This is a genomic window from Pseudomonas sp. B19(2017), from assembly GCF_002113165.1.
Lineage (GTDB): Bacteria > Pseudomonadota > Gammaproteobacteria > Pseudomonadales > Pseudomonadaceae > Aquipseudomonas.
Genome location: NZ_NEJR01000010.1, coordinates 112,482 through 170,152, shown reverse-complemented (window position 1 = coordinate 170,152; position 57,671 = coordinate 112,482). Strand labels below are relative to the sequence as shown.

The window sequence follows — 57,671 nt, the reverse complement described above, 5'->3', positions numbered from 1 at the left end:
CGTAGTTGTGCGCCAGCTTCAGGTAACCCTGGTAGTGGCGCGCTTCGCTCTTCAGCAGGCCGTGGTAGAAGCGGCCCAGCTCCTCGTCCAGGTGCGGTACCAGCGCGGCGAAGCGCTCGCAGCTGCGCGCCTCGATGAACGCCCCCACCACCAGCGTATCCACCAGCTTGACCGGCTCGTGAGCGCGCACCAGACGCCGCAGCCCCGACGCATAACGCCCCGCCGACACCGGGCGCAGCGGCACGCCACGGCGTTTCATCAGGCGCAGAACCTGTTCGTGGTGCACCAGTTCCTCGCGGGCCAGGCGCGACATCATGTTGATCAGGTCGAGGTGGGTGTTGTACTTGGCGATCAGGCTCAGGGCGGTGCTGGCAGCCTTGAATTCGCAGTTCTTGTGGTCGATCAGCAGGGTTTCCTGGTCGGCGAGCGCCGCTTCGATCCAGGCGTCTGGGGTCGGGCAACCAAGAAAGGCGTCGATTTCGGGGATCAGGGACATAAGCGTGCAACCACACAGAACGGGCAAGGCCGGCGATTATACCGGCGGCGGCGGGCGGCGCCAGTGACTATGCTTGATATGCATCAAGCGCCAGCGGGGGAAGCGCCGACTATAGTCAGGCATTGGTCGCCACCTTTGAAGGGAGCTAACGCCCATGCAAGCCGTCCGCAGCATCCTTGTCGTTCTCGACCCCGAGCACGCCCACAGCCGGGCACTGACCCGGGCCAAGCTGATCGCCGGCGTCACCGGCGCCCGCCTGCACCTGCTGATGTGCGACAGAAGGCATGACCACAGCGCGCTGCTGAGCCTGCTGAGCAGCCAGTTGCATGATGACGGGTATGACAATGTCACCCATGAAGAGGCCTGGCGCGACAACCTGCACGACACCATCATCTACGTGCAACAGGCCGAGGGCTGCGAGCTGGTGATCAAGGAACACCGCCCGGACAACCCGCTGAAAAAGGCCCTGCTCACTCCCAGCGACTGGAAGCTGCTGCGCCAGTGCCCGTGTGCCGTGCTGATGGTGAAGAGCGAGCGGCCGTGGACCGGCGGCAAGATCCTGGCCGCGGTGGACGTGGGCAACCAGGACGAGGACCACCGCCGCCTGCATACCAGCATCATCGACCATGGCTTCCAGATTGCCAAACTGGCCAAGGGCGAGCTGCACGTCATCAGCGCCCATCCTTCGCCGATGCTGTCGGCGTCGGACCCGGTGTACCAGTTGAGCGAAACCATCGAGAAGCGTTACCGCGAGGCGTGCAAGGCATTCCAGGCAGAGTACGGCATCAGCGACGACCGCCTGCATGTGGCTGAAGGGCCGGCGGATGTGCTGATCCCGCATACCGAGAAGAAGCTCGATGCGGTCGTGACGGTGATCGGCACGGTGTGCCGCACGGGGATTTCCGGGGCGTTGATTGGTAATACCTCGGAGGTGGTGCTGGATGCGCTGGAGGGGGATGTGCTGGTACTCAAGAGCGAGGAAGCAATTGCCCACCAGGCGGAACTGGCCCGCGGCTGAACCCTCTATTCCACTTCACTGCACAATTGTTGGGGCCGCTTTGCGGCCCTTCGCGGGCACGCCCGCTCCCACAGGTACCGCGCAAGATTCAGGTTGGCGATTCATCTGTGGGAGCGGGCATGCCCGCGAAGGGCTGCGCAGCAGCCCCAATCAGTACCGATAGCTAGGCCAACGCCTCGCGCACCTTCGGGTCCAGCCCCTCCCCTGCATTGGCCTCGGCCCATTCCGCCAGCTGCCGGCGCATTGCCGGCGTCCAGAAGCTTTGCAGATGCTGCCGTACCCCTTGCACCGCCAGCGCCCGGTCTGGCTCGCTGTCGAAGTAATGGGCAATCTGGTTGGCCATCTTGACCAGGTTCTCAGCGCTCATCGGCGCACCTCGGTTTTCTCCACAATACGGCGCTCCTTCAGCAAACGCCGTTGCTCGTCACTGAAGTCCTGGTAACGCTTCTGCCACTGCGAAGGCTGGAACACCTTCACCACCTCCACCGCCGTCACCTTGTACTCAGGGCAGTTGGTAGCCCAGTCGGAGTTGTCGGTGGTAATCACGTTGGCCCCCGATTCGGGGAAGTGGAACGTGGTGTACACCACCCCTGGCGCTACCCGCGCACTGACCTTGGCGCGCAGCACCGTCTGCCCGGCGCGGCTGCCAATGCCAACCCAGTCGCCATCCTGGATGCCACGGCTTTCAGCGTCGGTGGGGTGGATTTCCAGACGGTCGGCGTCATGCCAGGCGACGTTGCCGGTGCGCCGGGTCTGGGCGCCGACGTTGTACTGGCTGAGGATGCGCCCGGTGGTCAGCAGCAGCGGGAAGCGGTTGTTGACCTTCTCCTCGGTGGGCACGTAGCCAGTGAGCATGAAGCGCCCCTTGCCGCGCACGAACTGGTCAATGTGCATGGTTGGCGTGCCATCCGGCGCTGCGTCGTTGCACGGCCACTGCAGGCTGCCGTGGCGGTCGATCTCGGCGTAGCTGACACGGTGGAAGGTAGGCGTCAGGCGGGCGATCTCGTCCATGATCTCGGACGGATGACGGTAGTTCATCGGGTAGCCCAGGGCGTTGGCCAGGGCCACGGTCGCCTCCCAGTCGGCCTTGCCGGCCAGCGGCTCCATGACCTTGCGCACCCGCGAGATGCGTCGCTCGGCGTTGGTGAAGGTGCCGTCCTTCTCCAGGAACGAGCTGCCCGGCAGGAACACATGGGCGAACTTGGCTGTTTCATTGAGGAAGATGTCCTGCACCACCACGCACTCCATGGCCAGCAGGGCCGCGGTGACGTGCTGGGTGTTGGGGTCGCTCTGGGCAATGTCTTCGCCCTGGCAGTACAGGGCCTTGAAGCTGCCGTCCAGCGCTGCCTCGAACATGTTGGGGATGCGCAGGCCCGGGTCGGGCTGCAGGGTCACGCCCCAGGCACGCTCGAACTCGGCACGCACGCCCTCGTTGGAAATGTGCCGGTAGCCGGGCAGTTCGTGAGGGAACGAGCCCATGTCGCATGAGCCCTGCACATTATTCTGCCCGCGCAGCGGGTTCACCCCTACCCCTTCCCGGCCGATGTTGCCGGTGGCCATGGCCAGGTTGGCGATGCCCATCACCGCGGTGCTGCCCTGGCTGTGCTCGGTCACGCCCAGGCCGTAGTAGATCGCCGCGTTGCCGCCGGTGGCATACAGCCGGGCGGCGGCGCGGATCTGCTCGGCAGGCACGCCGCAGACCGGGCCAAGCACTTCGGGGGCGTTTTCCGCCAGGCTGACGAAGTCGCGCCAGCGGGCGAAATCCTCGGTTTCGCAGCGGGCATCAATGAAGCGCTGGGCCAGCAGGCCTTCGGTAACGATCACGTGGGCCAGGGCGTTGAGCATGGCCACGTTGGTGCCGGGGCGCAGTTGCAGGTGCAGCTCGGCGCGAGCGTGCGGCGAGTCGACCAGGTCGATGCGTCGCGGGTCGATCACGATCAGCCGCGCGCCCTGGCGCAGGCGGCGCTTGAGCTGCGAGCCGAATACCGGGTGGGCATCGGTGGGGTTGGCGCCGATCACCAGCACCACGTCGGCCTGCATCACCGAGTCGAAGCTTTGCGTACCGGCCGATTCACCCAGGGTCTGCTTCAGGCCGTAGCCGGTGGGCGAATGGCATACCCGTGCGCAGGTATCCACGTTGTTGTTGCCGAACGCCGTGCGCACCAGTTTCTGCACCAGGTAGGCTTCTTCGTTGGTGCAGCGGCTGGAGGTGATGCCACCGATGGAGTCGCGACCGTACTTCAGCTGGATGCGGCGGAACTCGCTGGCGGCGTAGGTCACCGCCTCGTCCCAGCTGACTTCCTGCCATGGGTCTTCCAGGCGCTTGCGGATCATCGGTTTGGTGATGCGGTCCGGGTGAGTGGCGTAGCCCCAGGCGAAGCGGCCCTTGACGCAGGCGTGGCCGTGGTTGGCGCCGCCGTTCTTGTCCGGGACCATGCGCACCAGCTGGTCGCCCTTCATCTCGGCACGGAACGAGCAACCGACGCCGCAGTAGGCGCAGGTGGTGATGACCGCACGCTCGGGTTGGCCCAGCTGCACCAGGCTCTTTTCGGTCAGGGTCGCGGTCGGGCAGGCCTGCACGCAGGCGCCGCACGACACGCACTCGGAGGCGAGGAAGTTTTCACCACCCGCCGCCGCCACCCGCGATTCGAAGCCGCGCCCGGTGATGGTCAGGGCGAAGGTGCCCTGGATGTCCTCGCAGGCACGCACGCAGCGGCTGCAGACGATGCACTTGCTCGGCTCGTAGTCGAAATACGGGTTGGATACGTCCTTCTTCTCGGCCAGGTGGTTGGCACCGTCATAGCCGTAGCGTACCTCGCGCAGGCCCACCTGGCCGGCCACGGTCTGCAGCTCGCAGTTGCCGTTGGCCGAACAGGTCAGGCAGTCCAGCGGGTGGTCGGAGATGTACAGCTCCATCACGTTGCGGCGCAAACCGGCCAGGCGCGGGGTTTCGGTGTGCACCACCATACCTTCGCTGACCGGGGTGGTGCAGGATGCCGGGTAGCCACGCATGCCTTCGATTTCCACCATGCACATGCGGCATGAGCCGAAGGCTTCGAGGCTGTCGGTGGCGCACAGTTTGGGGATGCTGGTGCCGAGCATGGCCGCGGCACGCATCACCGAGGTGCCGGCGGGCACGGTGATGGCGCGGCCATCGATGCTCAGGCTGACCTGTACCTCGCTGTCACGGGCCGGGGTGCCGAGGTCGCTGCTTTTATCAGAAGCGGGGTCGAAAAAATTGATCACTGTGCGGCCTCCGTGTGGGTCAGCCCGAAATCGGCAGGGAAGTACTTGAGGGCGCTGGCCACCGGATAGGCGGTCATGCCGCCCATGGCGCACAGCGACCCGTATTGCATGGTGTCGCACAGGTCGCGCAGCAACAGAGCCTGGTCATGCCGCTCGGACAGGTCGCTGGTGGCGATCAGCCGGTCGACCACTTCCATGCCCCGGGTCGAGCCGATGCGGCACGGGGTACATTTGCCACAGGACTCTTCGGCACAGAACTGCAAGGCAAAGCGCGCCATGCTGGCCATGTTCAAGGTGTCGTCGGCCACTACCACACCACCATGGCCGAGCATCGCGCCCATGGCAGCGAAGGCTTCATAGTCCAGCGGCGTGTCGAAATGGCTGGGCGGTACCCAGGCACCGAGCGGGCCACCCACCTGCGCGGCCTTCAGCGGCCTGCCACTGGCCGTGCCGCCGCCATAGCCTTCCACCAGTTCGCGCAGGGTAAGGCCAAAGGCGCGTTCCACCAGGCCGCCCTGGCGGATGTTGCCGGCCAGCTGGAACGGCATGGTGCCCAGCGAGCGGCCCATGCCGAAGTCGCGATAGAACGCCGCGCCCTTGGCCATGATGATGGGTACCGAGGCCAGGGTGAGTACGTTGTGCACCAGCGTCGGCAGGCCGAACAGGCCCTGCAGTGCGGGCAGCGGAGGCTTGGCGCGGACGATGCCGCGCTTGCCTTCGATGGATTCGAGCAGCGCGGTTTCTTCGCCGCAGATATAGGCGCCGGCGCCGACCCGCACTTCCAGGTCGAAGGCCTGGCCGCTACCGGCCACGTCGTTGCCGAGGTAGCCAGCGTCACGGGCGATGGCGAAAGCCTGGTCGAGCACGCGGATGGCGTCGGGGTATTCCGAGCGCACATAGATGTAGCCCTTGTCGGCACCCACGGCGAGGCCGGCAATGATCATGCCCTCGATCAGCAGGAACGGGTCACCTTCCATCAGCATCCGGTCGGCAAAGGTACCGGAGTCACCCTCGTCGGCGTTGCATACCACGTACTTCTGCCCGGTTCCGGCGTCACGCACGGTGCGCCACTTGATGCCGGCCGGGAACGCTGCACCGCCGCGACCGCGCAAGCCGGAATCGAGCACGGCGGCGACCACCTCGGCACCGTCCAGGGCCACGGCCGCTTCCAGGCCGGCGAAGCCGCCATGGGCACGGTAGTCGTCCAGCGACAATGGGCGGGTAATGCCGGCGCGGGCGAACAGCAGGCGCTGCTGGGTCTTGAGGTAAGGGATGTCTTCGACGGGCCCCAGCGCCAGCGAGTGGCCGCCGGGTTCACCGGGCTCAACGGTCAAGGCGTCGAGCAAGGACGGCACGTCTTCCGGGGTAACCGGGCCGAAACCCAGGCGCCCTTGCGCGCTGTCGCATTCCAGCAACGGCTCCAGCCAGTACAGCCCGCGGGAACTGGTGCGCTGGATGTCCAGCGGCAGCTGGCGGCGCTCGGCCTCGCGCAGCAAGGTAGCGGCGACCTGGTCGGCGCCCACGGCGCGGGCTACCGAGTCGCAGGGGATATACAGCTTCAGCATGCTGCGTCCTCCCGGCAGGCATTGACCAGCGCGCGCAGGCGCTCAGGGGTAAGGCGCGCGTGCACCTGGCCGTCGAGTTCCAGCGCTGGCGAGCAGGCACAGGCGCCCAGGCAGTACACCGGGCGCAGGCTGATGGCGCCGTCGGCGCTGGTGCCGTGGTCGTCCAGCGCCAGCTGTTCGCGCAGTTGCGCGGCCAGCGCCTCGGCGCCCCGGCTCTGGCAGGACTCGGCGCGGCACAGGCGCAGGGTATGGCGCGCCGGTGGCGTGGTGCGGAAATCATGGTAGAAACTGATCACCCCGCGCACCTCGGCAAGGCTGAGGTTCAGGGCGTGGGCAATTTCGGCGACAGCGGCATCGGGAATATAGCCAACGTCGTGTTGAATGGCATGCAGGATCGGCAACAGGGCGCCGGGGGTATCCTTGTCGCGGGCCAGGATGCGGTGGATCACAGGCAGGTGGAGCAATTCATCAGGCATTCAGCGGACCTCGGCGTCACGGACCCTGCCTGAATTGTTGTGAGGGCAGGTATCCGGCGTGTTCTGCTGCGGCGCGCCGGCCACGTCACGGTTGCGTGCTGCCAGCGGCCTCCTTGCCCACGGCCGCACGTCTGTGCGCGCTGGTCCGAAGGCATCCTGCAAGCATGGCATTTGTGGCGTCGAGGGGTTGCGTGCGAACGACCAGGCGTATCCTGAAACCGACGCGGGTTTCGCGTATTGGGCCGAGTTCGCAAGTGGTCCGCGTCCCATATGGGAGCGAGCGTGACCGCGAAGCAGGCGGCGCAATAGATGGCACCGGCTACGCCGGTGTTCGCGGGCCTGCCCGCTCCCACAATGGCCCTGCTGATTCAATGAATTATGTGCCGTTCCATGAGAACAGGCCTGCGCAAGGCTTGAAAGCTGCCCGGCTTTGCCGATCAGTGCTTGCCTTCCACCGCCTCGGCCGTCTCGATCAGCTTGTCGAACTTGCGGTTCAGCTGGGCAAAGCGTTCATCACTCTTGGCTCGCGCCTTGATGTTCTGTTCCGAGCTGGCCTTGTCGGCGATGGTCACCACGGTCCAGTCCCGGTCTTTGGACACCCAGTAGACCAGCTCGCCGTCCGCGGAAAACGCCTCGAACCGGCCACCGCTATTCGGTACAGGCCTGGCCTGCCTGGTCATCGGCAACAGTTGCTGGACCCGCGCCTCGTCGGTGCTGGCCAGCCGCACCTCCACCTGGCGAAGCTGGTCGGCCTCGTTGAACGACGCCTTCACTTGCGTGATGGCAATACCGCCGAGGCTGTAATTACCCTTGGGGTTGCGCCCCTGAAAGAACTCGGTGGGCACCTGGTAGTGATAGCCGGTGAACTGCTTCACCTCGCCGAACTGCTGCTGCAGAATGGCCATGGTCTGGGGCTTGGGCATGCCCAGGGTGAACTGCCCGACTTCCAGCGCCGACCAGGCTTGCAGGGGGAAAAGCGCGCAGGCGAACAGCAGCGGTAAGGTCCGTTTCATGGGGTAATCTTCCTTGAAGAGAGCCCGTCAACCTAACCCCTGCAGGAAAACCAGACAATACTGGCAGGGTGCCAAGCGCACCCTCTTGTGAATCCGCCAGCCAGTGCGATTTCCCTCAGGAGGTAGAATCTGGGGCTACCCCCTATCCTGTGGGAGCGGGTTCACCCGCGAACACGGGCGCAGCCCGTGCCATCCCCCACAACATTGATCCCGCATCGCTGCCTTGGCAGGGAAATCACACCACCCAGCCTGGCAAAAATTGATAGTCAGCCAATCAATGCAACGTATGCACCTGTGGCCTGCCCCTGAGCTGCACCTGCGCAATTGCCGAATCCAGCAGCGTGCGCACAGCCTCCATTTCATGCACGACCGCCAGGGTCATGATCGTGGCGGGAGATCTGGGGAGCGAGGCAATGGCGTGATGGCCTACGGACAAGGCGCAGAGCACGTATTCCGTGGCCTGGGTCAGGGTGTCTTCCAGGTGATGGGATGGGTCAGAAAAAATGGGTGGATCCGGGACTATTTTGAGCATGGTCACATCTCGATTTCGTGAGAGAAAACCACACCCCATCCCTTGCAGAGAATGGGTGGCGGCTGCGTACGGGCCTGCAAGACCGGGGAAGATCGAGAAAAACCCGGCTGACCCGAAGGTCACCCGTACGCAGCCACCATTAAGCACAACCATTGGCACACACCAACGGCTCGATGATGAGCACGCTTTCGATACTTCCCCAGGCTTGCAGACCCGGTCGTTGAATTTGCAACGACAGGGCGAGACTAGGGGGCTCAGGTTTCCATCGCAATGGTGAAACGGCTTGAAAAGGATGATTCAGAAATGGACTACGAGGAAGGGGAAAAAATCTGATTAGTTCTTGTAGGAACAGGTACGAGTTTCTTCAAAAAGACTCAAGATCCGAATGTGAAGCACAGCGCTTGGCGGTGGCTGTGCTTCTTTCAAATGCTCACTACAACGCCAACCGCGCCAGTCGCTGCAAGGCTCGAATCACCTCCTGATCCCGATTCTCCAGCACATCCGCCTGAATACGCGCGATCACAGCCTTCAGCAATTCGGTCTGGTTCATCTCTGTATGCTGCTGAAGCGCAAGCATGTCCTCTGCCATGTACGGATTGACCTTCATCGACAAACGCCGGGTTGCATTGGAACGCGCAAGCCCGCGCTGCTCTCGCTGTTCCTCCAGCGCCTGAAGGAACGTTTGATGCGCCGTATGCAATTGCCCACACTGCTGCGCCTGCACCAACTGTTGGAAATAGTGGGCAAGAAACAACTTGCGCAAATTGGCCCCTGCCTCATCACTGACCGCATGCATGGCTGCATCGAGCACATCCAGATAGACCGCCGGCAAACGCGCCTCAATCGACTTGAGCTGCTGCTTGCGCGCCTCCCGGATGGCCGGCGTGGATTGCGATGGAATGGCGACCACACCATCACAACGGGCGCACACCCCCACCAGAATGTCCTTGGCCACCCCTTGGCCATCGCTAAACGGCACATCCCGGCGAGCATAGTGCGTGGGCACCACGGCCTGGCAATGCTCGCAAAGCGCTTTTCCTCTGTCGCCTTCGAAAAAGATCTTCATGATCTGGGTACTCACTGGTGAACGCTGATGAACCAGGTGTCTGGCTCGATGAAAAAGAACTTTATGTACCAACCCTCCCGTTGGAGCACATGCACCTCGATGGCTGCAACGGCATGGTGAGGGGTGCTGACGTGATGGATACCCCGACATGAGCGAACGACTTCGGAAACCTCGCCGGCTGACACTTCTCCTGTAGCCAGCAGGTTCTTTACGTCGATATCCCTGCGTGAAACGTGTTGATACTCCCCTGACTCAAGCGCCGCTATCACCGCTCGCTGGGCCTCCCTGAAGCCGAATTTCATAGCTCATCCCTGCCAATACGAAAATCATCGTACAAAACCCGAATCAAATCTACCGTTTGCCGAGCCCGGGCGACCAGCGGCACCTCGAGCAGCTCACGGCAGCGATACGGAACACGCATGAACTATGGTCCGATTGACCGCAGGACGGCGTAGAGCAATGTAACCAACGCTTTCATGGCCTTTTCCGACTGACCATTCGAGGGCAAAACCTGCTCTCATCAGGATGAACGAGCTGAACCCACGGCAAGGCTTGTTCAGGGAGAAAGCTGCCAGCTATCAGGCACGTTGGCCGTGGCTGGCCTTGGTTGAGTGAGCGTCCGCTTTTGACCTGTAAAGGCCGTGCTGGAAACGGGGCTGCCATGCAGCCCATCGCAGGCTGCTCCTACAGGCAATGAGGCAACCTGATGGAGCAAGTGTTGCTCCCACCCGACCGCGCTGACCTCAAGCCATGCGCAGTACCTGTGGGAGCGGGCAAGCCCGCGAAACAGGCGACGCGGTGGATGGCACGGGCTTCGCCCGTGTTCGCGGCGGTTCGACGCCTCGACACGCCCGCTCCCACAGGGATCGCGCCAGCTTTTAGAAATTGAGCAAGACCGTTGCTCTCACCTCGATTGCGTTGGCCTCAAGCCAGGTGCATTACCTCTGGGAGCGGGCTTGCGCTGAGTCCGGCCATTCCGCCATGGAAGTCCACGTCACCCCGCTTCTCGCCTACCACCTCCGGCAACTGCACGATCGATGCCTCAGGCCTGAGCCATCAGATGGTCATGTGCCTTTGAGCAGGGGGCAGCGTCGCACACCGTGCTGAAGGTGTTCGCCCAGAGCATGATGGCAACCGTTGAACCCGCCTACCCTGCCACCCTGCCAAAGGTGTAATCCTTGAAAACCGACCACCCGATCCCATGGGAGCACTGTACTTGCCTATCGCCTTCAGACCCGCTCAAGCCTCGGACGCGCACGATATTGCGCGCTTCTTTCAACTGACATCGGAGGGCATGGCCGATTACATATGGAGCAAGCTTGCCGCACCTGGACAAGCATTGCTGAGTGTCGGTGCGTCTCGCTATGCCAGGGAACAGGGCGACTTTTCCTACAAGAATTGCCTGATGGCCACTTTCGAAGGGCGGGTCATCGGCATGATGCATAGCTATGCCTTGCGCGAGAGCCCTGACAGGCCTGTCGAGACAGACCCGGTGCTCGCGCCCTATTCCGACATGGAAATACCCGACACCCTGTACATCTCCAGCCTGGCCCTGGATGAGGCCTGGCGCAGCCAAGGGCTGGGCGTCCAGTTTCTTCGCCACGCCCAGCAGCGCGCCGAGGACTACGGCCTGAATGGGCTATGCCTGATCGATTATGCAGAAAACCACGGTGCACGCCGCTTCTATGAACGTCACGGTTTTCAGATTGTTAAAACCTGCCAGATCGTTCCGCACCCGATGCTGGGCGTAACCGGTGAAGCCTATTTGATGTATCGCCCTACCCACAACGTGTTCGAGAAAACACCATGAACAAGAAACTGACCGTGTTCCGCGAACTGGATATCCAACCGGTGCGCGACCTTCCCTTTTTTGAAGAGGTCGTGGAAGGTAACCCTCATACGCTGACGTCCAAGTACTATCACGATGAACAACAAGGTCGCATTTCCGGAGAATGGGAAGCCAGCACCGGGGCGTGGCGCATCGACTACAAAGTGTGGGAGTTCTGCCATGTACTGAGTGGATGCTGCGTCATCGAGCTTGAGGGGTACGCCCCCGTCACACTGGCCGCTGGCGACACGTTCATTATCGAACCGGGCGCCAAGGGCAAATGGACCGTACTGGAAGACATGAAAAAGAACTTCGTGATCCTCTTGCCCGCGAACTAGGCACGGGGGAAACATAAGTAAGCGAACTGCTATGAATGACGTCTGGATCTGAGTTGACGTTGCAGACAACGAGGCCGGTACTGCCCTATAGCCGACGCTGAAAAATTGGTTTCGTGAGTGCGACGCGCACTTTGTGGGAGCGGGCGGGCCCGCGAACACCGGCGCAGCCGGTGCCAGGCTCCGCATTGGATTCTTCGCGGGCGCGCCCGCTCCCACAGCGGTACGCGAAGTACCCGGCACCTGCGCCCTGCACAATATTGCTGTTCGGCTCACCGGCAGCTTTGGGTCCCCTTGCAGACGTTCGATGTGTCATGGAACCAGCGACATTCGAATAGCCATACCGGCGCAGCCAATGCCATGCACCGAGCTGGATGCTTCGCGGCTAAAGCCCACAGGGTACGCGGACCGCTTGCGAATTCAGTGTTCTACGCGACAGCACAGCCACTCACCCCCGACCAGGTTTGTTCAGGGAAAAAGCTGCAGCTACCAGGCATGTTGGCCTTGGTTGAGTGAGCGTGCGCTCGACCTATTGGACCGACTCGGGCTCCAATGACGCAGGCTTGAAGCCCAGGCTTCGCATCAGATCACGTGCAGCTTCGAAGAACATGATCTTGAGGCTTTCGGCATATTCCTCCGTCAAACGGCTCGCAGGCCCTGAAATTACAAGGGCTCCCATCAGTTCCTGTTGCGCACCGTAGATGGGCAGTGCCATTGAAGCCGCATGCGGGTCGGTGGCTCCCTTCGAGTAGAACGGTTTCTGCAATGCAATGCCGACTTGATAAGGCGCGCGCAAGGCCTGTGCCCCTGCCGCTTCATCCATCGGACGCATGTCTCCGGGTTGGAGATTGAGGCGAAGTCGATGGGAAGAGTTAACACGGTACTGACACATCCGATATGCACCGTGACGCACATAGAAGGAGGCGGTCTCACCTGACTTTTCAGCCAAATCATGCAAACGTGGCATCACATGCCTTTCGAGGTCCAGCGCCTCTTGATAGACCGTGTTCAACCGCATGACTTCGCTGGCTAGCTGATAACGCCCGTCAGCCATGCGCGTGATGAAGCCATGGTTTTCCAGAGACACCATCAAGCGCATGATCGTGCTTTTGATGAGGCCGGTACGTTCTACCAGCTGAACCAGGCTCAGCGCAGAGTCGCCTATCTGAAACGCGGTCAGCACGGTCAAAACACGGTCTGCCGATGCCACACCATTTACCGCTGGACGCGGCCGCGCTTTCACCATTTGCAAAACCTCACAGGATCGAAGCCCTCAATCTGTACGCAAGGGCGGAAAAACCTCATTATCCGACAACGGCCGGCCCCCGCCAACGTAGCATGCGCTGTGTGTGCCAGGAAAAAAAAAGCCAGCAGGGCAATATATGTGCGCCTGCTGGCTAGAGGTTGATCGCAATCGTATGGGCAAATATCCACTGACCTGGCAATCAGCGAACTTTACAGCCGATGCGGCTCCCGTTCGCTGTACTGGCCGATGCTCAGAACAGCGGCAGGGTGTAGTTGATGATCAGGCGGTTCTGGTCACCATTGCGCGCTGCCTCGCTGTGCGATTTGCCGTTGCGCCAGGCCACGCCAAGCCCTTTGAGCGTGCCGCCCTGGATCACGTAGTCCAGCGAAAAGTCCCGCTCCCACTCCGACTGTTCGGCGCCTGCGGCTGCCTGGATGTGGTCGCCTTTCAAATAGATCACCGAAGCCTTCAGCCCAGGTATGCCGCTGGCAGCAAAGTCATAGCCGTACTGGGCAAACCCGGTACGCTCACCCGCGCGCGTGAAGCTGAGCAGCATCTTGTCGGTCCACAGATACAGGCTGCTGCCTCCAGCCCCCTTGTCGATCGAACCCTGGTTGATCTGCACGAAGTTGCTATCGTCGGAAACACTCTGGTAACCCAGGGTCAGCGAGTGGCCCCGCAAACGGTAGGTGAACGCCGCACTCCACAGGTCATTGTCGATTTCCCCGTCGCTACCGTTGGTGTATCCACCAACGGTATAGCCCTGGCTACGCCCTGAGCTACTGCCGTTGGCACCGTCCGCACGGGTGCGGAAATAGCGCAGGTCAGTGGTCAACGAGCTGTCATCGGTCAACGCCAGGGTGTGATTGAGGCCGGTGAACTGTTGCAGGTAGTAGTCTTCGAGTTGCCCGGCGTAATACTGCAGCAGCAGCGTATGGGTGGCGCGGTAATCGGCACCGACAAAGTTGAAACGATCACTCTCCTGAGTGCCGCCGCTTACGGCCATGCCGGTGAGGTCGGTCGAAGCCCGGCCCCTGGCGCGGTTCAGCGCCCCGCCGATGAGCGTGAGGTTATTGATGTCTTTGCTCTGCAATTGCACGCCCTGGAATGTCTGCGGCAGCAATCGGCCATCAGAGGCCACCAGTACCGGCAACCTGGGCATCAGTTGCCCCACGCGCAGCTCGGTCTGGCTCATCTTCATCTTGGCGGTGGCACCGGCGCTGCTCCAGCGGTCGGCCGCGCCTTCGCCATCGGAAGGAATCATGCTACCGCCCTGATGCCGCCCTCTGCCGCTGTCCAGCGTAAGGCCCAGCATGGCCGTGGCGTCCACGCCGAAACCAACCACACCGTCGGTATAACCGGAGCGCAGGTCGAGTAGAAAGCCTTGCGCCCACTCCTCGGTTCTGGAGGGCTGCGCCGTGCCGTCGCGGTTATCGCTGTTGAAGTAGAAATTGCGCATCGACAAGTTCGCGTGGCTGTCACCGATCAGGTCGGCCTGGGCAGACAAGCCTATGACGCTGCCGCCTGCTGCCAAGGCAATGCGGCAGAGGGAAGGTAGGGATTTCAAGCAAGAGACTCCAAAAGGATCGTTGTTATTATTTTGAAACGTCATTTCTTTATATGGAGGCAGATTATCGCAACCTCGTCAACAGGCAGTGCGAAACACGCCTGAAAATCGAAATTTACCGAGAAAACAGCTTCACCCTTCGCCCGGTTTTGTTTTATTTTGCAACGTCGTTGCATTAAATACATCAAACAACAATCGGACGCCCAGGCGTCCCCGGCCCTACAGGAGCGCCCATGAGCTTCTTTACTGCCCCGCCGACCGTGGATACCACGGTATTCACCCGCCTGCCCGACCGCTTCCGCGACCCGCGCCCGACCGCCTGGGCCAATGCCAACCGCCAGGGCCGTGCCATCGACTCGTTCCTCGAAGGCCCATCATTCGATCGTCAAGGCCGCCTTTACGTGACCGACATCCCCAACGGGCGAATTTTCCGCATCTCGCCGCAGGGCGATTGGGAACTGGTGTGTCAGTACGATGGCTGGCCGAACGGCCTGAAGATTCACCAGGATGGACGCATCTTCATTACCGACTACAAGCGCGGGATCATGGTGCTCGACCCGGATACCGGTGCTCTCGAAGCGCTGCTGGACTCGGCTGGTTCGGAAGGCTTCAAAGGCGTCAACGACCTGGTGTTCGCACCTAACGGTGACCTGTATTTCACAGACCAAGGCCAGACCGGGCTGCAAGATGCCAGCGGTCGCGTGTACAAGCTCGACGCCACCGGCAACCTGACCTGCCTGCTTGGCACCATTCCCAGCCCCAATGGCATCGTCTACGACCCGCACCTCAACCACCTGCTGGTGGCAGTGACACGCGCGCAACAGATCTGGCGCATCCCGTTGGGCAACGGCTCGATCGTCGGCAAGGTGGGCGTTTTCGCCCAGCTGCATGGTGGGCTGGGCGGCCCCGACGGCCTGGCCCTCGATGCACAGAGCAACCTGTATATCGCCCATACCGGTTTCGGCTCGGTATGGAAGCTGTCGAAAGTCGCTGAGCCATTGCAGCGCATCGTCTCCTGCGCAGGCATCAGCAACACCAACCTGGCCTTCGGCGGCAATGACGGGCAGACCCTGTACATCACCGAATCCGAAACCGGCAGCATTCTGCAGGTGCGCACCACTGCGCCTGGGCTGCCAATGTATTCCCACAGCTGAACCAGCCCCCTGTCAGGGCACACAACAACTACAAAAGAGTGACGACATGACCCACGAAACCCCCGCTGCCCAGGCGCCGCTCAGCGACGCCGAGGGCGAACGCCTGATGCGCCGCGTGCTGTGGCGCCTGGTGCCGTTCATCTTCATCTGCTACGTAATCAGCTACCTCGACCGCACCAATGTCGGCTTCGCCGCCATCAGCATGAACCAGGACCTGGGCCTTACCGCGACGATGTTCGGCTGGGCAGCCGGCCTGTTCTTCTTCGGCTACTTCATGTTCGAGATCCCCAGCAACCTGCTGATGCAGCGCTTCGGCGCACGGGTGTGGATTGCGCGAATCATGATCACCTGGGGGCTGATCTCCATGGCCACCGCGTTCGCCACCGGGCCAATCAGTTTCAGCATTGCGCGCTTTTTGCTGGGGCTTGCCGAAGCGGGCTTCACGCCCGGCGTATACCTGTACTTCACCTACTGGTTCCCCGGCAAATGGCGGGCGAAAGCTACTGCCGCCTTCCTGCTGGGCATTCCTGCGGCCAACATCGTCGGCTCGCCCCTGTCCGGCTGGCTGATGGAACAGCATGGAGTTTTGGGCCTGAAGAACTGGCAGCTGCTGCTGGTCACCGAGTCGATGCCGGCCGTGCTGCTTGGCATCGCTTGCCTCTTCGTACTGGTCGATACCCCTTCCAAGGCAAAATGGCTCAACCCGCAAGAGAAAGCATGGCTTGACCAGCGCCTGTCCCAAGAACAACAGGCCATCGGTGCATCTCATGGCAATACGCTACGCGCAGCCTTGACCAACCCCAAGGTGTTCACCCTGGCGGCCATCAACTTTTGCTGCATCGTCGGCTCGATTGGCATAGGCATGTGGCTGCCGCAGATCATCAAAGGCCTGGGCATCGATAGCGGCGCGGTCGGCCTGGTGGTCGCCCTGCCCTACCTGCTCGGGGCACTGGCAATGACGATGTGGGCACGGCTGGCCAACCGTAGCCGTCACCGCCTGCCCTATGTGGTCAGTGCATTGGCATTGGCCGCCGTGGCCCTGGTGGCCGCCGCCCTGCTTGACCAGCCGGTGTTGAAGATCGCCAGCCTGTGCGTGGCGGTGGCGAGCATCCTGTCATTCCAGGCCACGTTCTGGGCGATACCTTCGACCTTCCTGACCGGTCGCGCCGCCGCTGGCGGCCTGGCGATGATCGTCTCGATCGGCAACCTGGGCGGCTTCACAGGCCCGTTCCTGATCGGCCTGATCAAGGACGCCACTCATAGCTTCAGCATGCCGTTCTTTGCTGTTGCATCGATCCTGCTGGTCGGCACCTGCCTGATGCTCTGGCTGGGCGACCCTGCCAAGCAGCAGGCGCCTCACGGCCAAGGCCAGACAATCTGACCGCTCAGCGGCGGCGACGCATGCCGTATTGACCCAACAGCCCGATCACCAGAAACCCTCCGGCGACCCCCAAGGTCGCCGGCGCTCCCCAGCGGGCCGCGACCAGCCCCGCCGCCATGCCGCCCAAAGCTTCGAAGCCGAAGCGCATGGCAATATAGAAAGCGATCACCCGGCCACGCAAATGGCTGGGTGCGCCACTTTGCAACTGCATGTTCGTACTGACATTGCTCAGGGTGATGCCGAAACCCAGAACGCCCAGCGCCAGCAACGCCAGTGGCAGCGCACCCGCCATCCACAAACCGATCAGCGCAACCGCGCATAGCAGTGCCCCAGCATCGGTGAACTGGCGCAGGCGAGGCAATGCGCCGCCAACCGCCAGCACCAGCGTGGCCACGAACGCGCCCGCGCCTGCCGCCCCCCACAACCAGCCAAGCACCCGCGCATCGCCAGCGAACACGGCCCTGGCCAGGATCGGCAGCAGTGCCGCGTAGCAGGATGCCAACAAGTTGACCATGATCACGTTGACTAGCAGCTGGCGAACGTAGCGCGTTTGCCACAGGTACAACAGCCCTTCGCGAAACACTTGCGCGGTTGAGCCACTGGCCTTCGGGCCGGCAATGCCGCGCACTTTCAGCAAGCCACCCAGCAAGGCCATGAAAGCCACGGCAGTAAGGGCGAAGCAGGCCGCCTCGCCGGCCAGGGCAATGAGCCCACCGGCCAATGGCGGGCCGACGAACCGTGCGGCATTGATCAACATCGCATTGAGCACCAGCGCGTTCGGCAGGTCGGCCGGGTCGTCGACGAAACTGCCAATCAGCGCTTGGCGCAGAGGGGTTTCCAAGGCATTGAGCAAGCCAAGCAACAATGCCATGGCAGCAATGAACGGGCCATCGACCCAGTTACGCCAGGTTGCAAGCGCCAGCACGAGCGACTGCGCGATCAGGATAAGTTGCACGATGATCAGCAACCGGCGTTTGTCATGCCGATCGATCCAGGCTCCCGCCAACGGGCCGATGAGCAATTGCGGCGCGAGCGAAAGGAAGGTGATCAGCCCCAGCAGTACGGCAGAGCCGGTCAGATGATAGGCCAGCCAGGCCAGTGCAACCTGCTGAACCCACTTGCCCAGGGTGGAAACTCCCTGGCCGGCGAAATAGATCTGAAAGTTGCGATGAGCGAGCGCCCGCACGGCGGCGGGCCAACGTTTGCGATGCGGTGACGATGTATCGGACAAGTCTGCGAATCCTCAATAGAACCCGCGACCGACACCAACCCGACAGCCGCTGCACACCCCATCGCAAGGTGCGCAGCGCATGCTGGATCAGCCTGGCAGCAGGCAGCCTTTCTTCTTCAAGGACTCCAGGACCCAGGAACGGTCGTTGGTGCCTTGGGCAATGTGTTCCATCTGTGCGGTTTCGGCAGTGTGCTTGGCGGTGGCGCGAGCATAGACCTCAGCGACGTGGTCGTAAGGCACGCACAGCAGGCCATCGTCATCACCGATCACCAGGTCGCCCGGCTCGATCACCATACCATCAATGGCAATCGGCACGTTGATCTCGCCCGGGCCATCCTTGTATGGGCCACGGTGCGAAACGCCAGCAGCGAACAACGGGAAGTCACCCGCGCCGATGTTGGCCGCATCGCGAATGGCGCCGTTAATGACGATACCGGCCAAACCACGCTTGACCGCGTAAGCCACCATCATTTCACCGATCAGGGCGTTGGTCAGATCACCACCGGCATCGACCACGATCACATCGCCCGGCTGAGCGATATCGATCGCGTAATGCAGCATGAGGTTGTCACCTGGGCGCGCCTTGACTGTCAAGGCCGGGCCGCACAGCACACCTTCGCGATGCATGGGGCGCAGGCGGGCACCACCTGCAGTCATCCGGTTCATCGAATCGCTGACGTTGGCAACCGGAACCTCACGATAACGTGCAACCCACTCATCACCGACTTTACGTGTGCGCTCAAGCACCTGGAAGCCAATGCTCATGTGACATACCTCTCTTGGTTTTATTCGATGTCGCCGGCAGCTGCCGAATCTATTTTTAGAATGTCATTTCATTAAAGACATGGCAATTGATTTTTGACGCCTTTTTTAGGGGCCTAATGACACCTACTTTAATTTTCTTGCAACAGCGTTTCATTATGATAGGGTTTAGTCCAGTGCCGCAAATGAGCGGCAGACTGCGCCCGAACCGCCCCCTGACAAGAACAAGGTATCCACGATGTCCCGTACCATTCTGCTGACCGGCCCTGAGCTTGCTGCCGAGGCCATGAACCTTGCCGCCGAACAGGGCGTCAGGATCGTCCCCACCACGCCCTACCTGCCCGCCGAAGAACTGGAAGCCATCATTCGCGCTGAACAGCCCGATGCCATCGTGGTCCGCCAGGGCAAACTGACCCGCGCCATGATCGACGCTTCAGCCAACCTGAAAGTGATCGCCAAGCACGGCGTGGGCTACAACACCATCGATCTCCAGGCCGCCGCCGACCGCAGCATCCCGGTATCGATCGCCCTGGGCGCCAATGCCCAGTCGGTGGCCGAGCTGGCTTTCGCCCTGATGTTCAGCGTGGCACGTCAAACCGCACTGCTGGATGCGCGCATGCGTGACGGGCATTGGGACAAATCCTCGGCCAACGGCATGGAGTTGTCGGGCAAAACCCTGGGGCTTATCGGTCTGGGCTCGATCGGCAGCATCCTCATGGACCTGGTGGCCCCACTGCGGATGAAGGTCAAGGTGTTCGACCCCTACCTCAAGCAACTGCCGGAGCGCCCGCACGTCGAACGTGAAGAGGATTTCGATCGCCTGCTGGCTGAAAGCGATATCATCAGCCTGCACTGCCCGCTGACCGAGACCAACCACAACCTGATTGGCGCTGCCCAGCTCGAGCGCATGCGCCCTGGCGCCATCCTGATCAACACGGCCCGTGGTGAGCTGATCGACACCAACGCCCTGGTAAAAGCGCTCAGCGAACGCCGCATCGCCGGTGCCGGCCTGGATACCTTCAGCCCCGAGCCGCCGCCTGCCGACAGCCCGCTGTGGGGTCTGCCGACACTGGTCGCCACGCCGCATGTCGGTGCCAACACCACCGAGGCCCGCGAACGGGTAGGCCTGGTAGCGCTGAAGCAGGTTCTCGATGTGTGGGCGGGCAATGCTCTGGACCCGCGTTGCGTGGTCAACCGCCACCTCTTCGCCAGCTGATCGCACCCCTCGCGTGCCTCTTCGTGAGCGGGGGCACGTCCACACGCGTCACTCCAGAAAAAAAACAATTGGAGAGCACCATGACTTCAGCAACATCGCTGCCGGATGAACTCGAACGCAGCACCATGCGCCGTATCGCCTGGCGACTGCTGCCCTTTCTGATCGTCTGCTACCTGATCGCGATCATCGACCGCGGCAACATCGGCATGGCTTCCCTGCAGATGAACGAGGACCTGCAGCTCACGGCCAAGGTGTTCGGCTTCGCCAGCAGCCTGTTCTTCTTTGCCTACTTCCTGGTCGAAGTACCCAGCAACCTGGCCATGCAGCGATACGGGGCACGTATCTGGATAGCCCGCATCATGATCACCTGGGGCCTGATCTCTGCAGGCACGGCTTTCGTTCAGGGTGCAAACTCTCTGTACGTGATGCGCTTTCTGCTGGGCGCTGCCGAAGCCGGTTTCTTCCCGGGCGTGCTGCTGTACCTCACCTACTGGCTGCCGTCTGCCTACCGAGCACGCATGGTGGCGCTGTTCATGGTGGCGATCCCTGCCGCCAACTTCATCGGCTCGCCACTGTCGGGTCTGCTACTGAACCTGGACGGCTGGATGGGCATGCGTGGCTGGCACTGGCTGTTCATTCTCGAAGGCATTCCTGCCGTACTGTTGGGCATCGCCTGCCTGTTCGTGCTTACCGACCGCCCCGAGCAGGCCAAGTGGCTGAGTGACGAGCAACGCGGCTGGCTCACCAAGCGCCTGGCTGATGAAGCCTCGAAAAAGACCGCCATCGGCCATATTTCGCTGTGGAAGCTGCTACGCCACAAAGACATCTGGGTGCTGGCACTGATCTACTCGGGCGCTTCTGCCGCCGGCAGCACAATGAGCGTGTGGGCCCCGCAGTTGCTGAAAACCTTTGGTCTCAGCGCCATGGAAATCGGCCTCGTGAATGCCATCCCTTACGGCATCGCCTCGGTGCTCATGATCATCTGGGGCCGCAGCTCCGACCGTAGCGGCGAGCGTCGCTGGCACACGGCCATGACCATGCTGCTGATCGCAGCGGGCCTGCTAATGACCTTGTTTACCTCGTCCCTGCCGGCGACGGTAGTGATGCTGACCATGGTCCTGGTGGGGGCGTACTCGATGAAAGGCCCGTTCTGGGCACTGGTGTCGGGCTGGCTGTCTTCGTCGACCGCTGCTGCGGGGCTGGCAGCCGTGGGCGCCATGGCCAACCTGATCGGCGGTGGCATCATGGTCAACGCCTACGGCGCCATCCACGATGCCACCGGCAGCTACTCCCTGGCACTGATGCCATTGGCCGCACTATGCACCGTGGCCGGTATCGCTGTACTGGTGATCGGCCGCAAGCGCCAGCGCGAGCAAGCTGAGACAGCCGGCGCCGTCAGCGCGAAATAAGCCGCGCAAGCCGTACTTCGATGCCCACTTTCCTGCCTCAGGAACGTGGGCATCGTCATTTCACAACAACAAGATACGAGGAATATCCATGACGCTGTCTCGTCGTCAGTTCTTGCAGGCCACCGGTGCACTGGGTGCTGCCGCCTCCATGGGCGCCATGGCCGACGTGCCCTTCAGCAAGGGCGATGCGCACCCGCGCCTGACGCCGCCCGCAGGCAGCATCGACTGCCACATGCACCTCTATGACAGCCGCATCCCGGCCGCACCCGGCGCTACCCTGCTGCCGGCGGATGCCTCGCTGGAGGATTACCGCAAGTTGCAGCAGCGCCTGGGCATCCGCCGCATGGTCATCGTCACGCCATCGACCTACGGCACTGATAACCGGGTGATGCTCGATGGCTTGTTGCGCAGCCGAGGCGATGCCCGGGGCGTGGCGGTTGTGTCCAATGCGATTACCGACGCAGAACTTGCCGAACTGCATCAGGCAGGAGTGCGTGGTATCCGCTTCAACCTGAGCGTCGGCAGCCAGGCGCTCGATGGGCTGGAAAGCCTGGCCGCGCGGGTCGGCGAACTGGGCTGGAACGTACAGGTCGCTCCCGGGCCGCTGCTGCCCGAAGTTGCCCCGCGCTTGCTGGCCTTGCCAGGCAAGATCGTTATCGACCACATGGGCCATGTACCACAGCCAGAAGCGCTGACGTCGCCGGCTTTCGCCGCACTGGTGCAGCTGCTGGACACCGACCGGGCATGGATCAAGCTGTCGGCACCTTATCTTCGCTCGAAAACCGGAGCACCGCTGTTCGAGGACGTCGGCCGAGTCGCCACTGCACTGATCAGCCATCGCCCTGACCGCATGCTATGGGGCAGCGACTGGCCGCACCCGACGCTTGCCGTCGAGCGGAAACCCGACGATGCGCTGATCCTTGACCTGCTGATGCGCTGGGCTCCAAAGGAGCAAACCCGGACCCTGATCTTGCGCGACAACCCCGCTCAGCTCTACGACTTCTGATCATCTGCCAAACCGAAAAGTCGCCCACATCGGACGAATGACGAAACTACTCAGATCTGTGGTGATGAACATGTCCTGCAGGCGTCGTAACGGCCTGGATCAATACTCGTGTTAAAGGTACGAACGTGTGTTCGCCGTTACGACCTTCGAGCCGGGCTGATGTCCGCTCGCAACCTGATCGGTTATGGCGGCAACCCACCCCACCCGCGATGGCCCGGTGGGGCGCGCGTCGCGATCCAGTTCGTACTCAACATCGAAGAGGGCGCGGAGTCATGCATGCTCAATGGCGACGCACAGTCGGAGGCCTGGCTTCATGAACTACCGGGCCGCCCGCCGCGCGTGAGGGAACCGGACCTGAGCGTCGAGGGCATGTACGAATACGGATCGCGCGCAGGTGTGTGGCGCATTCTGGAGCTGTTCGGCGCGGTGAAGACTTCTTCCGGATGCTAAAGGATGCTTTCGACCTGTTGTGGCAGGAGGGCGCGCACCACCCGAAGATGATGAGCGTGGGCCTGCATGGGCGGATCAGTGGCCATCCTGGTCGTGCGATGGCGCTGGCGCGCTCTCTCGATTACGTGCAGGGCCACGACGGGGTGTGGGTCTACCGGCGCGAAGAGATTGCCAGGCACTGGAAAGCCCAGTTCCCCGCCTGAGCGGTCAGTCGTTCGCAACAAACACGGGATCAGCTAACGACCCGCCCTGCCGGACGCGCCGAGCACAGCCTTGCGCTGGCACTTCACCAGGACCTTGCGGCCGGTTTCGACAAAGGGCGTGACGATCAGGCTATAGACCGTCAGGTAACGCTGGTGGTCCTGTTCGCTGGTGCCGAAGCGGATGTTTTCGGGCGTTGATGTAGTGACATAGAGCGTGCCGAACATCCAGTCCCAGAGGGACAGGTTGGTGCCGAAGTTACGGTTGAAATGGCGCGGGGCGTCACTGTGATGGATCTGGTGCTGGGCCGGGCTGTTCAACACATGTTCCAGCTGCGGACCGAACGACAACCAGACATGACTATGCCGCAGGTTGGCCGCCAGGCTATTGAAGATGAACACCAGGTAGGTCACGCCGAACAGGGTGTAGCGGCTGACTTCACCGCCGCAAAGGTACCAGAAGCAACCGGCGTAGAAGCCGATGCCAATGCCGGTACTCAGTTTCTCGACGATCTTTTCCACGAAATGCACCCGGCTCGCTGTCGCCGGCACCAGCACGGGTGCCGAATGATGCACTTTGTGAAAGGCCCAGAGCCAGCGGGAGTGAAAGGCCCGGTGCTCCCAGTAATGGATGAAGTCCTTTAGCAGGAACACCCCCAACCCGTAGAGCAGGGACAGTGCAAGGTTCTCGCCCAGGCGCGGGCGCGCACCCCAGAGGTTGCTGAAAAAGGCCAGGTAATCGCCGGAGCGCAGGATGTAAGGGTCGACCAGATGGACGATGGGCAGCACCAGCGCGACCTTGAGAATGGCGCGCACGAAGTAGTAGCGGTAATCCAGCAGCGCCGAGGCATGCAGGTGTACACGGGCGCCGCCGATGAATCGCCAGAAGGAATGGGCGTCGCTCAGGCCGCGCTGCTTCCTGAAGCGGAACAGACCATAGGCAACGCCATAGGAGATACAGAGGAACAAGACCCCGAAACGGCCGTTCATATTGAAAATGCCGAGAAACTGGTCGGTGACAGGCGTGATCACCCACTCGGTCAGGTGCTCATAGACAAGCGACAGGGCATCCACGAAACGACAGCCTCGGCAAAGGGGACGCAATTGTAAATCAGATTGATTTACTCAAGTGGTTCTATTCATGCCCTGTCGCCTCAAGCACGTGGCAATCACTTGCCCCTGCCCGCAAAAACTCAAGCCATGGATTGACATCTGCAGGAGCAAAGATAACTATCCGGCCATCTTTATGAGAAGCATTTGCATTATCAGTACGCTTCTCGTAATTGTCCCGCACAATCCATCGAAAGGAGCCAATGGATGTCCGCCTGTTTTTCTCCCCCCGCCTTCTGCATTCGCCAAGCCGCGCTGGTGGCGAGCCTTTCGGGCTCGCTGCTGGCCAGTGCCAATGCCTGGGCCGTGCCTGTCAGCTACAACATCCCGGCGGGGCCGCTAGGGGCTGCCATCAACCAGTTCGCCACAGCGAGTGGGGTGATTGTCAGCTTCGGCAACGAAGAAATCGCTGGCCTGCGCAGTGAGGGACTGCAGGGCAGTTACGAGCTGGAGCAAGGCCTTGTGCAACTGCTGCAAGGCAGTGGCTTGCAGGTGCAGCCAGCGGGAGAGAAGTACTACATGCTGGTCCGCCCTGGCCAGGACGGCACGATGGAACTCGCTGCAACGACGGTCTCCAGCGTGGGGCTGGGTGCCACCACCGAAGGCACCGGCAGCTACACCACAGGTTCGGCCAACACGGCAACCGGGCTGCGCCTCTCCGCACGCGAGACACCACAATCGATCAGCGTGGTAACCCGCCAGCAGATCGAAGACCAGAACCTGAACGATGTTACCCAGGTACTGGAACAGACCCCAGGCGTGGTCGTCGACAGCATGGGGCCAGCTGGCAGCGACGCCAACCATATCTACGTACGGGGTTTCGAAGTCGGCACCATCCAGGTCGACGGCGTCAACCGGCCCGACAGCTTTGGCTTTCGCGATGACCTTGCCGACATGGTGTCGTATGACCGGGTCGAGGTGGTACGCGGGGCGACGGGGCTGATGTCCGGCACCGGTGACCCCGGTGCGACGGTCAACCTGACTCGCAAGAAGCCGACGTTTGAAACACAACGCAAGCTGACCCTGAAAGCAGGCTCGTGGGACACCTACCGCACCGAGCTGGACGTGTCTGGCAAGTTGTCGGAAAGCGGCCATGTACGTGGGCGCCTGGTCGCCTCTAACACCGATAGCCAGAGCTACGTCGACCGCCAGTCGCTGGAACGGCAGGTGGCATACGGGGTGCTGGAATGGGACATCACCGACAGCACCATGCTGACCGTGGGGGCCGAATATCAGGAAATGGACAACGACGGCGCCGGTAACCACGGCTTCCCGATGTTCAACGCCGATGGCAGCCACTTCAGCCCTTCCCGCTCGTTCAATTCGGCCTCTGACTGGAGCTACCACAAGCGTCGCACCAAGACGCTGTTCACCACGCTGGATCACGACCTGGCCAACGGCTGGCACCTGAAATTCAACGCTGAGCACAGTCGCCGAAGCTATGACGACGTATTTGCCACCGCCGCCAGCGGCACCGTCAAACCTGATGGCAGCGGCATCCAGACCTGGACTGGCCGTTGGGCAGGCGAACCTCGGCAGACCTCGTTCGACCTGTCCGCCACGGGCCCGTTCGAGCTGCTGTCGCGCGAGCACCAGGCGTACGTCTGGCTAAGCCACTACCGGGCCTACTACCGCAACGACGGCTACCATCTGTGGACCTGGCAGGATATCGACAACATCCATGACTGGGATGGCTCGTTGCCAATACCTGACGCCATCCACAACAAGACGACGGAGAATGCACTGGATGAGACCCAGGACGGCCTGGTGGCTTCGGTGCGCTGGAGCCTGGCCAATGACCTGTCGCTGATTACCGGCGCGCGAGTGATCGACTGGCGCCGCGACGAAACCGAAGAGCAGTTGGCGAGCGGTGAAACCGAACACACCTCGCGCAGCGAAACCGGTGTCGTCACCCCTTACATCGGGCTGGTTTACGACATCAATGAAAACTGGTCGGCCTATGCCAGCTACACCACCATCTTCAACCCGCAAGACAAACAGACAGCATCGGGCAGCTACATCGACCCGTTGGAGGGCGTGAACTACGAGCTGGGCCTGAAGAGCGAGTTCTGGGACAAGCGCCTGACTGCTGCACTCAGCGTGTTCGAAGTGCACCAGGACAACCTGGCCGTGAAGGACGGCGTCAAAACGGCGCCGGACGGCAACCAGGCTTACCGTGCCGAGTCTGGCACCAAGACCCGCGGTTTCGAGATGGAAGTGGCGGGCGAGATCCTGCCTGACTGGCAAGTATCGGCCAGCTACACCTATGCCGTAAGCAAGAACGCGGATGGCGACCGCCTGCTCACCGACGTGCCGCGCGACACCCTCAAACTGTTCACCAGCTACCGCCTGCAGTCACTGCCGCAGCTGAAAGTGGGTGGTGGTGTGCGCTGGCAGGGCTCGGAGTACGAGAAGAACGCAGGACCCAACCACGAAACCTTTACCCAGGGCGCCTACAGCGTGGTCAACCTCATGGCGCAATATGCCTTCACGCCGCAAACCAGCGTCTCGCTGAACCTCGACAACGTGTTTGACAAGACCTACTACACGGCGATCGGCTCACGTGGCTGGTATGGCAGCCCGCGTAGCGCCACTGCCACGTTGGCTTACGCATTCTGACCCAGGCGGCCTACAGACGGTTCTGGCGAAAGCAATGCGGTAGCCAGCGCGCATCATTGACCGCAGTGAACCACCTGCTGCGGCCAGTCGACTGATCATGCCGGGGCGGTTACGCTGGCGCTTTTACCTGCACGGAAGCGCCAGTGATCGAAACATTCGAAGGAAGCTGCTTGTGCGCAGCGGTCAGTTACCTGCTATTGACCCCTCCCAAGGCAGTCAGTCATTGCCATTGCAGCCAGTGCCGCAAAAGCCACGGGGCAGCCTTCGCCTCATACGGCAGCGTTCCGCGCAGCAGGCTGCGAATCCTCCGCGGCACCAACAGCATCAAGGCCTTTGCCTCTTCGCCCACGGTAGTGCGCGAGTTCTGCGCCGAGTGCGGCTCAACGTTGTTCTGGTCACGTTCCCAGGGTGACTTTGCCGACTGGGTTTCGATAGCACTGGGCACACTTGATACCCCGTTCCAGGCCAAGAAGCAGAAACACGTTCATGTCGATTCTGCTGCCCCCTGGTACTCAGCCCACTGCCCTCACCTGCAACCATTGGCAACGCCGGGCCACCCACAGCAGGGTCAAGACAATCCTTGATAGAGCAATCACGGCTAGGCACCTCCATGCCTGAACAACGGATGCTAGCGCTCACCGCACCTTCCGGAGATTCCGTTCGTTGACTGACTCACAGCACAACCCGACCTACGCAAAACGGTTCAAAGCCGTGCTTGCCTACATCGACAGCCACCTCGAAGGGGACCTGTCGGTAAATGCCCTGAGCCGCATCGCCAATTTCTCGGCCTTTCACTTTCATCGGCAGTTCACGGCATACATGGGCATTCCGGTTTCACGGTATGTGCAACTGATGAGGCTGCGACGCGCGGCGCATCAACTGGTCGCCTCGCCTGCCATCTCGGTGCTGGAAGCAGCCTTCGGCGCCGGCTTCGAAAGCCCCGAAGCCTTTTCCAGGGCCTTCAAGCGTGCTTTTGGCATGGCGCCGAGCGTATTCGCCAAGGCCCCGAACTGGCAGGCCTGGAGTGCGGTTTTCATTGTTCCCCACCATTCCAGGAGCATTACCATGCAGATCCGTATCGTGGATTTCGCCGAAACTCATGTGGCCGCGCTCGAACACCAAGGGGCGCCCAGCCTGGTCAGTGAAAGCGTCGCGCGTTTTCGCCAATGGCGCATTCAAAGCGGTCAGTCACCGGTGGCCAGCAGCCGAACCTTCGGCATTCCCTACGACAACCCCGATACCACCCCGGCGCACGCCTTTCGCTTCGCTGTGTGTGGCGAGATAGACGAAGCCGTGCAGCCGAATGATTTCGGCGTGCACGAACGCATCATCCCGGCGGGCCGCTGCGCCGTGATTCGGCATACAGGGTCGCCTGACTATATTGGTGAAACCATCTATCCGGTTTATCGGGACTGGTTGCCTTCGAGTACCGAGGAACTGCGTGATCATCCGTTGTTCTTTCACTACTTGAGCGTGTATCCGGAAACGCCGCTGGAGGAATGGCAAACGGATATCTACGTGCCGCTAAAGCAGGTCCTTTAACGGATTACTGCCAGCAATCGGCATCAGGCCAGACAGCCATGGGCCAGGTGCGATCAGATGATCTCGCCTTCACTACCAAGCACGCTTTCATGCAAGCCGCGCGCTACCAGCCCTTGTTCTGTCAGCCAGCGGCTAACCCAATGCAGCAACAACTTCGTCTATGAAGTGCCTGATCTTTGCGGAGGGGCGACGGTCGAGGGGGTAGATCAGATTGACGGGATACGTGGGGCCTTCGAATTCCTCGAAGAGTACGACCAACTCCCCCCGTTGCACATAGGGCATCAGTACATCCTCGACGCACAGCGTGATGCCGAAATCCGACAATGCGGCGTTCACCTTGGCCAAGGTGTTGTTGACGTTCAGTCGACTCGCAATGGGGATCGTGAACGTCTGCATGTTTTTGGTGAATCGCCAGACTTTGTCCGTCATGCGATCGGAGAACAGATAGCCCAGGCAATCATGGTCCACGAGTTGTTCGGGATGGAGCGGAGTCCCTTTGCGTGCCAGATAAGCGGGAGATGCGCAGGCAAACATTCTGAAAGGTCTCAAGCCGCGCTGAACCAATGCCGCGCTGTCGGCCAGCTGAGGTTTGCCCAGCCGAAACACGACTTCGAATCCCTCTTCTACGATATTGACGAACCTGTCAGTCAATTCCAACTCGATTTCCGTTTCCGGGTAACGCGTCAGGTATTGGGTCAGAAACGGGATAAGCCGATGCGAACCATAATTATAGGGTGCGCTGATACGGATTTTTCCGCGCGGAGTCGAGTTTGCTGACAGCGCCAGCTGATCGGCGTCTTCAACGTCGCTCAGGATAGCCTTGCAGCGCAAGTAATAGTCCCTGCCCACGGCGGTCAGGCTTTGTCGGCGAGTAGTGCGGGTGATCAATTTGACACCTAGCTCAGACTCCAGATTGCTGACCTGTTTGGCAATCAGTTGCGGCGTCACGCCTAACACGGCAGCTGCTGCCGAGAAGGAGTCCGACTCGGCTGCTGCTACGAACGCCGCCATGCTTTTTAGCTTATCCATATTTACAATTTATAGTTGTTAAAGTTATTTGATATCGAGCCTTTATCTTGAAGATCTTGGTACTTAGCATCTCCTCGGTCAACAAAAAGAAGCGCTGCGCGCTTTACTGAACGGAGAGTCTGAAATGGTGAACATTTCCCATGAAACGGTCCAGGATACGGAGCGTCGATTACTGCACGTCATTACCCAAGCCCATTTGAGGCTTTTCCCCGGCACCTACACCTTTCTCGAGTTCCCGTTGTCATCGTTTCCTGGTGCCGCTCGCCCTGATGCACTGGCGCTCGTACGAGATGACCAGGTGTGGAGTCAACTGGTCCCCTGTGCCGACGTCGAGCAAGAGCTGTTCGGCGTCTTCCGCTTCCATTTTCCGCAAGGCTCCGACAACAGCGGTTTCGTCGGCTGGTTGGCAATGCGCCTGAAGCAGAAGTTTGGAACCGGCGTTTTTGTGACCTGTGGCCAGAATCGAGATGAGGGCGGGATCTTTGATTATTGGGGCGTCCCGGCCAGCCTGGCTTCAGATATCTTGGCAGAGATCCAGGCTTTGGTGGATGGCCAAGCGGATGGGGAGGTGGGAGTTTCCCTGTAGCGGATACGACTACTTGACCGGCGAGATACTCCTTTCAGACGGCGGGTGGAATCTGACCCAGGTTTAGCGTGCTCCGCTCGACTATCAGAGAAGAAGAGCCACCCTTTAGACCCCTGCCTGCCCCTGACCCATCAGAGCTATCTGAAGTCTTGGTCAGGCACTCTTCCAATTACGACTGTATTTATGTACAGTAGTTTTTTTCTAGGGAGAGAAAGCCATGCTTAAAGGTAGTTGCTGCTGCGGAGCAGTGAAGTTTTCGGTGTCGAGTCCTCCGACAATGATGGGAACATGTCATTGCTCTCGTTGCCGAAAGGTCGGAGCAAGTACCTTCGTCTTCGTAAAGCGCTCATCGTTCGAGCTGATTTCCGGCTCGGACTCCATCACCACCTACAAGCCTGAAGCACCTTATAAGTACAACAGGTGCTTCTGTTCGCACTGCGGAACAGCATTGGGCGAAGTGACGTCAACCGCCGAGTCGTTTCCCGTGGCTGCGAACTGTATCGATGAGGCGTTGACCATCACCAATCTCTTCCATGAGTTCGTCAAGGAAAAGCCTGGCTGGTACGACATCTGCGACAGCGCCAAGCAGTTTCCGGAACATCCGCATCAATAAGACGGCCCGACCAGGGCTTTAACCTGGAAACTCGCATGTGCCACGGCCAGGTTTGGCCGAAAGCTGCCTACCGTGACTGACTGCAATGAGTCAATTGCGGACATTCACCAGAGGCTACAATTCAGCCCCAGACCACAGCAACTGCCTGCCCTCATCAAACGCAGGCTCATGAAAAGGAAGTCAACTAGATGGATATACGTTGCACCTCTCTGGACGAAGTCCGTCAAGGGATCGATGAAATCGACCGCAACCTCGTTTCGCTTCTCGCCCAACGGGGCCGGCTTGTGACGCAAGCAGCTACCTTCAAGAAAACGACCGATGATGTGCGTGCGCCTGCTCGGGTCGAGCAAGTGATAAGGAAGGTTCGTGAGATGGCTGACGAAACCGGTGCCTCGGCTGAAGTTGTGGAACAAGTATACCGAGCGATGATCTCGGCCTTCATCGCAGAAGAACTGACCGCTCATGCGAAGTTAACCAACCAGCCTTCAGCATCTTGATGACAACGCGGGGCTCGCACGCAGCCCCGCCGCTTTCCCTACTCACTATTTCTGGCTTAACGCTGCAATCGAAACGCCAGAGGCGACAAAGGTGAGGCCTGCGCCCACGTTTAGCCCATTCACCAACCGTGGTCGCTGGTACAGGTAGCGAGATAGCACTGTGGCGAAAATGCCCATCAAGGCAAAACCCAAAGCTGTGAGTACAGCAAACCACACCCCGTAAACCATCATCTGCACGCTGACCGATCCGCGAGCCGGATCGACGAACTGGGGAATGAATGCCAATACGAACAAGCCTGGCTTCGGGTTGAGCGCAGCCGAAAGCAGACCTGTCAGAAAAATGCTGGGTAAAGATTGCCGGGACACCGGCTGAAAGCTGATCAAGCTGCGAGCGCGCAAGACCTTGATGCCGAGCCAGAGCAGATAGCCGGCACCAATGAGTTTGATCACCCAAAAAGCGACCACCGAGGTTTGCATCAGTAGGGTCAACCCTAACGAAGCGGCTGCGACGTGAAACAGAATGCCCACGCCTGACGCTATCCCGGATACGGCTGCTGCGATTTTGCCCTGGCTGAGACCACGGCCAATGGCCAACAGATTGTCAGGGCCCGGCGCCAATACCAACAGCACGCAGGCGGCAGTGTAGGCAAACCACACATTCATTGGAAACACGGCTCTCTCCTTAAGCCTGATCAAGCAGCCATCCTGACGGTGGGGTGTGCCAATGGCAAGGAGGAATCTCAAGGATTGTTGGCACTGATGGGTTTAGACGTGCTGAGTTGTGCAAGTCAGCAACGAACGTTATGTCCGCTATCGGGCGAAAGCGGCCACCCTGGCAGTCGGATAGACCCAAAGCGGTGCACTTCGCCAAGGTAACTGTTCTTGATAGCCAGGGGAGGCTGCCGCTTCGTCTTACCCAGCGGCCGGGATTTCGGCTTTCATCAGGTAGCGATCGATCATGTTCTTGACTGCGTGCCGCCACGGTTGGCGCGTTCGATCACGCCGGGCTCAGCCAACTCGGTCTCTCGTCGCTTCGCCCAGGCTTGAGAATGCCCCTAGAATCAGCCTCAAAGCTACAAACCACGCGCCCTGAGCCGTCACGCCGCTTCAGCGTTGCACCGATGATAGATTGGATACGCAACGCCCGTATTCATTGATCAAAACCGATATCGTGTGCATTTTGTGTTCTTGTAATCCTACCCACCCGGTACCCATTTCTCGATTTGTTGGACTGGTCGGCTGGACTCGACGCTGTGATCGATAGTGCCAACTCCGGCATTACCGACTGACACTACCTATAGATCTCTCCCCCTGGCCATCATCGAGTGTGGGGATAAGCTGAGCCCGCAAAAATGGTCGAGGGATGAGCACATAGCAGACAACAATCAGGAAGCAAAGCAGCCTGTGATGGATGTGGCAACCCTGGATGATTTCGCCGACATAAATTCCGCATCAATCCTCGCCATGGGCGATTCGCTTCATCCACCAGGCAGATGAACGTCCGCTTTTTCTCCATGCCAGGGATTGGCAGCATCAGGCCTGAGCCTGTTTGTGCCGGTCGGTCGTTGTTTGATTATAGCTTGCTTGGCGACTGCCCATAAGAGGAGAGCACTGGCGCCTGCCAGGGTACGGAGGCATCAGGAAATTTTAACTTCCCTTATGGTGTGAGTGCTTTATCGTAGGCGCGCAATTAAAGAGACGGTAACTTAATTCGCGCCGGAGCACAATACCAAAAATTTATTTTTCTTTGATTTCCGTGTTGACTGTGGTTTCATGTTCGCATTAATTCTAACTACGGGAAGTTAAATGAGAGATCGACAGGCACAAATACTATTTTTTGAAAAATATGGATTAATGGTTGACTGCTCAAAACTAAGCGAGCGGCAAATAGACAGATTTCTTTGTATATTCCCTCAACCGAAATTATCTAATAATGAGACTCTTGGAGATCTATTCACAGCTGCATTCGGAAAGGGCGTGCACCTTCCAGTAGCCACCCCTGAGTACCAGCGACTACCGTCTCAAACGCCAGTTGAGTCAGTGCAATGCCCAAGTCTCTACAATGGCCTAGTTCGGCAGCTCCGGGCTCGTTGGCAAAAAAGCGAGAATGATCTAAAGGCTGAGAAGTCACATAGCCATGCCTCTCTGGAGTCTCTTAAGGCTGCACACCAACTTGAGATTAAAAAGGCCGAAGATGCAGCATATGCGAAAGGGCTTCTTGATGCGGAAAAAGTTTTCAAGAGGAAGATGTTAGTTGAAGCTACGGCTGCACTTGAGGAGGTAACTGAGCAGCTGGATTCTTACACCATTGGAATCCGCGATGACCTTGATGAATGCATTAAGACGATTGAATCAAGCCCGGTAGATTCCTCCATAAGTGTCTACAACCTGATAATTGAAATTTCAAAGAGGTTTGCAAAGAGGGTGAAGCGTACTCGCGACCTCCAATCATCTACCTAAGACTGTGACTGGGTGGATCGCTAAGAAAGGCGTGGCTTTAAGAGAGTTCCGATCCACGCAATTGAGCGAACAATGCAGGAGACTGCTCACACAGCCAAGAAAACTGGCGATAAATCACTTTAGGGACATACTTTTCTGGCTGTGATTTTCAGCTATCACTCAAATCCACCCGGGCCGATGATTTCACCCCTTAAATCATTATGGATGTAAGAGGTCGCTAACTCTTAAAGCCTCACTGCTGGCTACTCATATCACCTTCGACGAATCCCTCTCGCAGGGGGATTCTCAGGCATCGATTGAATAGGCTCCTTGGGGCAGTTCAGTGATCTCGCTCCCACAGACTGCGAAACCACAATCAGGAAAAGCGAATTCACACTACCCTACTGCGAATCCGCCTGCGCGAAGTCAGAAAACGCTTCTTTTGCTGATTTCGTACCCGAGATGAAGTCAGTGAATAGCCCCTCAAGCCCGCCCTGCAGGCTGTCTGAGACTGTGTCTGTCAGCGTGGAAGCAAAAGCCCACTGGTTTTTTATGCCAACTGCTCACCCTTTCCTATCGAGCCGAACACAAACTTTGATTTATTCTGATCAAACACATAAATTGCAGCAAGAGGTACAGCCGTCACAAGAACTCCAGCCAATACATCAGCGACCGAATTATTAAACAAATTGAGCAGCGGAACCTTGATCAAGGCTTTGGATATTAGGTTGGCAACGTAGAGACCGATCAGCGTTGACGCCGCGCCAAAAAGAACAACCGCAATCTGTCCGTATTTATCTTCAGCATTGCTCAGCATCACGCGCACGCAGCGTACCGTTGACAGTGTGCATTCGCGAATAACGGAAAGCACGAGCGCTGGCAATTTAACAATCATCGATATCAGAATTTGTGGGAGCGCGCTCAACACACCAGCAACACCACCTTCAATGCCCGCCTCTCTTGCTCGCCTCGTGATCTCGCGCTCTTCAAACCGAGCAGACAGCTTTGCTAACAAATTAGCACGACGCTCTTCCAACCCTTCCATCACGCCCTTTTTGTCAGTGATCAGCCCCTTCTGCGTGATGTCTTTGATCTCATCTACAAAGATGTCGGCAGTTTCAGCGACAATGAGGCCTACGACCTGCTGAGTTGCCATTCTCACGCCGGCACTTGCGGTCGCTAAACCGACTTCTTTCAAGGCGTCCAGTCGCATTGCAGCCATTTTTTCCTTGGCTCGATCATACCTTGCGAGGGCGTCTTTCTCGCTGATAGTCACCTCCCGATTGCTTTCACCAATAGTAAATGTAAGCAGATCAGGATTATCAGGATCTCTACGCCCTCGGTCGGCAATGTACTGCTTCAGATCAATGTCACCTTTAGACCGGTTTAGTGATTGGTCTGCGAAGATTAAATTCTCGCCGTAATTCATAGACTCAATGATTCCATCGTCATTTGTTGCAAGACGAAGGAGAAAATCATTATAGATCTCGCTTTTAGGGATAATGTGCTCAATATCCGTAGCATATGGATCTAGCCTATTCGATGAACTAGAGTCGTATCCATTTTCCAAAGTTGAAAATGCGGGCTCACCGATATCCCGCCGCCCAGGTGCAAATCTCGCCGACTCTCGCTCCCTATCCAGAGCTGCAAAATTGGCGTTATCATGAAGATTATTTTCTTTCTTGAAGTCTTTGTACTCCATTGAAAGATTGGAATACTTGGCTTCATTACTCTGATCTAAACCGGACATAATTGGGGACAAACAGAAAGCAGCGATTGCCCTACGGAGGGCCTCTTTTTTTGTTTGTTCAAAAATATCATCAACGTCTTTTGGCCTTGCTGGCAGTTTCCCCTGAATCTCAGCAACAATCTGATCAGTCTCTTTGTCGATCTCAAAGGTCTTGGTAAAGAGAGTCGAAACCTTTTCTGTGCTGAATGATGCGTAATCTTTCACACGCTCAGTAGAGCTGTAATAATAGGCACTAGTAGCAGAGGCAATGCCGAGATACTTTTCTTTTGTCCCATCGGAAATTAGAACCAACTGTTCTTTCGCCGACACCACGACACTAGTACTTTCAGCAGCCCAGACTATCTCATCAAATACTTCTTTCGTATTGTCGCAGACATTTGCAACACCTTTAGATACGCGCCTGGAATAATCCACGGTTCGATCAGCCGCATCAGACAAAGCTTCTTTACTACTGGTTACTACCTCGGAGAGCTTGTCGCTAATTGAATAAAACTTCCCTTTAAAAAAGCTCATCTATCACTCTCGCTTAGTGAAAAGTGGTCACCAGATACCTTGCTGAACGACTGTCACGGGCCGTTTCCACGTGAGTCGGTAAGCCAAGGTGTCCCAAGCATGATCATCGGGCCCCTTGGCTACGGCATCCGGCTGGTCATCATCGCGTTGCAGGAATGGTAGCGTTTTGATAGCAAATCTGCACGACTTGAAGAAGTAGATGTGCGGATTGCTGGGATCCTGGGTCTTCGTGGCGTGCAGGCGGTCGAACATGAGCTGCGCTGATGTCACTCGGGAGCCGGGACTCTTGTCCGAATTGACGAACTCCATGCCAGCAGCCTTTAGCTCTTTTGCAACCGTTGGAGCATTGCCTTGGTCGACCTTCGAGCCATTGTGGATCTGGTTGTCCGCAGGGCCCGCTTGGACTTTCTGGTGGTGTTTGAGGACGGTTTCGAGCAGCTTGTTCTCGCGGAGCTTCAGGCGTTCGCCGATCTGTTTTGCCGAAAGATAAAGGCCGGCGTCGGCCTTCGTTTGCTTGCCTGTCTTCGCGTCGATCTCAGTACCGTAGTCCTCACCTACAACGATCAGCGTGCCCTTGGGTGGACAGAAAGTCCTACCGTTCACTGTGATGGCCTCACCGTTCGTTTCCGCGTACCAGAGGCAGCAGAATGGTGTCGACTGCCCGAAGTCGAAAGATCTATCAGTCTTCCAGTTCCGGGGATATCGAAAGGCTCAAGAATCAGGTGTTCTGCAGACCAAACGGGCCCAAACATAGCGCCGGTATCGACAGCTTCCCAGTCGCCTAGGCTCTGTACGAAAAGAGATGTCGCAAACACCGCATGGAACAAGCTAGTGAGACCATGGCGGTATAGCTTTTCGCGAGCTTGTCGAAGCGTGTCACGATGCGGCGGTTCTCTTTCAGCCAGCCAAACATGCGCTCGATGATGTTGCGCTGTCGGTACTTAGGCCAATCAAACAGTCTGGGTAAACCAGGCTTGGGCTTGCGCTTCATCGAGCACATCGGGATGACGGGCTGCATTCGATATTGGTCGCAGTAGCGGCGTAGCGCTTCGGCGTCGTAACCCTTGTCAGCGAGCAACCATTTGCAGCGTTTACGCGGGCGGCCAGGTTGGCTTGATGGAATGCTGACGTCGTCCAGCAATGACTGGGCATAGTTGATGTCACTCGCTTGACCGCCAGAGAGGAGGAAGCGCAACGGTGTCCCGTTGGCATCGCAGAGCATATGGATTTTGGTTGTCAGGCCACCGCGACTGCGACCTAGAGCGTGATCGGCAGGCTCGTCAGGCCCCCTTTTTTCCGAGCGCCAGATGAGGCTCGGGTTGCGCGTACGGCGGTTGAGTCGATCATCCAGGTTTGCAGATCGATCAAGCCTTGCTCATTCAATTTCAGGTGCAAGCGTTTGAGCATTTGATCGAATGTCCCCTGATTTCGCCAGCCGCGAAACCGTTGATACACCGTTGACCATGGGCCGAAGCGCTCCGGCATATCTCGCCATGCAGCACCCGAGCAGAGCACCCAGAGCACGCCATCGAGCATCAGACGATCGCTCAGGCGCGGTCGCCCTCGACCATGAGTTTCGATGAAGAGATCGGCGACCACACCCCAGGCCTCATCCGAGAGTTCGTAACGCTTTGCCATCACCAAATTCCTTTCCGTTGATGGCCGGAAACCCTACAGAATTTCAGCTTCCGAAGGGCACCGATTGGGTTTCTTGGGATTTCGTACAGAGCCTAACACGCCCTAGGATTTGCCCTAAATTTGCCCTAAGAATTCTCGTACCTGGAGCATACGTAAGGATGACCAAGCCTTGACCATAGCTGACACCCTTGAACTGTTGCATCTGAACCAAGTCGCCATCAGAGCAGCTCTGGAGGAAATCTCACTATGGGTGAGCCATCGCGGCTCAGTTCACATACATGAAAACGTCATGGCCGCATTAGCGACCCTCGACATCCATGCTGAGGCGATCTCATCCGGGGTAGCACTCCTGCGGGCATGAGCGATCCCGCAAGTAGCACGCCGCTGACAGATGCCACATGATCAGCGCCGATAATGGATTGGGCCTATTTCCCCTGCTTGGGCGTTGATTGAAATAGCGCACAGCTTACCGCAACTTTTCCCTTCGAATGCTGCTAACCTTGTCTAGATTATGCAGAGACATTATCGGTAAGATCTGTGCACGCTCAGACTACCGTTCCATAGTTTTCGAGCAGACTCGAACACAAGGAGTGCAATTACAATATGCAATTTATTAATACCTGCATTTTCTGTGACAACAAATCACCTTCCAAGGAGCACATATTTCCACAATGGCTTAAGAAGATAATAAGAGAAAAGGTACCGACTGAATTCAACCGGAATTTACTAATCAATGATGGATTCAACAAGAGGCTTCAAGTATTCAAAAAGAGCGCAAACAACCCCATTCTAAGCACCCAGACAAAAAAGGTATGCAAGCCCTGTAATAATCAATGGCTGAGTAATTTTGAAAGCTCAGTCATCCCCATCTTTACAAAGCTCTCAAAAAATCAGCAATCCGTAGAACTAACTATCGAGGATCAAGCCCGCTTGAGTATGTGGGCAGCACTTCTATCCATCAAGTGGGACCTCACCGACACAAACACATCAGGCCACACAAACTCTGATATTAAATTTATTTACAATCATCGAACTTTGCCTACAAGTTTTAGAGTATGGGTAGGCTACAGCAAGGATGATGGCATTCAAGCCTTTCACAAAACGATGATTCTCGGAAAAAAGAATGAGGCACCACCAACAGCACCTAACCTAAGATCAACAGGTCTTCAGCTTGGAACCATTACATTATACATTCTAAGCCATGAAGATAACGTTTACAGCGAGCTTGAGCAGGCCAATCATTACAATCAACGCCTAGTACAGATATGGCCAACCAATGCCAATGTCTTCCTCGACCGCTCAAAAATGAAAGAAAATGACGATCCGGACTTAAAAATCACAACACTATTCTTCGGAATGCAAGATGACTTCAAATTCAAATCCAGAATGCTGCAAGCTTTCCCCGAATTGATTCAGACCCTTTATCTTGAATGAGGTTAGGGACTTGAGGCCGCCGATAGGCTATACAGGCCACTATTGAGCAGTCAAAATAACTACCCTCGCCTGAGCGAATAGTCCCTTTCGGGCTTAAAGCGCCCCAGAACTCACCCTTAAGTTACCCACAAAAATCTATGGCACTAGGAGTCCATCATGGACGAGAAAGCCGCAATAGCAGGAGATATCCTAGAGCTGCTGCTACTCAATCAAACTACCATCAGAGCAGCACTGGAAAAGCTTTCCCTTTGGATTAGTCAACGTGGCTCGATCCATATCCATGACAACGTCATGGCGGCCCTGATGACGCTGGACACCCACGCGGAAGCAATCTCGATCGGGATCGAGCGTCTACGGGCTTGAATCAGCAAAGCTGCCCACAGCCTCCTATGTTAAACCGGGCGGCCGAGCTAACCCCTGCTGCGTCATACCTCCAACACTGATGGATCGCGATGCTGCTTCTAAGAGGCCAATAAAGACGCCGCTTACAGGGAAAAAGCCCCACCACTTACCAACTCTGACTTCGTCCAGTCTTATCAAATCGGCATAGGCTGAGCAAACCCTACCTTGACTGAAACGCCTCGATCCGCTGATGATGACTCGAAGCGGTGGAAACGCCTGTGAACTAGGGACTCCAGCTTACTACGAGCAGTCTTTACTTGGTCCTTGCTGCTGGTTACAGAAGACAAGGACTTGGACACGCTCATCCTTTAATCTTTTTCGGTGGACATATGGCTAAAGTCAAACAAACCCAAGAAGAAATAATGCAGCATCTTAGGGACAATATGAGCTTCTTAGAGGCCTCAAGTGCATCTTTTGATGCCGGCTTTTTTGGTGAAGCAAAACGCCTTGCTACCACTATACGCGTTCTTGTTCATGACACCGATAGGTCACAGTCGCTCCTTAAGATTTTAAATATTAAGGATAGAATGGGATATCTTAAAACGTCACATGATTACGACCCGACGAATCTCCTAAGCCATCACGGACTGGTGGGACACTTCTTTTCAAACACAGGAGTGACATACAAAGCTTTTCTGGGGGATGGCCCACCTATCCGCCCTACAACCTATATCAATTTTCACGACTGGTGGAACGAAATTGTTATTGTCGACTCGTTGAAAGCCACATTCTCACGTCGAGATTTGATTTTGGCGCTTTCAAACAAAGACGGGGGGGCGCATGTCGACCCCAGCATTGATGAAGACTACGCACACCTAACACGCGGCAATAGTGTTGGCTGGATGGTCTCTGATAATGAAGGAAGTAAGCCGTTGCTTGATATCGAGCTACATAGCACCCGCCAAATTGCGTACGAACTTTCCACTTCAATAAAACGCCACTTGGCACAACAGGCTACGTCGTAGCGCTGACACACTGCCTGGACGATGGGGCCAGTAACCGAGACGCCCCTAGTCTACGCTATCGTTACGTCTTACGTGTAGTGTACATCGGACGTGCTTCCTCGTAGGCTGATTTGTAATCCAATTCGAGCATGATGCGGCTAGCCAAAAAGGTGTCGACATCTGAAATCTCCGGGCCAAATTTAACAGAGCAAATCTCTACGCAATGCCCTGCGGGAATGACGAACTCTAGATAGAAAAACTCGTGCTCCAACAGTTCGCAACCAGGTATCCCTTCGAAGGCCTTCTCAACAAGAGGTGGCCCCTCCCCCTCCACTAAGACACCGTCGCGATAGACCCTAGCGCCGGTAATTATTGCAGGGCCAAGCCCATCATTGCGAAGGTTAAGCCGATAAATTCCATCTTTCGTCCACGAACTGTGGCCAGCGAGATATGGACGCACACTTAATTTGTTATGAGCACGTGCAAGACGAGCCTGCCATAATGTGGTTCCTAGCGCCAACACGGATATGCAAATAGCTAACCAAGTAGCTAAATCAAACTTGAAGCTTGGTGACATCCCTACATATTCAAGTACTACAAGTAGCACCCACCCCAACACACCAAGGGCCAGGAAACCCCATAGGCCCCACGCCGTCGCCGCCTTCATGCTCTCGGACATACTGATTTTCACGACAATACTCATAGGGAAAATGCTCAGCTTAATTCTACTTAGCGTAACGCCTAGTACGAATCGCAAGCCAGAATCAGCCCACCCGCCACAACTGATCAATCTTAGTCGTGTACGAACGGCTCATCATCTCTCGGCGCATCCCCCAATCGGGGGTGCAGGGGACGCTCGCCGAACGCAGAGTGCCCCGGCCGTACTTCCCATTTATCGCGTCTAGCACCGACATCAGTTGGTCGCAGGCCACCGACTGCGTCACCGCGAACAGGTCATCGGTGAATTCGCCCGGCTGCCGTAGATCCATCAACAACACCTCGGCTTTGCTGTATCGATACCCTGGCCGGTAGACCTGCTCCACCGCCTCGGTGGCGGCCCTGGTGAGCAGCAACGTATCGTTGGTGGGATACGGCAGCTCGACCAGAACGCCCTTGGCGTATTTGGCTTCGTCCGGGTTAAACATTCCCGTGCGAATGCTTACTCGCATTCGCTTGCACACAGAACTCTGCCCTCGTAGCCTCTCGGCCGCCCGCCCGGCGTAGCTGGCCACCGCCTGTTTTATCGGCGCCAATTCACTCAAGCGCTTGCCGAACATGCGGCTACAGCAAATCTCCTGCTTAGGCGGCGCAGCCTCCTCGAGCTCAAGGCACGGTGTGCCGGCGAGCTCCCTGGCTGTCTTCTCAACGACCACGCTGAATTTCTGACGCAGCGTCCATGGGTCCGTCTTGGCCAAGTCCATCGCGGTGCGAATTCCCATTGCCTCAAGGTGCGTCGTCAGCCGCCGGCCGATACCCCAGACTTCCTTGACCTCGGTGTTGCGCAGCAACCAGTCCCGCTTGAATGGGTCGCAGATGTCGACCACGCCTCCGGTCTGCGCCTGCAGCCGCTTCGCAGTGTGGTTGGCCAACTTCGCCAGTGTCTTGGTACGGGCGATACCTACCCCTACCGGGATGCCGGTGCACTTGAGCACCTTGGCCCGCACCTGGCGACCAAACTCGGTAAGGTTGCCCTGAACCCCGGTCAAATCGGCAAAGCATTCATCGATGTAAAGGAAAGATTATCAGCTATAGACACACTTCCGCACCTTGTCGCCTGTGGTGTGAGCCTGCAGAGAGGATGTCCATAGAAAAGCATCAATTCCACTCATTTTTTCGATCTATGTCCATAGCTATCAGATCTCTATCAAGCAGTAGCCAACCTATGCGGGGTTGCGAATGTGCGCAGTCTTCTGCCCGGTCCCTGCCAGATGGCAGAGGATCAGCTAGGATGCCGGGATAATTCTGGAAGCTGCATCGAGGGCTGAGTGTAGAAAAATGGTAGAAGTACAACCTGCAAGAAATCGCCAAAAAATCTTTGCCCGAGACCCGTTACCCGATCCTTCAAGCACAGGTACCCAGTCACCTCACCGAGTCGCTGGTTTCAACTATTCCGAAGGAGGGCCAGTGCGATGACTGGAAAGTGGGATCTGATTGGTCAATGGTTTCGCAATCGCCGAGCTGAGCCAGATGCGCCTGCCCAGGCAGGCCAGCAAGCTGAGCTCGGTTCTGAGACTCCAATTCGCACTAAAGCGGATGACCGGCTTCGCAGAGCAGGATATGCAGTACGCATAGCCGGTGTGCTATCAGAACTCAGTCCTCGTGAAGGCCGCGTATTCGCGATTCGCGGAGGCTGGGGATTTGGGAAGTCATCACTCAAGTACCTTGTGATTGAACAGCTCAGCGCCAGGATCAATGGCAATCAGGTTCACTGGCTCGATTTCAACCCTTGGCAATGGGGCGACGGCACCGCCATCACCCGCGCACTGTTCGGTCAGATTGCCGACCAATTAGGGGGCGACCATTCACAAGAAGCAATCGAACGCGCTGAAGCTTTGCGGCGCTATGGTGCGATTCTCTCTGGTGCTAGCGCACCGCTAAAATCCGTCAGCGGAGCGAGTCAAAAGATATCGTCCATTTTGACCAATGCTTCGGTACTCTTCGTTGCGTCAGCCATAGGTTTTGACCTTCCTAAAGCTGCTACGGTAGCTGCCGTTTTCGCGGGCTTGTCCCTTGGAGCTTCGTTGCTCGGGCGCTATTTTAAGCATCTTGGACGCGACCGAAGCGGTGAATCGCTAGACGTAATTCGCAAAGCGCTAGAGGAAAAGTTGCGTGAGCTAGAACGCCCGCTAATTGTCTTCGTCGACGACATTGACAGACTCGAACCCGAACAGATTCGGGTTCTTCTGCGGCAGGTTAAAGCTAACGCGAACTTGCCAAATATCGTTTTCGTTCTGCTTTTCCAGCCCAGTATTGTGGAGAGCGCCCTCAATCCAGTGGCAAACGGAAACGGCCGCGCCTTTCTTGAAAAAATCGTGCAAGCTAGTTTCGACCTCCCTGCGGTTCCAACCCACATGGTGCATCAAATTTTCGGGGAGCAGCTGTCCATTCTGGCCGGTCGCTATGCGACCGAGGATAACGGTTTCTCAGACGTCCGGTGGGGCAATGGCTTAATCGGCTGCATACAACCTCGGTTGCGGAACATGAGAGATGCCCACCGGCTTCTTTCGTCTATTGCGGTGCATCTCCCTCTGCATGCATCCGGCGAATTTTTCGAAGTGAACCTAGTGGATTTCCTCATTCTGGAAACGTTACGCGTTTTCGAAGCAGACCTACACGAAGCTCTATTTGAAGAAAAGTCATTGCTCTTGCAAGAACGTCGGTTCGGGATGGACGGGCAGAGAGCCTCCGTGCAGGAAGCGACCAATACCCTGCTAAACATTGTTCCGGAAGAGCGGCGCCAACTTGCCCGAGATGCCATCAAAGCGCTGTTCCCGCCTCTTGAGTGGGCGCTGGGCGGCACTCAATACGGTGATGGATTTCGTCAGGAGTGGCTGGCAGCCAAGCAGGTTTGCACTGCTCGCTTCTTCCCGCGTTATTTTGAGCTGCAAACTGCGACTGGTGAGATTTCTGAACGTCGTTTCATCGGGTTTCTGGAAGCAGCTTCGTCGGACGAAAGTCTTGCAGCCTCGATCGCTGAAATTGAGACCGATGGTTTGTTGCAGTCGCTAGTCACGCGCTTGGACGAATCGGTCGGGCGAGTTCCGGTTCAAAACGCTGCGGTTCTACTGCCTGGATTGTTCACAATTGCCCAGAAGCTCGTTCGCTTCGATGGTGACCCTTTCAGTTCCCCTTGGGTTTCAGCATGGCGAGCAACCTCGTGGTATTTGAAGGCTATTCCGAAAGAGGAGCGAGGCCGCCTGGCGACAGAAGCGTTGCGAGAGACTAAAGCGCTTTCTGTTGCAGGCATAATTATTCACCTGAATGACCCCAACGATCATAAGGATGTAGCCGACTTCACCCCGGCACTCGACTTAGAAACCCTCGCTGCAATGAAAGCCATCTGGCTGCATTTGATAAGAAGTCGTGCGGCTAGCTCTCAAGGTTTGCTTGCCGATCCTGATCTGGTATCTCTGCTCTATCGATGGAAGCATTTCACTGGATCTCTTGCCGAGCCCCGCACGTGGATGTCGGACGCAATCAAAACCGATGAAGGCTTTGTGAGCATGGTTCGAAGCATGATGAGCACTGGTAGAAGCCACACGTCGGGCGATCGTGTCTCTAAAGTGCACAACATGTTCAGCAAGGAGGCTCTAGAGGACTTCATAGGCCTGGACGTAGTGATTGCCAGATGCGATGCCATTGATCCAGACCATTTCCCTGAGCATGAGTTATCGCTAAAGACTCTACGCAGTCACTTGGATGCTTGGAGCCAAGGAAAAAGCCACCTGATGTACATTTAACCTGCAATAAACCACGCTCCCAGTTGGTAGCTGCTGATTGTGGCCAACAGCTACCAATTCGAATCACGCATGAATTTTTTTCTGCAAGCTGTCGCTGATGCCCTGAATGAAGATCGAATGTCAGGCCATAACCATTCCTCAATCGCTTCGACAGGCCGAGAAGCTGCCAACGGCAACTTCAAGCCGATGACCTAGCAGGCAGGTATAGACTTACCAAGGGAGTGGTATCGCGTTCGCTCCATTTCTGCCAATGAACTGAGATGGTGCGCCATTCTTGACCTCTCCCCGCGTGTTAAAGCGAAGATTCGATGTCATCAACACGCAAGCTTTGATCGCACGAGTGATCCCTACGTAGTGCAGATTTAGGCATTGAATTTCATCCTGGAAAATAACTTGACCATATGTACCCGGCGGATACAGACGTGTAGGGATCACATGATCGTAAAGATCAGCATGAAATACCAAGTCGAATTCCAATCCTTTGGCTTTATGCAGCGTCATGATCTGAATGGCGGCATCATCGGCTCGTTGAAACCATCGGAGTTTGTTGGCATCCCCACAAATGAGAGCAAGCTCCATTCCACCATCCGCAGATGGCTGATGCCCCAGCAGGCATGTGGCAGCATCCAGTACGGTCTGAACCAGGTGGCATTCAAGACAAGACCTACAACTCAGTATTGCTCTACGAACTGCACGCCGTTCGCGGGTGGCGAGCCTGGGCAAATTCGCTCGATCAATCAACGCCTCGGCAGTCTTCTGAAGGTCGTAACGCAGCCGCAATAAGTCCGAGAAAAGGCTTGCCTCAGCAGCCGGCGTAGCCGTGAAAGGGCTATCCTCTATGAGGCGGTGCGTGAGCTCCAGATTATCAGCAATCAAGCGCGCTGACTGCTGATGCCGACACAAAATTGCGACCTTGTCCGCCGAAGCAACTTGGTAATGCTGCATGAGATGGGGAATAGCGGTTCTCAACCAATTCCCAATCGCTCTTTGATCACCTATAACTGTCTTGATGAACACCCGCTTATCGTCTGTCAGAGCGATAGGATGGTGTTCATCAAGCAATCGAAGTGCGAAATCGTTGATCGATGGGTGGCTGCGAAAGTTCGTGGTAATGGCAAAAGGGGCAAAGCCACTGCCGTGTGCCGTTAGCTCAAGCAGGTAACGAGGGTCCTTGTGCGCGAACCCATAGATCGACTGATCACTATCGCCCACCGCAACAGCCATTAACCCCAGAGCCTTGAGCCTCAAAAACAACTGATGCTGGAAATGTCCGCTGTCCTGATATTCGTCGATGTACACCGCGCGATACCGCGCGGTTATATATTTTTGACAAGCCGGAGACTGTTCGATTATGTAACGGGCCAGCATGCCCACAGCTTCAAGCGGGACGAACCCCTGCACCAATGCCTCATGTAGGAAAGGCAGAAAATCGGCTGTGTTGGCAACGGTCGCGTCAAGGACCGGAATTGCCGGCAGCATTCGCGTCACCGCTTCAGGCAGCTCCCGGAGCTTTGCCGTCTTCACGTTAGTGGCGACAGGCATCAACTGCCGCGCGAACGGAAAGACGATCTCGCGCAGACAGAAGTCATCGATCGTGCCAAAAAACGAGCTTTTCACATCAAAAGCGTCGGCTTTGCTACGGCGCTCCAGCTCATCGCTTGCTTTATTCGTGAACGAGATGGCGATGATGCCTTGATAGGGGCGCAGCTCGGATACGAGGCAGCGAACCTTGCGGGAAAGGACACTGGTTTTACCACTGCCAGGACGTGCCACGACAACCATGTCGCCCACATACTCAATGGCCTGCTCTTGTTCCGGGCTGGGCTTGAAGATGGTCATCACCAAGCCTGCCCTGCAGCGTTGAGGCAGTACATCAGCGGCTTCAACAAATCCCCTTGCACTGGTGCGATGAGCTGATCCCCGCAGTGTTCAAGGAATTCCTGCATGCGGATAGCCTTTTTGCCCTGCAGGTAATCAATAGCTTGAGCCAGAGTATTGCCTTTAAAACCTGCCAGTAGCGCAGGTAGCTCAATGGCGATGTCATTCTCTAGATCGATTTTCGAGAGATAGATACCAAAAGGAGCGACAGTAGCACTCACCGCTTGCCAGTTGCCATCGGCTAAGCAGGCCGCATGGTCATATGGCACTGGCCGGTGAGCCTGAGAAGGCATCCCCGCTAACGAAAGAGCACGGTTGATACCCGCCACATGGCGATGTACCACCTGCGCTCCCTGAGGACCTAGCGAGATATTGGAGATGTCATTGTCGGTTCGCATGGCCCATGGGATTTCCAGGGCATCCAATACACGTTTGTAAACTTGAAATGCCACGCCATCCACGGACAAAAGCGATATGTTGCGGTGATCGAGATCGATCTGATGAGCTCGTGCCAGCGCGGAATAAAACAGCATTTCGGAGGGCCCCTCGACCAGCATGACCGCCGAGGCAAAAAATGCCTCCGCCGGAAGGATACTGATTCGGTAGCCGAGCCCCGTCCAGGCATCGTCAACGCAGGCGGAGCAGCCCTTACTGGCAGCTCGGGATGCGCCGTTGTCTCGTAGCAGCCGGACAATAGAGTCGGGCCGATAGCTTGCCGCGATCTGTGGAGAGTGCGAGGTGACTATGGTCTGACCGGGCAGGGAACTGATGAGATAGCTCGCCAGTTTACGCTGCTGATGAGGATGCAGATGCGCTTCAGGCTCTTCAACGCAATAGATCACTACCTCGCTATTCTGATCGTGCTCAAGCACGCTTTTGGCTTTCCACAAGGCGAGCAAAATCTGGTTATTACGACCGTCGCCACCGAGCATCACCCTCGAACCGTTGGTGCTTGCCCCCAACTCCAACTGCTCGATGAATTGTTCGATGCCGATCGCCCCGGTATCTAGAGACACGTTATACCCAGCATGATGGTGGGAGAGCGCCCTCAATTCATCGTTGAGGTCTTTCGTCGCCTCAGCTACGTAGTACAGGCTCCTGACCCCATCGTTTACAGACTTCAGTAGCTCATTGAGTGCCTGTAATTGTTGAGTGTCGGCCTCTGTCTCTGGCTGGTTGCGGGCGGCCTGAGCGAGGCGCAGCAAATGCCGTTTCTCCGAGCGGATGTATCGCACAAGGTCACGTTGAGAATGGATGTACTTCAGATGCAGGTATTTCAGATAGAAGCGGCTGGAAATAACCTCCAGCGCATCGACATCATGGCCGGCCGCGATCTCATAGCGGTAATCCGGGCTGTAGCCTCGAAACTCAAGGAAAAAACACCCATTAGCACCGACATGCCCCTTAAGCTGAGAGAGCACGGCATCCTGAGTCACCTCGGAGAAGGCAATTCGGATTGAAAACGAGTCAGCCTGCGTGCCGTCTTGAGCGCAATGGAAGTCATGCGTCGACGGTTCGATATCGGCGTCTGACAAACTCTTGTCCAGCAGAAGCCGCAACGCATGGATCATGTTCGTTTTGCCGACGTCGTTGCTCCCAATCACCAAGCTGTTTTTGGCCAGATTGATGCGAGCGTCAGCAAAGTTTCGGTACCGCTTCAGTTCAACGTAATCGATTTTCATAAGTGCCGGAAAGCGTCCTGCTACCTTTGTTATGGGCTGTCGGCGATGAAATCCGGTTATTTGGACAGCCACAATCTGGGACATGTAGTTCGCGGAGTCATGCTAGCCTTCGAAGTATCAAAGAGCCAGCAGCACGTAACCGAAAAGTCACTCTCCATTTTGGCCAGTTCCGCTCCTGCGGCCGATCAAGCGGGAGTCTTCTCAGATCCACAAGAGATTACCCTCCTGGCCTGCGCAGCGACTTCAAGGACTGCTGGGCGAGTCTCGGCCTGGCGACCTGTGTAAGCTCATTTAGCACCACGCGTTCCGTGTGACCGAGCCAATAGCCCACCACCCACAGTCTGGGCTCACTCACAAATCGGGTCCCTTCGACTTCTACACGTCCTTGCTCAGTAACAACCCCCAGGCTGGCGAGGTGTCCCAAGGCTGGTTTGAACCCAGTGCACCAGATCACCGCATCGACTGCGATCTCCGAGCCGTCTGCCCAGACCACACCGTCAGATTAGCATTGCGCTACGTTTGGGATGGGTTGACCACCCCACCACCCAGTCGCTAGCAAAGGTGACGCTTGGCTCATCCTTGGATAAAACGAAGCAGGTCAATAGTCGGAGCGCAGATGGTGGCAATATGCCGCTGTACGAAAATGGCTACTGTCGATTACCCTTGTCGACTCGGAGCAGGTGAACAAGAAGCAATAGAACGCTTGCATTCGATTGTCTTCAGGGGAGTCAACTTCAGCATGCACGTCACTTTTGGCCTGTTCCTGGACGCCCGCCAAGGGCCGTCCCCGAAAAACTTCTTCAACACTCCAGTAGTCGGCCGCCTCGGATTTCTGTCCCTACTGGAAACCTACCTCGGTCTGAGCGCGCCGGAAGCGTCCACGGCCAAACGTGTTGCGGTCTACTCCGGCCTGCTTCGGGACCATGACAACAACTCACGCTTCTACAGTGAGTCCCTGAAGGCCGACAGCATCGGTACGGCCGCGCGCCTGCTGGCTTGGCGAGACGAGTGGCGACTCGGCGGCTGGGACGGCAGCGCACAGCCAACGCACCCTTCGCGGCTCCGGGAACTTGCCGCCATCGAGAATGCTGCGCTCGAAGTGCTGCCGCACGGAGAGGCAGAGCGCTTGCACTTGGTGGTGCAAGCTCTACGCGAGTCCGGCCCCGGCCCCATCAAGTCAGTTGCGCTGGTTGACATGCCCGAAGACTTCCCGCTCCTCTGGCGACAAGTGCTCGACTGCCTACCTGCAGTGGACGTCCGCCTTCCTGAACCACAGGGCGAAGGTCAACTCCGTGCATTGCAAGATAGAGCTCTGACCGTGCTGGCCGGCGGCGCTGCAGGCAGTTTGGCCGCGCCGACTGATGGGAGCGTCTTGCTGGTGCACGCCCTCACCGCCACGACCGCCGAAAATTGGTTGAGAGCACAGCACTCGCACCTGCCTGGCGACCGACTGGTCCTGGCCGAAGACGCCGGCGATTCTCTGGACGTCTCTCTAGCCGCAACAGGCGGGGTCAAATGTGGGTTCGAACGCCCGAGTCAGCTTCGCCCAGCGCTTCAGGCATTACCCCTTGCCATGGAGATGTGCTGGGAACCTCTCGACATCAATCGACTGCTGGATTTCTTGACCCACCCGGTCGGCCCGTTTACCCGTCGCGCGCGAAATACGCTCGCCCGCGCGCTTTCCAAGCAGCCGGGGATTGGCGGCGAGGCCTGGACTGCGGCCAAGGCTAAGCTCGCCGAAGGTGACGACGCCCAGGAAATCGCAGCTGATATCACGTTCTGGCTGGAGTCCGAGCGTTGGTCTCGCACCGTCGGAGTGCCTATCGATGCACTCATCGTTCGAATCGGCCGGCTGAAGGAAGCGATGCGTCGTCGCCTCACTGGTGAGTCCGCCGACGTGGCGAGCTTCTCGGCGGCACATCGCCAATGTACGGCCGTCCATGACGCGCTGACCGAGCTGGCCCGGCAAGGCCTGGAGAGCGTGCTGCCGCGGCAAATTGAGCAGTTGGTCGCCCACGCCACGCCTGCAGGGACAACCAACCCCGCTGCGGTGCCCCATGTCGGTTGCATGCGTTCAGCAAGCACGGCTGGCGCGTGCGTTGAGGCAGCCGACGAGGTTGTCTGGTGGATGCCGTCCACGCCTGTTCTGCCCTCCCCACTGCCCTGGTCCCCCTCGGAGGTGGAAGCGCTTACTCAGCAGGGTGTCCAACTGCGAGACCCGGCACGTGAGCTAGTGTCCCTGGCACAGCAGTGGCTACGGCCACTACTTGCCGCGCGGAAGAAATTTGTCCTCGTCTGCCCTCCTCCTCATGCAGAAGTGCATCCGGTTCGCCAGCTTCTGAAGAAGCTCATACCGGACATCGAATCTGGCATGCTCGATCTGGACATCGCCCTGGGCTCCACACTTCTCGGGACAACAGCCGAAGTGATTCCAGCTCAACCGCTTCCCACGCCCTCAAGGCAAATCCAACTCCCGAACCCCATACAGCTCAGGGATTATGCGCAATCGTTCACCACGCTCAACGAACTCTTCAACAACCCCGCCCTCTTCGTCCTGAAGCGTGTGGCTGACTTGGAGCCCAGCTACGCCCTAGCAGTGGAGGAAGACAACCGCCTGCTGGGCATCCTTGCGCACCGCGTGTTCGAGAAGCTCTTCGCTCACGACGATGCCTTGACTTGGTCGAACCACGCTGCAATCGACTGGTTCCACACTGAAGCCGACATGCTCCTGCAGACCGAGGGTGCCGTACTGCTCATGCAAGGCGCAGGTGTAAGCCAACAACACTTCCGCAAGGTCTGCGAAGGAGCCATCTGCGGTCTCCTCGATCACCTGAGGTCCGCTGGCGCAATACAGGTGCAGACCGAAGTCGAGTTCACCGGAACCCTGGGCGCAATCCCGCTGATCGGCAAGATTGACCTCCTTGTCACGCTTGGCGACGAGCGAACTGCCGCCTTGGATATGAAGTGGCGAAGCGACAACTACTACGCCGGCTTGCTTCGCTCAGGCGAGCACCTGCAGCTGGCACTCTACTCAAGCCTCATCGAACAAATGAAGGGTGTCGCACCCGCCGCGCTTGGCTACTTCATCCTGGAAAGCGGCGCATTGTACGTCACCGCTGCCGACACCTTCCCGAAAGCGCAGGTCAGAAGGCCTCCAGACGGCGTTACCATCGCCACACTATTGGACCGCGCACGCACCACTTGGAATTGGCGCAAGCAGCAACTGGACGCAGGGGCCATCCACGTCGTTCCGGAAGGTCCGACCGACGAGTTCCAAGGCCCTGACGGAACCCTTCAGGTTAATGGCCCAAGCAAGTGGGATCGTGACCACCTCGTTTTGCTGGGAGGCTGGCAATAATGCGCAACATCGAGTTCATCAGCGCAGGCGCTGGCAGCGGCAAGACCTACAAGCTGACCGAAACACTCGCCCAAGCGCTCGAGTCCGGCGCAGCTCGGCCTCATGCCATCCTGGCCACAACCTTCACAGTGAAGGCCGCCACGGAGCTGCGCGAACGAGCCCGCTCCTGGCTTCTCGAGAAGGGACGCATCGACCTGGCCACAGCCATTGGCCAGGCCCGTTTGGGTACGGTCAACAGCGTCTGCGGCCAGATGCTCAAGCGTTTTTGCTTCGAGCTGGGTCTGTCTCCAGACCAGACTGTCCTGAGCGAAGGTCAATCCAAGCGGCTGCTCAAAGCCACCTTGGCCGAGTCAATGGACGCAGCCGCACAAGCAGAATTGGTTCGACTCACCGAGCGATTTGGCATCGAGCAGGCAGACTGGTCTAAGACTGTCGAGAGCGTCGTCAAGGCCGCGCTCGACAACGACATAGCGCCAGTAGCGCTTCGCACAATGGGTGCTCAAAACGCGGACTCGATGCTCGCGAACTGGCCGGCCCCAAGTACAGGTCCAGATCCAACCGAGGCACTGGCAGCCGCGCTGGACGAGGCGCATCAGAAGGTAGTCACTTATGTCGAACAGCAGCAGGCTGCCGGCGCCAAGGTTGCAGAAAACCTCCGTAAGGGACTCGAAGGGCTGCAGAAACTGGACCGCCTCTTCCGTGAAGGCCGCTGGTGCTGGCCCGACTGGATTGGCGCGGCAGGGATTGACGCTGGCGCCAAGGTCAGGGACACCCTGGAACCAGTAAAGGCCGCTGCCCAGGCACACGAGGCTCACCCAGCCTTTCATGCAGAAGTCCGTCGTTACCTTGACCTGTTGTTCAACCTGGCAGCCGACGTTCTAGATGCCTACGAGCAGGCCAAGAAGGCTCTGGGTGCCGTTGACTTCAGCGACCAAGAGGTACTGCTACTGCGTGCACTGAGGACAAAATCAACCGTCCGCGAAGTCTTGGCGGCAGAGCTGGATCTCATCATGGTTGATGAGTTCCAGGACACCAGCCCTCTTCAGCTGGCGCTCTTCGTAGAGTTGGCCAAGCTCGCCAAGCGGTCAGTCTGGGTCGGAGACCCCAAGCAGGCAATCTACGGGTTCCGCGGAACGGACGCGAGCCTCATCACCGGCGTCCTCGGCGCAATCAAGGACTGGGGCGGAACCATAGGGAAAGCCTTGGACACCTCCAGGCGCTCCATCGAGAGCCTCGTCTCGCTCACCAACGACGTGTTTCGCTCCGCATTCGAGCCCGACCTAACGCCTGCGCAGGTTCAGTTGCAGCCGTTGCGAAAGGACATCCCAAACCAGGCCGCGCTGCTGAACTGGAACTTTGAGAGCAGTCGAAACGACACAGACTATCTGGGCCTTGGGCAGGCCGTCCATGAGTTGCTGGAATCCGGAGTCAAGGTCGAAGATAAAGAAACCAAGGAACTCCGTCCGATTCAGGCCGGCGATGTCGGAGTGCTGTGTCGCTACAACGAGCAGGTCGAGTCTGCAGTCACGTCGCTCACGCGATGGGGCATCCCGTCAGCCAGCCCGCGTTCTGGCCTGCTGGGGACCGCAGAAGCCATCTATGTAATGGCCTGCCTCAGGCGCATGAACGATCCGACCGATACGGTCGCGACGGCACTGGTTCTCACCCTTGCCGAGGGCACTCCGGTCGAGACATGGCTCCAAGATAGATTTCAGCACCTCGCCACCAACGGTGCGAAGTCCTACGAGTGGAAGATAAAGGGCGATAGTGCCCATCCGCTACTGGCCCGATTGGAAGAGCTGCGTCCAACGCTCAATGCATTGACACCACAGGAAGCACTGCGACTTGCCGCTGCTGAGTCTCAGGTCGCGAGGCTGGTAGGCCAATGGTCTGCCTCCCCTCACGAAGGCCGCAACCGACTGGCCAATGTCGAGGCGCTGGTCGAGTTCGGCAAGACATTTGAGGACGAGTCTGTTGCCGCGAAGCGGCCGGCGACCGTCAGCGGCATGCTTCGTTGGCTAGATGAACTCGCCAGCGAAGAGGACGACAATCGGGCCACGTCATCAGATAACTCAGTCTCGGTCCTCACATATCACGGTGCCAAGGGCCTGGAGTGGCCAGTCGCCGTGCTGACAAGCCTAGATGCGACGGCACGCAGTTCACTCTGGGGCGTCCGCGCCAGGACTGTTGGAGGCTTTGAGCCGCAGCAGCCACTTGCCAACCGCTTCATCCACTGCTGGCTGAAGACTTGGGGCAAACGGTCCCAGCCCCAGGCCGCCCTCAACGCCGAGGCCAGCGCCACTGGTCAAGCCATGCAGGCCGAAGCACTGGCGGAGAACAAGCGCCTGCTCTATGTCGGCCTGACCCGCGCTCGCGATATGAATGTCGCAGTATCTTTCAGTCGCTCTCGCGGACCGGGGCGAGCTTGGGTTGACGAGATTCAAGGCGCAGTCGCGCTCTTGTTTGGCGACTCAGGAACCGTGGCGCTTCCGGACGGCCGGCAGCTCTCCAGGCAGTCAAAGTCCTGGAGCAAGGACGACTGCGCAGTGGAGCCGCCTGCCAAGACATCTGAGGACTGCTACTGGTTCACACCTCGCCCACGCGTGCAGGCAGAGCCGTTGTGGCATCGACCGAGCTCTGCCTCAGGCGGCATGTTCAAGGTCGCCGAGACCGACGCCGTAGGCGTCAGGCTGAGCTTGGCAGGCAAGCCCGACATGGCGTCGTTGGGCACGGCGCTCCATCTGTGCATTGCGCGCGCCGCAGTCCTTGGTGGCGTCCCGGGCCCAGACGTAGAACACATCCTGAAGGCTTGGGCTGTGGCTGACTCTGTGGACAAGGATGCTGTTTGCGCCCAGGTCGAAGCGTTCCTGGCTTGGATAGCCAAGCGCTGGCCAGGCTATCCCGTTCACGTCGAGGTGCCCATCGAAGCGGATGGCCCGAACGGTACTCGAATCCGTGGCCGCATCGACCTGCTAGTGGAAGAGCCCAACGGCTGGATTCTGCTGGACCACAAGTCGAACCCCGGCGGTGCCGCCAGAGACGAAGACTTGGTGGCTGAGCATGGGCCACAGATCGAGTCCTATAGTCATGCTCTTCTCAGCGCGACCGGCAAGCCCGTAAGCCAGCGATGGCTGTACCTGCCGGTCGCTGCGCGAGCAGTTCGTCTGTCCTGACACCCCCAGCTCAACAGAAACACGAGGAGAAGTAAGGATGGATGTGGAATTCCTGTCGGCTTCGCAGACGCAGGCAACTCTCATAGCGCTGGTCGAGAGCTGCGAGTCGATGCAATGGGCAGTAGCCTGGGGCACCGAGAACGCAGTCTTCGACGCAGCGATGAAAAACAGCTCGAAGTTCGAGCACTTCGTCGTCGGCACCCACATGTTCCAGACGCAGCCCGAGGTTCTTGATCGAGCTGCAAGGCTAGCGGGCGCAGCCGTCGTTCCCCCCACTGGCGACCTGTTCCATCCGAAGGTCTACCTATTTCGCAACGGGAGACGCATCCGCTGTGTAGTCGGTAGCCCAAATCTCACGAACGCCGCGATGAGCCGTAACGTCGAGGCAAGTGTTCTGCTGGATGGTTCTTCAGACGATGCAGCGCTGGCAGAACTCAGTCGCTTCGTCGCAGAGGCATGGAGGGGCGCGGAAGACATCTCGCACGAGTTTCTCTATCGGTACCGCCACCAGTACGCAGCCAAGGCGGCAGCACGAGAGGAACTGACCAAGTTCGCTGATGTTCGGCCACCTTCTAGGCCGAATACCAAGCGCGCGCCACATGATATGAGCTGGGCGGACTACCTCGTGCAAGTCCGAAGCTCATCACACCCGTCTGCGCACCTGTTCAAGGAGCGCTTGGGAGTCTTGACAAAAGCACGCGCTCTTTTCGCGACCCGCATACCCTACGCGAAGTGGAGCGAGGACGACCGCAAGCTGGTCGCCGGCACTCTCGGGCGCAAGAAGTCCCAGCAGCCAGGCGTGGACTACGGGCTTTTCGGGAGCATGGGTGCAAGTGGGACGTTCGCGAACCTGGTCATCGAGGCTCCCGCAGGTCTCTCTGACGCCCTCGATTTCATCCCTTTGATGGGCGCGGTCACACAGGACGACTACGACCGCTACTGCAAAGCATTCATAGCAGCGTTCGACCAGAACGGGCGAGTCGGCGGACTGCCGACCGCGACCAGGCTCTTGGCGATGAAGAGGCCTGACGCATTTGTGTGCATCGATTCGGCCAATCGAAAGGATTTGTGCGAGAACTTCGGTGTCAGCCCGAGCACAACGAACCTGGAGAGTTACTGGCAGCGTATCATCGAGCCTATGCATGGAGATGCGTGGTGGAGACATCCTCAGCCGAGCAATGCGGCTGACGCCGAAATCTGGTTGGGACGCGCAGCGCTACTGGACGCCATCTACTACACGCCCCGCTGAGCATGCTGTTCTTCGGCCGACACAGACCGCTTCCATCGCTACGAAAACCGCAAAGTTCACCGGCCCCAAGGGCATTCTCTGCCATGAGAAAATTCTAGGTGAAGAGCCCTCCCGCGTCGCGACGCTTGCCCCTGTTTGTAGAGATGAGCTCAGTGTGATGCTGCCACAGATCAGTAACCTTTTCTGGCAGGCCCGTATGCTATAAAAACAATCCGACTTCGTGAGCCTGATCGCCATGCCAAGTAATGAAGCGCAATTTTCTGTAAAGCCAGGAACGATAAAAAAGAACAGAACAAACGATATATGTATAGCCTATCTCCAAGATAAGTGGCGAGAGATCCTAACCACAAGGTTTGACTATTTCTTCCAAAAGTCACCAGAAAGTGGTCAGCGCATGGAACTGATCATGAACTGCATGATTCAAGGTCTGAAATCCCTTTTCTTGAATTTTTCAGACTTGAAGGACACCCAGTTCAATAAGCAAGTCATGCTTGATGATGTCGGCATATACTCCCAGCGGATGGCAGAAATGCTGTTTTATTACCGGCTTTTAGGGATGGGCTTTGAAGACATCAAAAGCAAGGATGCTGGGCCGGACTTTGTCGCCAGGAAAAATGGCGAGACATTCTGCTTCGAAGTGGTCACACCAACCCCGCAGGATCATATCAGAAATCTCATTAAACAGAGAAAGTTAGAGCTTGAAGACCGAGATACGGTTTTCCGTGAGCGATTGCTGTCGGTTACGTCGGCTATCAAGGACAAGTTGAAGAAGTTTGAAGATCACAAAGCGGCCGGGCACGTACCAGAAGCTGCCCATTACATAATCGTCGTCAATGATTCGCTGCTGTTACCCTATGACCAGCCTTGGTATGGAGTGCTGGGTGAGCTTTGCTTTGGCGATAGTACTTTACCGATTGCCGTGGATGCAACGCTTGGCTCTGGGGACATCGATTTCTCTGATCTTCTCGGTGAAGAACCTTCGGGGGAGGATGACGTCGAGTTCCAAAGTCTTGTCATGAGGAGCAGTTATGGGATTTCTGTCAACGGAGGGGAGGCGCAAACTCCAGAAGACTCCTTGTTACGTGTAAAAATCAGGAAAAAAATCCCCACCAGGAAGAGCACCGATACCGTCGCTGTTGATATAGCCGAATCTGTGGGCGTGACTGGAATTTACCAGATAACATTGCGTGAAGACCTGATGTTCTATCATTCGTTTAAATCTGGCCGAAGTATAATGCCCGCTTCTGCACTGATCAGCTCGGTAAAAAATAAGCAGTTGGTCAGGGAGGCTATATTTTTTACTTCTAAATATGCTAAAGATGAGGCTCTGGTACAGCCATATATGTCATCTGCGCGTTTGTTTGGCTACGAGCCAGACGAATATAACAACTTGACTGTTTATAATGCGTTCTTCAAGCCGGTCTTGGAAGGTGGGGAGTTTTATCAGCCGCTAGAATCTAAAGATTAGGCGGCAAGTCGAAGCTCACGGCAGCGCTTTTTGTTACGGGGATAGTGGATGCAAATTCTAGTATCCGCTATCCCTGTTTTTATTTTTAAT

At 57.9% G+C, this 57,671-nt stretch carries 45 protein-coding genes and 2 pseudogenes (1 of these 47 only partly in view); 24 read left to right on the top strand and 23 right to left on the bottom strand.

The genetic code is table 11. The annotated features are described in order from the left end of the window. Positions 1–496, bottom strand: the 5' portion of a protein-coding gene (locus tag CAF70_RS15805; RefSeq protein WP_063913938.1) for a tRNA-(ms[2]io[6]A)-hydroxylase. It extends 122 nt beyond the left edge of the window; only the first 496 of its 618 coding nucleotides appear in the window; it begins with the start codon at positions 494–496; its stop codon lies off the left edge, out of view. 154 nt (positions 497–650) lie between these two features. Here CAF70_RS15805 and CAF70_RS15800 point away from each other — a divergent pair, with 154 nt between their 5' ends. Next, positions 651–1,514 carry a universal stress protein gene (locus CAF70_RS15800; protein WP_085625625.1) on the top strand — a complete coding sequence of 288 codons (864 nt, stop codon included), beginning with the start codon at positions 651–653 and terminating at the stop codon, positions 1,512–1,514. Between the two features lie 163 nt (positions 1,515–1,677). On the opposite strand, the gene CAF70_RS15795 is transcribed toward CAF70_RS15800, so the two are convergent. From CAF70_RS15795 to CAF70_RS15760, 8 genes are all read right to left on the bottom strand, one after another. After that, the gene (locus CAF70_RS15795) at positions 1,678–1,881 is read right to left on the bottom strand and encodes a formate dehydrogenase subunit delta (RefSeq protein ID WP_085625624.1); all 204 of its coding nucleotides are present in this window, start codon (positions 1,879–1,881) and stop codon (positions 1,678–1,680) included. Continuing rightward, complete coding sequence (gene fdhF / locus CAF70_RS15790; protein ID WP_085625623.1) at positions 1,878–4,760, bottom strand: formate dehydrogenase subunit alpha; 2,883 nt, start codon at positions 4,758–4,760, stop codon at positions 1,878–1,880. The genes CAF70_RS15795 and fdhF overlap by 4 nt, the downstream gene beginning before the upstream one ends. Further along, a complete protein-coding gene (locus CAF70_RS15785) occupies positions 4,757–6,325 on the bottom strand; it encodes an NADH-quinone oxidoreductase subunit NuoF (protein WP_085625622.1) in 1,569 nt (522 codons plus the stop codon). Before CAF70_RS15785 ends, fdhF begins: the two co-directional genes overlap by 4 nt. Then, positions 6,319–6,801: a formate dehydrogenase subunit gamma gene (locus tag CAF70_RS15780; RefSeq protein WP_085625621.1), complete on the bottom strand. Its 483-nt coding sequence runs from the start codon at positions 6,799–6,801 to the stop codon at positions 6,319–6,321. The genes CAF70_RS15785 and CAF70_RS15780 overlap by 7 nt, the downstream gene beginning before the upstream one ends. A 437-nt stretch (positions 6,802–7,238) precedes the next feature. Next, a complete protein-coding gene (locus CAF70_RS15775; protein ID WP_085625620.1) occupies positions 7,239–7,814 on the bottom strand; it encodes a hypothetical protein in 576 nt (191 codons plus the stop codon). A 274-nt stretch (positions 7,815–8,088) separates the two neighbouring features. After that, a complete protein-coding gene (locus tag CAF70_RS15770) occupies positions 8,089–8,346 on the bottom strand; it encodes a hypothetical protein (protein ID WP_085625619.1) in 258 nt (85 codons plus the stop codon). A 433-nt stretch (positions 8,347–8,779) separates the two neighbouring features. After that, entirely contained in the window at positions 8,780–9,412 is a 633-nt protein-coding gene (locus CAF70_RS15765) for a hypothetical protein (RefSeq protein WP_085625661.1), read from the bottom strand. 11 nt (positions 9,413–9,423) lie between these two features. Next, entirely contained in the window at positions 9,424–9,714 is a 291-nt protein-coding gene (locus CAF70_RS15760; RefSeq protein WP_085625618.1) for a hypothetical protein, read from the bottom strand. An 899-nt stretch (positions 9,715–10,613) separates the two neighbouring features. Here CAF70_RS15760 and CAF70_RS15755 point away from each other — a divergent pair. Both CAF70_RS15755 and CAF70_RS15750 read left to right on the top strand, forming a co-directional pair. After that, a complete protein-coding gene (locus CAF70_RS15755; RefSeq protein ID WP_085625617.1) occupies positions 10,614–11,222 on the top strand; it encodes a GNAT family N-acetyltransferase in 609 nt (202 codons plus the stop codon). Continuing rightward, positions 11,219–11,578 carry a cupin domain-containing protein gene (locus tag CAF70_RS15750; protein ID WP_085625616.1) on the top strand — a complete coding sequence of 120 codons (360 nt, stop codon included), beginning with the start codon at positions 11,219–11,221 and terminating at the stop codon, positions 11,576–11,578. Before CAF70_RS15755 ends, CAF70_RS15750 begins: the two co-directional genes overlap by 4 nt. Before the next feature lie 526 nt (positions 11,579–12,104). Here CAF70_RS15750 and CAF70_RS15745 read toward each other — a convergent pair. Both CAF70_RS15745 and CAF70_RS15740 read right to left on the bottom strand, forming a co-directional pair. Then, complete coding sequence (locus CAF70_RS15745) at positions 12,105–12,821, bottom strand: IclR family transcriptional regulator (RefSeq protein WP_085625615.1); 717 nt, start codon at positions 12,819–12,821, stop codon at positions 12,105–12,107. 250 nt (positions 12,822–13,071) lie between these two features. Continuing rightward, entirely contained in the window at positions 13,072–14,388 is a 1,317-nt protein-coding gene (locus CAF70_RS15740) for an OprD family porin (RefSeq protein WP_085625614.1), read from the bottom strand. 233 nt (positions 14,389–14,621) lie between these two features. Between CAF70_RS15740 and CAF70_RS15735 the strand changes: the two genes are divergently transcribed. Continuing rightward, positions 14,622–15,542: an SMP-30/gluconolactonase/LRE family protein gene (locus CAF70_RS15735; protein WP_085625613.1), complete on the top strand. Its 921-nt coding sequence runs from the start codon at positions 14,622–14,624 to the stop codon at positions 15,540–15,542. 46 nt (positions 15,543–15,588) lie between these two features. Further along, a complete protein-coding gene (locus CAF70_RS15730; RefSeq protein WP_085625612.1) occupies positions 15,589–16,923 on the top strand; it encodes an MFS transporter in 1,335 nt (444 codons plus the stop codon). 4 nt (positions 16,924–16,927) lie between these two features. Here CAF70_RS15730 and CAF70_RS15725 read toward each other — a convergent pair whose 3' ends face one another. Next, positions 16,928–18,109, bottom strand: a complete 1,182-nt coding sequence (locus tag CAF70_RS15725) for an MFS transporter (RefSeq protein WP_085625660.1) — start codon at positions 18,107–18,109, stop codon at positions 16,928–16,930. A 132-nt stretch (positions 18,110–18,241) separates the two neighbouring features. Next, entirely contained in the window at positions 18,242–18,919 is a 678-nt protein-coding gene (locus CAF70_RS15720; RefSeq protein WP_085625611.1) for an RraA family protein, read from the bottom strand. A gap of 235 nt (positions 18,920–19,154) precedes the next feature. Between CAF70_RS15720 and CAF70_RS15715 the strand changes: the two genes are divergently transcribed. The 4 genes and pseudogenes from CAF70_RS15715 (at position 19,155) to CAF70_RS15700 (ending at position 23,200) form a co-directional block, all read left to right on the top strand. After that, positions 19,155–20,132 (top strand): hydroxyacid dehydrogenase, encoded by a 978-nt coding sequence (locus CAF70_RS15715; protein ID WP_085625610.1) that lies wholly within the window; start codon positions 19,155–19,157, stop codon positions 20,130–20,132. 80 nt (positions 20,133–20,212) lie between these two features. After that, positions 20,213–21,541, top strand: coding sequence for an MFS transporter (locus CAF70_RS15710; RefSeq protein WP_085625609.1), 1,329 nt, complete (start codon positions 20,213–20,215; stop codon positions 21,539–21,541). Between the two features lie 88 nt (positions 21,542–21,629). After that, positions 21,630–22,547: an amidohydrolase gene (locus tag CAF70_RS15705; protein WP_085625608.1), complete on the top strand. Its 918-nt coding sequence runs from the start codon at positions 21,630–21,632 to the stop codon at positions 22,545–22,547. Positions 22,548–22,706: 159 nt separating this feature from the next. Then, a pseudogene (locus tag CAF70_RS15700) lies at positions 22,707–23,200 on the top strand (hypothetical protein). Positions 23,201–23,233: 33 nt separating this feature from the next. Here CAF70_RS15700 and CAF70_RS15695 read toward each other — a convergent pair. Then, positions 23,234–24,271, bottom strand: coding sequence for a sterol desaturase family protein (locus CAF70_RS15695; protein ID WP_085625607.1), 1,038 nt, complete (start codon positions 24,269–24,271; stop codon positions 23,234–23,236). Positions 24,272–24,514: 243 nt separating this feature from the next. Here CAF70_RS15695 and CAF70_RS15690 point away from each other — a divergent pair, with 243 nt between their 5' ends. From CAF70_RS15690 to CAF70_RS15680, 3 genes are all read left to right on the top strand, one after another. Beyond that, positions 24,515–26,926, top strand: a complete 2,412-nt coding sequence (locus tag CAF70_RS15690; RefSeq protein WP_085625606.1) for a TonB-dependent receptor — start codon at positions 24,515–24,517, stop codon at positions 26,924–26,926. 143 nt (positions 26,927–27,069) lie between these two features. Beyond that, a complete protein-coding gene (locus CAF70_RS15685) occupies positions 27,070–27,510 on the top strand; it encodes a GFA family protein (RefSeq protein WP_085625605.1) in 441 nt (146 codons plus the stop codon). A 79-nt stretch (positions 27,511–27,589) separates the two neighbouring features. After that, positions 27,590–28,468, top strand: a complete 879-nt coding sequence (locus tag CAF70_RS15680) for a GyrI-like domain-containing protein (RefSeq protein WP_085625604.1) — start codon at positions 27,590–27,592, stop codon at positions 28,466–28,468. A 132-nt stretch (positions 28,469–28,600) separates the two neighbouring features. Here CAF70_RS15680 and CAF70_RS15675 read toward each other — a convergent pair whose 3' ends face one another. Next, positions 28,601–29,479, bottom strand: a complete 879-nt coding sequence (locus CAF70_RS15675; RefSeq protein ID WP_256573297.1) for a LysR family transcriptional regulator — start codon at positions 29,477–29,479, stop codon at positions 28,601–28,603. Between the two features lie 142 nt (positions 29,480–29,621). Between CAF70_RS15675 and CAF70_RS15670 the strand changes: the two genes are divergently transcribed. The 3 genes from CAF70_RS15670 to CAF70_RS15660 all read left to right on the top strand — a co-directional run bounded on the left by CAF70_RS15670 (position 29,622) and on the right by CAF70_RS15660 (position 31,193). Further along, complete coding sequence (locus tag CAF70_RS15670; RefSeq protein ID WP_085625602.1) at positions 29,622–30,083, top strand: DUF6196 family protein; 462 nt, start codon at positions 29,622–29,624, stop codon at positions 30,081–30,083. 217 nt (positions 30,084–30,300) lie between these two features. After that, positions 30,301–30,696: a GFA family protein gene (locus tag CAF70_RS15665; RefSeq protein WP_085625601.1), complete on the top strand. Its 396-nt coding sequence runs from the start codon at positions 30,301–30,303 to the stop codon at positions 30,694–30,696. Positions 30,697–30,884: 188 nt separating this feature from the next. Further along, positions 30,885–31,193 (top strand): chorismate mutase, encoded by a 309-nt coding sequence (locus tag CAF70_RS15660; RefSeq protein WP_085625600.1) that lies wholly within the window; start codon positions 30,885–30,887, stop codon positions 31,191–31,193. Between the two features lie 45 nt (positions 31,194–31,238). Here the strand turns inward: CAF70_RS15660 and CAF70_RS15655 are convergent, their stop codons facing one another. Continuing rightward, positions 31,239–31,856: a LysE family translocator gene (locus CAF70_RS15655; RefSeq protein ID WP_085625599.1), complete on the bottom strand. Its 618-nt coding sequence runs from the start codon at positions 31,854–31,856 to the stop codon at positions 31,239–31,241. A 1,143-nt stretch (positions 31,857–32,999) separates the two neighbouring features. Between CAF70_RS15655 and CAF70_RS26850 the strand changes: the two genes are divergently transcribed. Next, positions 33,000–33,653, top strand: coding sequence for a hypothetical protein (locus CAF70_RS26850; protein WP_143491615.1), 654 nt, complete (start codon positions 33,000–33,002; stop codon positions 33,651–33,653). Positions 33,654–34,182: 529 nt separating this feature from the next. Here CAF70_RS26850 and CAF70_RS15645 read toward each other — a convergent pair. The 3 genes from CAF70_RS15645 to CAF70_RS15635 all read right to left on the bottom strand — a co-directional run bounded on the left by CAF70_RS15645 (position 34,183) and on the right by CAF70_RS15635 (position 37,533). Then, entirely contained in the window at positions 34,183–35,895 is a 1,713-nt protein-coding gene (locus CAF70_RS15645) for a hypothetical protein (protein ID WP_143491614.1), read from the bottom strand. Between the two features lie 27 nt (positions 35,896–35,922). After that, on the bottom strand, positions 35,923–36,498 hold the full coding sequence (locus CAF70_RS15640) for a hypothetical protein (RefSeq protein ID WP_256573296.1): 576 nt from the start codon (positions 36,496–36,498) through the stop codon (positions 35,923–35,925). 178 nt (positions 36,499–36,676) lie between these two features. Further along, positions 36,677–37,533, bottom strand: a protein-coding gene (locus CAF70_RS15635) for an IS5 family transposase (RefSeq protein WP_143491613.1) whose coding sequence is annotated in 2 segments (ribosomal slippage) — positions 36,677–37,192 and positions 37,195–37,533 — 855 coding nt in all. Because the reading frame shifts where the segments join, the coding sequence is not laid out codon by codon here. 603 nt (positions 37,534–38,136) lie between these two features. Here CAF70_RS15635 and CAF70_RS26845 point away from each other — a divergent pair. The 3 genes from CAF70_RS26845 (at position 38,137) to CAF70_RS15620 (ending at position 40,334) form a co-directional block, all read left to right on the top strand. Then, complete coding sequence (locus CAF70_RS26845) at positions 38,137–38,967, top strand: hypothetical protein (RefSeq protein WP_143491612.1); 831 nt, start codon at positions 38,137–38,139, stop codon at positions 38,965–38,967. A gap of 156 nt (positions 38,968–39,123) precedes the next feature. Further along, complete coding sequence (locus tag CAF70_RS15625) at positions 39,124–39,330, top strand: hypothetical protein (RefSeq protein ID WP_085625594.1); 207 nt, start codon at positions 39,124–39,126, stop codon at positions 39,328–39,330. Positions 39,331–39,698: 368 nt separating this feature from the next. Further along, positions 39,699–40,334 carry a hypothetical protein gene (locus CAF70_RS15620; protein WP_085625593.1) on the top strand — a complete coding sequence of 212 codons (636 nt, stop codon included), beginning with the start codon at positions 39,699–39,701 and terminating at the stop codon, positions 40,332–40,334. Between the two features lie 61 nt (positions 40,335–40,395). On the opposite strand, the gene CAF70_RS15615 is transcribed toward CAF70_RS15620, so the two are convergent. Then, complete coding sequence (locus CAF70_RS15615) at positions 40,396–41,016, bottom strand: hypothetical protein (RefSeq protein WP_085625592.1); 621 nt, start codon at positions 41,014–41,016, stop codon at positions 40,396–40,398. A gap of 61 nt (positions 41,017–41,077) precedes the next feature. Then, a pseudogene (locus tag CAF70_RS15610) lies at positions 41,078–42,040 on the bottom strand (DUF4113 domain-containing protein); the annotation flags it as partial. Between the two features lie 402 nt (positions 42,041–42,442). On the opposite strand from CAF70_RS15610, the gene CAF70_RS15605 reads away from it, so the two are divergent. Continuing rightward, positions 42,443–44,773, top strand: coding sequence for a P-loop NTPase fold protein (locus tag CAF70_RS15605; protein ID WP_085625590.1), 2,331 nt, complete (start codon positions 42,443–42,445; stop codon positions 44,771–44,773). 210 nt (positions 44,774–44,983) lie between these two features. Here the strand turns inward: CAF70_RS15605 and CAF70_RS15600 are convergent, their stop codons facing one another. Together CAF70_RS15600 and CAF70_RS15595 are read right to left on the bottom strand one after the other, a co-directional pair. Next, positions 44,984–46,612 (bottom strand): UvrD-helicase domain-containing protein, encoded by a 1,629-nt coding sequence (locus CAF70_RS15600; protein ID WP_085625589.1) that lies wholly within the window; start codon positions 46,610–46,612, stop codon positions 44,984–44,986. Continuing rightward, positions 46,612–48,333 (bottom strand): ATP-dependent endonuclease, encoded by a 1,722-nt coding sequence (locus CAF70_RS15595; protein WP_047337232.1) that lies wholly within the window; start codon positions 48,331–48,333, stop codon positions 46,612–46,614. Before CAF70_RS15595 ends, CAF70_RS15600 begins: the two co-directional genes overlap by 1 nt. A gap of 739 nt (positions 48,334–49,072) precedes the next feature. Here CAF70_RS15595 and CAF70_RS15585 point away from each other — a divergent pair. The 4 genes from CAF70_RS15585 (at position 49,073) to CAF70_RS15570 (ending at position 57,581) form a co-directional block, all read left to right on the top strand. After that, positions 49,073–51,691, top strand: coding sequence for a PD-(D/E)XK nuclease family protein (locus tag CAF70_RS15585; protein WP_143491611.1), 2,619 nt, complete (start codon positions 49,073–49,075; stop codon positions 51,689–51,691). After that, the gene (locus CAF70_RS15580; protein WP_085625588.1) at positions 51,691–54,864 is read left to right on the top strand and encodes an exodeoxyribonuclease V subunit beta; all 3,174 of its coding nucleotides are present in this window, start codon (positions 51,691–51,693) and stop codon (positions 54,862–54,864) included. Before CAF70_RS15585 ends, CAF70_RS15580 begins: the two co-directional genes overlap by 1 nt. A gap of 37 nt (positions 54,865–54,901) precedes the next feature. After that, positions 54,902–56,113, top strand: a complete 1,212-nt coding sequence (locus CAF70_RS15575; RefSeq protein WP_023093042.1) for a phospholipase D family protein — start codon at positions 54,902–54,904, stop codon at positions 56,111–56,113. 220 nt (positions 56,114–56,333) lie between these two features. Next, the gene (locus tag CAF70_RS15570) at positions 56,334–57,581 is read left to right on the top strand and encodes a hypothetical protein (RefSeq protein ID WP_218191425.1); all 1,248 of its coding nucleotides are present in this window, start codon (positions 56,334–56,336) and stop codon (positions 57,579–57,581) included. Positions 57,582–57,671 lie beyond the last annotated feature (90 nt).

What these genes read in the sequence shown, in the direction of transcription:
- CAF70_RS15800 (WP_085625625.1), top strand. Translation starts at nt 651, where the DNA reads ATGCAAGCCGTCCGCAGCATCCTTGTCGTTCTCGACCCCGAGCACGCC.
- CAF70_RS15795 (WP_085625624.1), bottom strand. Translation starts at nt 1,881, where the DNA reads ATGAGCGCTGAGAACCTGGTCAAGATGGCCAACCAGATTGCCCATTAC.
- CAF70_RS15785 (WP_085625622.1), bottom strand. Translation starts at nt 6,325, where the DNA reads ATGCTGAAGCTGTATATCCCCTGCGACTCGGTAGCCCGCGCCGTGGGC.
- CAF70_RS15780 (WP_085625621.1), bottom strand. Translation starts at nt 6,801, where the DNA reads ATGCCTGATGAATTGCTCCACCTGCCTGTGATCCACCGCATCCTGGCC.
- CAF70_RS15775 (WP_085625620.1), bottom strand. Translation starts at nt 7,814, where the DNA reads ATGAAACGGACCTTACCGCTGCTGTTCGCCTGCGCGCTTTTCCCCCTG.
- CAF70_RS15770 (WP_085625619.1), bottom strand. Translation starts at nt 8,346, where the DNA reads ATGCTCAAAATAGTCCCGGATCCACCCATTTTTTCTGACCCATCCCAT.
- CAF70_RS15765 (WP_085625661.1), bottom strand. Translation starts at nt 9,412, where the DNA reads ATGAAGATCTTTTTCGAAGGCGACAGAGGAAAAGCGCTTTGCGAGCAT.
- CAF70_RS15760 (WP_085625618.1), bottom strand. Translation starts at nt 9,714, where the DNA reads ATGAAATTCGGCTTCAGGGAGGCCCAGCGAGCGGTGATAGCGGCGCTT.
- CAF70_RS15755 (WP_085625617.1), top strand. Translation starts at nt 10,614, where the DNA reads ATGGGAGCACTGTACTTGCCTATCGCCTTCAGACCCGCTCAAGCCTCG.
- CAF70_RS15750 (WP_085625616.1), top strand. Translation starts at nt 11,219, where the DNA reads ATGAACAAGAAACTGACCGTGTTCCGCGAACTGGATATCCAACCGGTG.
- CAF70_RS15745 (WP_085625615.1), bottom strand. Translation starts at nt 12,821, where the DNA reads ATGGTGAAAGCGCGGCCGCGTCCAGCGGTAAATGGTGTGGCATCGGCA.
- CAF70_RS15735 (WP_085625613.1), top strand. Translation starts at nt 14,622, where the DNA reads ATGAGCTTCTTTACTGCCCCGCCGACCGTGGATACCACGGTATTCACC.
- CAF70_RS15730 (WP_085625612.1), top strand. Translation starts at nt 15,589, where the DNA reads ATGACCCACGAAACCCCCGCTGCCCAGGCGCCGCTCAGCGACGCCGAG.
- CAF70_RS15720 (WP_085625611.1), bottom strand. Translation starts at nt 18,919, where the DNA reads ATGAGCATTGGCTTCCAGGTGCTTGAGCGCACACGTAAAGTCGGTGAT.
- CAF70_RS15715 (WP_085625610.1), top strand. Translation starts at nt 19,155, where the DNA reads ATGTCCCGTACCATTCTGCTGACCGGCCCTGAGCTTGCTGCCGAGGCC.
- CAF70_RS15710 (WP_085625609.1), top strand. Translation starts at nt 20,213, where the DNA reads ATGACTTCAGCAACATCGCTGCCGGATGAACTCGAACGCAGCACCATG.
- CAF70_RS15705 (WP_085625608.1), top strand. Translation starts at nt 21,630, where the DNA reads ATGACGCTGTCTCGTCGTCAGTTCTTGCAGGCCACCGGTGCACTGGGT.
- CAF70_RS15690 (WP_085625606.1), top strand. Translation starts at nt 24,515, where the DNA reads ATGTCCGCCTGTTTTTCTCCCCCCGCCTTCTGCATTCGCCAAGCCGCG.
- CAF70_RS15675 (WP_256573297.1), bottom strand. Translation starts at nt 29,479, where the DNA reads ATGGCGGCGTTCGTAGCAGCAGCCGAGTCGGACTCCTTCTCGGCAGCA.
- CAF70_RS15670 (WP_085625602.1), top strand. Translation starts at nt 29,622, where the DNA reads ATGGTGAACATTTCCCATGAAACGGTCCAGGATACGGAGCGTCGATTA.
- CAF70_RS15665 (WP_085625601.1), top strand. Translation starts at nt 30,301, where the DNA reads ATGCTTAAAGGTAGTTGCTGCTGCGGAGCAGTGAAGTTTTCGGTGTCG.
- CAF70_RS15660 (WP_085625600.1), top strand. Translation starts at nt 30,885, where the DNA reads ATGGATATACGTTGCACCTCTCTGGACGAAGTCCGTCAAGGGATCGAT.
- CAF70_RS15655 (WP_085625599.1), bottom strand. Translation starts at nt 31,856, where the DNA reads ATGAATGTGTGGTTTGCCTACACTGCCGCCTGCGTGCTGTTGGTATTG.
- CAF70_RS26850 (WP_143491615.1), top strand. Translation starts at nt 33,000, where the DNA reads ATGAGAGATCGACAGGCACAAATACTATTTTTTGAAAAATATGGATTA.
- CAF70_RS15645 (WP_143491614.1), bottom strand. Translation starts at nt 35,895, where the DNA reads ATGAGCTTTTTTAAAGGGAAGTTTTATTCAATTAGCGACAAGCTCTCC.
- CAF70_RS26845 (WP_143491612.1), top strand. Translation starts at nt 38,137, where the DNA reads ATGCAATTTATTAATACCTGCATTTTCTGTGACAACAAATCACCTTCC.
- CAF70_RS15625 (WP_085625594.1), top strand. Translation starts at nt 39,124, where the DNA reads ATGGACGAGAAAGCCGCAATAGCAGGAGATATCCTAGAGCTGCTGCTA.
- CAF70_RS15620 (WP_085625593.1), top strand. Translation starts at nt 39,699, where the DNA reads ATGGCTAAAGTCAAACAAACCCAAGAAGAAATAATGCAGCATCTTAGG.
- CAF70_RS15615 (WP_085625592.1), bottom strand. Translation starts at nt 41,016, where the DNA reads ATGAGTATTGTCGTGAAAATCAGTATGTCCGAGAGCATGAAGGCGGCG.
- CAF70_RS15605 (WP_085625590.1), top strand. Translation starts at nt 42,443, where the DNA reads ATGACTGGAAAGTGGGATCTGATTGGTCAATGGTTTCGCAATCGCCGA.
- CAF70_RS15600 (WP_085625589.1), bottom strand. Translation starts at nt 46,612, where the DNA reads ATGACCATCTTCAAGCCCAGCCCGGAACAAGAGCAGGCCATTGAGTAT.
- CAF70_RS15595 (WP_047337232.1), bottom strand. Translation starts at nt 48,333, where the DNA reads ATGAAAATCGATTACGTTGAACTGAAGCGGTACCGAAACTTTGCTGAC.
- CAF70_RS15585 (WP_143491611.1), top strand. Translation starts at nt 49,073, where the DNA reads ATGCACGTCACTTTTGGCCTGTTCCTGGACGCCCGCCAAGGGCCGTCC.
- CAF70_RS15580 (WP_085625588.1), top strand. Translation starts at nt 51,691, where the DNA reads ATGCGCAACATCGAGTTCATCAGCGCAGGCGCTGGCAGCGGCAAGACC.
- CAF70_RS15575 (WP_023093042.1), top strand. Translation starts at nt 54,902, where the DNA reads ATGGATGTGGAATTCCTGTCGGCTTCGCAGACGCAGGCAACTCTCATA.